At 69.8% G+C, this 55,987-nt stretch carries 51 protein-coding genes, 2 tRNA genes and 1 pseudogene (1 of these 54 running past the window's edge); 29 read left to right on the top strand and 25 right to left on the bottom strand.

The annotated features are described in order from the left end of the window. Positions 1-63: 63 nt before the first annotated feature. From purQ to purC, 3 genes are read right to left on the bottom strand one after another with little or no spacing between them, the layout of a single operon-like run. Positions 64-732, bottom strand: a complete 669-nt coding sequence (gene purQ, locus GGQ96_RS02025; protein ID WP_184111029.1) for a phosphoribosylformylglycinamidine synthase subunit PurQ — start codon at positions 730-732, stop codon at positions 64-66. Then, entirely contained in the window at positions 729-959 is a 231-nt protein-coding gene (gene purS / locus GGQ96_RS02020) for a phosphoribosylformylglycinamidine synthase subunit PurS (RefSeq protein ID WP_184111028.1), read from the bottom strand. The genes purQ and purS overlap by 4 nt, the downstream gene beginning before the upstream one ends. Before the next feature lie 18 nt (positions 960-977). Further along, positions 978-1,757 (bottom strand): phosphoribosylaminoimidazolesuccinocarboxamide synthase, encoded by a 780-nt coding sequence (gene purC, locus GGQ96_RS02015; RefSeq protein ID WP_184111027.1) that lies wholly within the window; start codon positions 1,755-1,757, stop codon positions 978-980. Positions 1,758-2,126: 369 nt separating this feature from the next. On the opposite strand from purC, the gene GGQ96_RS02010 reads away from it, so the two are divergent. From GGQ96_RS02010 to GGQ96_RS01995, 4 genes are all read left to right on the top strand, one after another. Continuing rightward, a complete protein-coding gene (locus tag GGQ96_RS02010; protein WP_184111026.1) occupies positions 2,127-2,510 on the top strand; it encodes a hypothetical protein in 384 nt (127 codons plus the stop codon). A 245-nt stretch (positions 2,511-2,755) separates the two neighbouring features. Continuing rightward, complete coding sequence (locus GGQ96_RS02005) at positions 2,756-3,139, top strand: hypothetical protein (RefSeq protein ID WP_184111024.1); 384 nt, start codon at positions 2,756-2,758, stop codon at positions 3,137-3,139. 164 nt (positions 3,140-3,303) lie between these two features. Then, positions 3,304-5,550: a DNA topoisomerase IV subunit A gene (parC, locus tag GGQ96_RS02000; RefSeq protein ID WP_184111022.1), complete on the top strand. Its 2,247-nt coding sequence runs from the start codon at positions 3,304-3,306 to the stop codon at positions 5,548-5,550. A gap of 281 nt (positions 5,551-5,831) precedes the next feature. Continuing rightward, entirely contained in the window at positions 5,832-7,469 is a 1,638-nt protein-coding gene (locus GGQ96_RS01995) for a putative bifunctional diguanylate cyclase/phosphodiesterase (RefSeq protein ID WP_184112166.1), read from the top strand. Here the strand turns inward: GGQ96_RS01995 and GGQ96_RS01990 are convergent. From GGQ96_RS01990 to GGQ96_RS01975, 4 genes are all read right to left on the bottom strand, one after another. Continuing rightward, positions 7,400-8,620 (bottom strand): CCA tRNA nucleotidyltransferase, encoded by a 1,221-nt coding sequence (locus tag GGQ96_RS01990; protein ID WP_425506683.1) that lies wholly within the window; start codon positions 8,618-8,620, stop codon positions 7,400-7,402. The two genes, GGQ96_RS01995 and GGQ96_RS01990, sit on opposite strands and share 70 nt — an antisense overlap. Further along, positions 8,617-9,207, bottom strand: a complete 591-nt coding sequence (locus GGQ96_RS01985) for a CoA pyrophosphatase (protein ID WP_184111018.1) — start codon at positions 9,205-9,207, stop codon at positions 8,617-8,619. Before GGQ96_RS01985 ends, GGQ96_RS01990 begins: the two co-directional genes overlap by 4 nt. Next, positions 9,204-9,767, bottom strand: a complete 564-nt coding sequence (locus GGQ96_RS01980) for a DUF1285 domain-containing protein (protein ID WP_184111016.1) — start codon at positions 9,765-9,767, stop codon at positions 9,204-9,206. The genes GGQ96_RS01985 and GGQ96_RS01980 overlap by 4 nt, the downstream gene beginning before the upstream one ends. 64 nt (positions 9,768-9,831) lie before the next feature. Next, positions 9,832-10,332, bottom strand: a complete 501-nt coding sequence (locus GGQ96_RS01975) for a GNAT family N-acetyltransferase (protein ID WP_184111014.1) — start codon at positions 10,330-10,332, stop codon at positions 9,832-9,834. Positions 10,333-10,449: 117 nt separating this feature from the next. Here GGQ96_RS01975 and GGQ96_RS01970 point away from each other — a divergent pair, with 117 nt between their 5' ends. Together GGQ96_RS01970 and GGQ96_RS01965 are read left to right on the top strand one after the other, a co-directional pair. Then, entirely contained in the window at positions 10,450-11,115 is a 666-nt protein-coding gene (locus tag GGQ96_RS01970) for a glutathione S-transferase family protein (protein WP_246360009.1), read from the top strand. A 56-nt stretch (positions 11,116-11,171) separates the two neighbouring features. Further along, on the top strand, positions 11,172-11,543 hold the full coding sequence (locus GGQ96_RS01965) for a dihydroneopterin aldolase (RefSeq protein ID WP_184111012.1): 372 nt from the start codon (positions 11,172-11,174) through the stop codon (positions 11,541-11,543). Between the two features lie 27 nt (positions 11,544-11,570). Here the strand turns inward: GGQ96_RS01965 and GGQ96_RS01960 are convergent, their stop codons facing one another. After that, positions 11,571-12,389, bottom strand: a complete 819-nt coding sequence (locus tag GGQ96_RS01960) for a hypothetical protein (RefSeq protein WP_246360008.1) — start codon at positions 12,387-12,389, stop codon at positions 11,571-11,573. Positions 12,390-12,633: 244 nt separating this feature from the next. On the opposite strand from GGQ96_RS01960, the gene GGQ96_RS01955 reads away from it, so the two are divergent. The 5 genes from GGQ96_RS01955 (at position 12,634) to GGQ96_RS01935 (ending at position 15,760) form a co-directional block, all read left to right on the top strand. Next, positions 12,634-13,314, top strand: a complete 681-nt coding sequence (locus tag GGQ96_RS01955; RefSeq protein ID WP_184111008.1) for a TonB family protein — start codon at positions 12,634-12,636, stop codon at positions 13,312-13,314. 54 nt (positions 13,315-13,368) lie between these two features. Next, the gene (locus GGQ96_RS01950) at positions 13,369-14,160 is read left to right on the top strand and encodes a MotA/TolQ/ExbB proton channel family protein (protein ID WP_184111006.1); all 792 of its coding nucleotides are present in this window, start codon (positions 13,369-13,371) and stop codon (positions 14,158-14,160) included. Positions 14,161-14,255: 95 nt separating this feature from the next. Further along, positions 14,256-14,735 carry an ExbD/TolR family protein gene (locus GGQ96_RS01945; RefSeq protein ID WP_184111004.1) on the top strand — a complete coding sequence of 160 codons (480 nt, stop codon included), beginning with the start codon at positions 14,256-14,258 and terminating at the stop codon, positions 14,733-14,735. A 30-nt stretch (positions 14,736-14,765) separates the two neighbouring features. After that, positions 14,766-15,191: an ExbD/TolR family protein gene (locus GGQ96_RS01940; RefSeq protein WP_425506682.1), complete on the top strand. Its 426-nt coding sequence runs from the start codon at positions 14,766-14,768 to the stop codon at positions 15,189-15,191. Positions 15,192-15,412: 221 nt separating this feature from the next. Then, a complete protein-coding gene (locus tag GGQ96_RS01935) occupies positions 15,413-15,760 on the top strand; it encodes a tetratricopeptide repeat protein (protein ID WP_184111002.1) in 348 nt (115 codons plus the stop codon). 509 nt (positions 15,761-16,269) lie between these two features. Here the strand turns inward: GGQ96_RS01935 and GGQ96_RS01930 are convergent. Then, positions 16,270-18,897 carry a coiled-coil domain-containing protein gene (locus GGQ96_RS01930; RefSeq protein WP_184111000.1) on the bottom strand — a complete coding sequence of 876 codons (2,628 nt, stop codon included), beginning with the start codon at positions 18,895-18,897 and terminating at the stop codon, positions 16,270-16,272. Between the two features lie 96 nt (positions 18,898-18,993). On the opposite strand from GGQ96_RS01930, the gene GGQ96_RS01925 reads away from it, so the two are divergent. The 4 genes from GGQ96_RS01925 (at position 18,994) to GGQ96_RS01910 (ending at position 23,016) form a co-directional block, all read left to right on the top strand. After that, the gene (locus GGQ96_RS01925) at positions 18,994-19,287 is read left to right on the top strand and encodes an Hpt domain-containing protein (protein ID WP_184110998.1); all 294 of its coding nucleotides are present in this window, start codon (positions 18,994-18,996) and stop codon (positions 19,285-19,287) included. Positions 19,288-19,340: 53 nt separating this feature from the next. Next, on the top strand, positions 19,341-20,522 hold the full coding sequence (locus GGQ96_RS01920; protein WP_184110996.1) for a glycosyltransferase family protein: 1,182 nt from the start codon (positions 19,341-19,343) through the stop codon (positions 20,520-20,522). Positions 20,523-20,638: 116 nt separating this feature from the next. Beyond that, complete coding sequence (locus GGQ96_RS01915) at positions 20,639-21,682, top strand: hypothetical protein (RefSeq protein WP_184110994.1); 1,044 nt, start codon at positions 20,639-20,641, stop codon at positions 21,680-21,682. A 5-nt stretch (positions 21,683-21,687) separates the two neighbouring features. Next, positions 21,688-23,016 (top strand): sensor histidine kinase, encoded by a 1,329-nt coding sequence (locus tag GGQ96_RS01910; protein WP_184110992.1) that lies wholly within the window; start codon positions 21,688-21,690, stop codon positions 23,014-23,016. Between the two features lie 136 nt (positions 23,017-23,152). Here the strand turns inward: GGQ96_RS01910 and GGQ96_RS01905 are convergent, their stop codons facing one another. From GGQ96_RS01905 to gltX, 3 genes are read right to left on the bottom strand one after another with little or no spacing between them, the layout of a single operon-like run. After that, a complete protein-coding gene (locus GGQ96_RS01905; RefSeq protein WP_184110990.1) occupies positions 23,153-23,359 on the bottom strand; it encodes a hypothetical protein in 207 nt (68 codons plus the stop codon). A gap of 21 nt (positions 23,360-23,380) precedes the next feature. After that, positions 23,381-24,664, bottom strand: coding sequence for a citrate synthase (locus GGQ96_RS01900; protein WP_184110988.1), 1,284 nt, complete (start codon positions 24,662-24,664; stop codon positions 23,381-23,383). A 19-nt stretch (positions 24,665-24,683) separates the two neighbouring features. Then, on the bottom strand, positions 24,684-26,105 hold the full coding sequence (gltX, locus tag GGQ96_RS01895; RefSeq protein ID WP_246360077.1) for a glutamate--tRNA ligase: 1,422 nt from the start codon (positions 26,103-26,105) through the stop codon (positions 24,684-24,686). Between the two features lie 55 nt (positions 26,106-26,160). On the opposite strand from gltX, the gene GGQ96_RS01890 reads away from it, so the two are divergent. After that, positions 26,161-28,365: a ComEC/Rec2 family competence protein gene (locus GGQ96_RS01890; RefSeq protein ID WP_246360007.1), complete on the top strand. Its 2,205-nt coding sequence runs from the start codon at positions 26,161-26,163 to the stop codon at positions 28,363-28,365. Here GGQ96_RS01890 and GGQ96_RS01885 read toward each other — a convergent pair. From GGQ96_RS01885 to GGQ96_RS01845, 9 genes are all read right to left on the bottom strand, one after another. After that, a complete protein-coding gene (locus GGQ96_RS01885) occupies positions 28,301-28,966 on the bottom strand; it encodes a carbonic anhydrase (protein ID WP_184110985.1) in 666 nt (221 codons plus the stop codon). The two genes, GGQ96_RS01890 and GGQ96_RS01885, sit on opposite strands and share 65 nt — an antisense overlap. Before the next feature lie 202 nt (positions 28,967-29,168). After that, on the bottom strand, positions 29,169-29,861 hold the full coding sequence (gene phoB / locus GGQ96_RS01880; protein WP_125994025.1) for a phosphate regulon transcriptional regulator PhoB: 693 nt from the start codon (positions 29,859-29,861) through the stop codon (positions 29,169-29,171). Continuing rightward, the gene (phoU, locus tag GGQ96_RS01875) at positions 29,849-30,550 is read right to left on the bottom strand and encodes a phosphate signaling complex protein PhoU (RefSeq protein WP_184110983.1); all 702 of its coding nucleotides are present in this window, start codon (positions 30,548-30,550) and stop codon (positions 29,849-29,851) included. Before phoU ends, phoB begins: the two co-directional genes overlap by 13 nt. A gap of 13 nt (positions 30,551-30,563) precedes the next feature. Further along, a complete protein-coding gene (pstB, locus tag GGQ96_RS01870) occupies positions 30,564-31,310 on the bottom strand; it encodes a phosphate ABC transporter ATP-binding protein PstB (protein ID WP_425506681.1) in 747 nt (248 codons plus the stop codon). Positions 31,311-31,351: 41 nt separating this feature from the next. After that, complete coding sequence (gene pstA / locus GGQ96_RS01865) at positions 31,352-32,656, bottom strand: phosphate ABC transporter permease PstA (RefSeq protein WP_184110981.1); 1,305 nt, start codon at positions 32,654-32,656, stop codon at positions 31,352-31,354. Continuing rightward, positions 32,649-34,022 carry a phosphate ABC transporter permease subunit PstC gene (pstC, locus tag GGQ96_RS01860; protein WP_184110979.1) on the bottom strand — a complete coding sequence of 458 codons (1,374 nt, stop codon included), beginning with the start codon at positions 34,020-34,022 and terminating at the stop codon, positions 32,649-32,651. The genes pstA and pstC overlap by 8 nt, the downstream gene beginning before the upstream one ends. After that, positions 34,019-35,062, bottom strand: a complete 1,044-nt coding sequence (locus GGQ96_RS01855; RefSeq protein ID WP_184110977.1) for a substrate-binding domain-containing protein — start codon at positions 35,060-35,062, stop codon at positions 34,019-34,021. The genes pstC and GGQ96_RS01855 overlap by 4 nt, the downstream gene beginning before the upstream one ends. Positions 35,063-35,091: 29 nt before the next feature. Continuing rightward, on the bottom strand, positions 35,092-36,351 hold the full coding sequence (locus GGQ96_RS01850; RefSeq protein ID WP_184110975.1) for an ATP-binding protein: 1,260 nt from the start codon (positions 36,349-36,351) through the stop codon (positions 35,092-35,094). A 49-nt stretch (positions 36,352-36,400) separates the two neighbouring features. Beyond that, entirely contained in the window at positions 36,401-37,093 is a 693-nt protein-coding gene (locus GGQ96_RS01845; protein ID WP_184110973.1) for an HAD-IA family hydrolase, read from the bottom strand. 60 nt (positions 37,094-37,153) lie between these two features. Between GGQ96_RS01845 and glmU the strand changes: the two genes are divergently transcribed. The 6 genes from glmU to GGQ96_RS21280 all read left to right on the top strand — a co-directional run bounded on the left by glmU (position 37,154) and on the right by GGQ96_RS21280 (position 45,774). After that, positions 37,154-38,533: a bifunctional UDP-N-acetylglucosamine diphosphorylase/glucosamine-1-phosphate N-acetyltransferase GlmU gene (glmU, locus tag GGQ96_RS01840; RefSeq protein ID WP_184110971.1), complete on the top strand. Its 1,380-nt coding sequence runs from the start codon at positions 37,154-37,156 to the stop codon at positions 38,531-38,533. A gap of 27 nt (positions 38,534-38,560) precedes the next feature. Continuing rightward, the gene (glmS, locus tag GGQ96_RS01835) at positions 38,561-40,384 is read left to right on the top strand and encodes a glutamine--fructose-6-phosphate transaminase (isomerizing) (RefSeq protein WP_184110969.1); all 1,824 of its coding nucleotides are present in this window, start codon (positions 38,561-38,563) and stop codon (positions 40,382-40,384) included. Positions 40,385-40,419: 35 nt separating this feature from the next. Continuing rightward, positions 40,420-41,346, top strand: coding sequence for an ROK family protein (locus GGQ96_RS01830; RefSeq protein ID WP_343058893.1), 927 nt, complete (start codon positions 40,420-40,422; stop codon positions 41,344-41,346). A gap of 47 nt (positions 41,347-41,393) precedes the next feature. Further along, a complete protein-coding gene (locus GGQ96_RS01825) occupies positions 41,394-43,298 on the top strand; it encodes a putative bifunctional diguanylate cyclase/phosphodiesterase (protein ID WP_246360006.1) in 1,905 nt (634 codons plus the stop codon). Then, positions 43,271-45,067 carry a sensor histidine kinase gene (locus GGQ96_RS01820; RefSeq protein WP_184110967.1) on the top strand — a complete coding sequence of 599 codons (1,797 nt, stop codon included), beginning with the start codon at positions 43,271-43,273 and terminating at the stop codon, positions 45,065-45,067. Before GGQ96_RS01825 ends, GGQ96_RS01820 begins: the two co-directional genes overlap by 28 nt. 143 nt (positions 45,068-45,210) lie before the next feature. After that, complete coding sequence (locus GGQ96_RS21280; RefSeq protein ID WP_246360005.1) at positions 45,211-45,774, top strand: PEPxxWA-CTERM sorting domain-containing protein; 564 nt, start codon at positions 45,211-45,213, stop codon at positions 45,772-45,774. Positions 45,775-45,784: 10 nt separating this feature from the next. Here GGQ96_RS21280 and dinB read toward each other — a convergent pair whose 3' ends face one another. Next, the gene (gene dinB, locus GGQ96_RS01810) at positions 45,785-46,867 is read right to left on the bottom strand and encodes a DNA polymerase IV (RefSeq protein WP_184110963.1); all 1,083 of its coding nucleotides are present in this window, start codon (positions 46,865-46,867) and stop codon (positions 45,785-45,787) included. A 102-nt stretch (positions 46,868-46,969) separates the two neighbouring features. On the opposite strand from dinB, the gene GGQ96_RS01805 reads away from it, so the two are divergent. From GGQ96_RS01805 to GGQ96_RS01775, 7 genes and pseudogenes are all read left to right on the top strand, one after another. Further along, the gene (locus GGQ96_RS01805; RefSeq protein WP_184110955.1) at positions 46,970-48,397 is read left to right on the top strand and encodes a phospholipase D-like domain-containing protein; all 1,428 of its coding nucleotides are present in this window, start codon (positions 46,970-46,972) and stop codon (positions 48,395-48,397) included. Between the two features lie 93 nt (positions 48,398-48,490). Continuing rightward, a pseudogene (locus GGQ96_RS01800) lies at positions 48,491-49,141 on the top strand (DUF47 domain-containing protein); the annotation flags it as partial. After that, on the top strand, positions 49,141-50,148 hold the full coding sequence (locus tag GGQ96_RS01795) for an inorganic phosphate transporter (RefSeq protein WP_184110952.1): 1,008 nt from the start codon (positions 49,141-49,143) through the stop codon (positions 50,146-50,148). The pseudogene GGQ96_RS01800 and the gene GGQ96_RS01795, both read left to right, overlap by 1 nt. A 117-nt stretch (positions 50,149-50,265) precedes the next feature. Beyond that, a tRNA-Pro gene (locus GGQ96_RS01790) sits at positions 50,266-50,342 on the top strand. Between the two features lie 135 nt (positions 50,343-50,477). After that, complete coding sequence (locus GGQ96_RS01785; RefSeq protein WP_184110950.1) at positions 50,478-50,684, top strand: hypothetical protein; 207 nt, start codon at positions 50,478-50,480, stop codon at positions 50,682-50,684. A 15-nt stretch (positions 50,685-50,699) separates the two neighbouring features. Next, positions 50,700-51,437, top strand: coding sequence for a hypothetical protein (locus GGQ96_RS01780; RefSeq protein ID WP_184110948.1), 738 nt, complete (start codon positions 50,700-50,702; stop codon positions 51,435-51,437). A 108-nt stretch (positions 51,438-51,545) separates the two neighbouring features. Beyond that, entirely contained in the window at positions 51,546-54,614 is a 3,069-nt protein-coding gene (locus tag GGQ96_RS01775) for a ligand-binding sensor domain-containing diguanylate cyclase (RefSeq protein WP_184110946.1), read from the top strand. Positions 54,615-54,852: 238 nt separating this feature from the next. Here the strand turns inward: GGQ96_RS01775 and GGQ96_RS01770 are convergent. The 3 genes from GGQ96_RS01770 to GGQ96_RS01760 all read right to left on the bottom strand — a co-directional run. Further along, positions 54,853-54,928, bottom strand: a tRNA-Phe gene (locus GGQ96_RS01770). Positions 54,929-54,949: 21 nt separating this feature from the next. After that, on the bottom strand, positions 54,950-55,123 hold the full coding sequence (locus GGQ96_RS01765; RefSeq protein ID WP_184110944.1) for a DNA gyrase inhibitor YacG: 174 nt from the start codon (positions 55,121-55,123) through the stop codon (positions 54,950-54,952). After that, positions 55,123-55,987, bottom strand: the 3' portion of a protein-coding gene (locus tag GGQ96_RS01760) for a ribonuclease (RefSeq protein ID WP_184110942.1). 95 nt of this gene lie beyond the right edge of the window; 865 of the gene's 960 nt are visible here — the last part of the coding sequence; its start codon lies off the right edge, out of view — the gene reads right to left on this strand; the stop codon is at positions 55,123-55,125. The genes GGQ96_RS01765 and GGQ96_RS01760 overlap by 1 nt, the downstream gene beginning before the upstream one ends.

The following is a 55,987-nucleotide window of genomic DNA, read 5'->3' as shown; positions in this document are numbered from 1 at the left end:
GGGGTGTGCCTCACGGGAGCGCGACGGGCGGGGCGGCATGGTCGCCGCCGCCCCGGCCCGGGTTCAGGCGCCGACCGCTTCGACCAGTCCTTCGAACAGGCGGCGGCCGTCGTCGCCGCCATGCGCGGTCTCGATCCGCCGCTCCGGATGCGGCATCATGCCCAGCACGTTGCCGCGGTCGTTGAGCAGCCCGGCGATGTTGCGGGCCGAGCCATTGACCGCCTCGCCATAGCGGAACGCCACCCGGCCTTCGCCCTCCAGCCGGTCGAGCGTCGCGTCGTCGGCGAAATAATTGCCGTCATGATGCGCCACCGGCACGCGGATCGTCTCGCCGGTGGCATAGCGGCGGGTGAAGGCGCTGTCGCCATTCTCGACCGTGAGCGCCACGTCGCGGCAGACGAAGTTCAGGCCGCCGTTGCGCATCAGCGCGCCGGGCAGCAGCCCCGCTTCGGTCAGGACCTGGAAGCCGTTGCAGACGCCCAGCACCGGCAGGCCCTTGCCCGCCGCCTCGACCACCGCGCGCATGATCGGCGACCGCGCCGCGATCGCGCCCGAGCGGAGATAGTCGCCGTACGAGAAGCCGCCGGGCACCGCGACCAGCCCCGTCCCGGCCGGCAGTTCGGTCTCGCCGTGCCAGACCATCGCCGGGGCCGTGCCGGTCACCGCCTCCAGCGCCACCGCCAGGTCCCGATCGCAATTCGAGCCCGGGAAGACGAGGACCGCGGTCTTCACGCCTTCACCACCCGGTAATTCTCGATCACCGTGTTGGCGAGCAGCTGGCGGCACATCGCATCGATTGCGGCATCGTCGGTGTTGTCGGCGACTTCCATCTCGAAGACCTTGCCGGCGCGGACGTCGTCGACGCCGGCGAAGCCGAGGCTGCCGAGCGCATGGTGGATGGCGCGCCCTTGCGGGTCGAGCACGCCGGGTTTCAGGGTCACGAAAATCTGGAGCTTCACGGGCGGGGTCGTCCTTACTTACTTGCCGCGGCGCTTGCGGTGGCTGTCGAGATCGAGCACCGCCGAATCCTCTCCCTCGGGGAGCAGGCCGAGCCGGCGCGCGACTTCCTGATAGGCTTCGGCCTCGCCGCCCAGGTCGCGGCGAAAACGGTCCTTGTCCATCTTCTCGTTGGTTTCCATGTCCCACAGGCGACAGCCATCGGGGCTGATCTCATCCGCCAGGATGATCCGGCCATAATCGTCGTCCCAGACCCGGCCGAACTCCAGCTTGAAGTCAACCAGGCGGATGCCAACGCCCGCGAACAGGCCGCACAGGAAGTCGTTCACGCGGATCGCCAGATCGGCGATGTCGTGCATTTCCTCCTGGCTGGCCCAGCCGAAGCAGGCGATATGCTCCTCGGACACCATCGGGTCGCCGAGCGCATCGTCCTTGTAGTAATATTCGATGATCGTGCGAGGCAGCTTGGTGCCCTCCTCGATCCCCAGCCGCTTCGACAGCGAGCCGGCGGCGACGTTGCGGACGACCACCTCGATCGGCACGATCTCGACCTGGCGGATCAGCTGCTCGCGCATGTTCAGCCGGCGGATGAAATGGGTCGGTACGCCGATATGGTCGAGGAGCGTGAAGACATGCTCGGAGATGCGGTTGTTGAGCACGCCCTTGCCGTTGATCGTGCCCTTTTTCTGGGCATTGAAGGCGGTGGCGTCATCCTTGAAATACTGGATCAAGGTGCCCGGCTCCGGGCCCTCATACAGGATCTTGGCCTTGCCTTCATAGACCTGGCGGCGGCGAGCCATGCGGTTCCCCTGAAATAAGAACAGCCCCGGCACCCCAGATGCGAGGCCCGAGGCGGGATGCGCGGCCTATAGGGGAAGGGCGGTCGCGGCGCAATGGAGCGATCGCGCCACGCCAAGGTGCCACCCGACCTTGGCCGCCGCGCCCGGATAGCGCGGGGCTCCGGGGCGGGCCCGCCGCTGGCGGCTTTCCGGCTCCCGGTGGATTAGTTGTTGTATAGCAAATGGATCGGCGGTTTTTCTTCCGATCTTTAATGCTCAGTGGGCGGGTACTGACAGCGGCGTGGAAACATGTCGATAAACTAATCCAGGACAATAGGAAACCAAGAATTGCTCCATCGGTTATTGATCTGCTTGTAAAGGAGGCAGGATATGAACAAGCTGATGACCGTTTGTGTTGGCGCCGCTCTGGTGGCGGCGGCGGGGGCCGGTTCGGCAAAGCCCTGGGTGGCGAGCCAGGCGCAACTGTCGCTTGGCGACGGCGCGGCGAAGGCGTTCGTCTGGCTGGTGAAGAACGGCGACGCCTATCGCACGGTCACCTGCCGGGACACCGCCGACGTGCTCGCGAGCTTCCAGCCCGAGGCGGTGGCCTTCGACGTCACCCGCAACAAGAAGGGCAAGCCGGTTGAGCAGGAGGATGTCGCGGGCGTCGAGACCTTCACGCCGGTGGCGTTCCAGAACTGTCAGGTGATGGGCGGCAACCAGTTCGTGAGCCAGGTGGACAAGACGCTGGGTTGGGCGCCGCCGGTGCGCTGAGTTCTATTTCCCCAACCCATCTCCATCCCGACACGGCCATGGCGGCACCCGCCATGGCCGTTCCATTGTCTGGCGTTTCGGCGAAGAGCATGGTTGCGTCACCAAGTTGTTGGGCCATTTCAGTCAAGACCATGGCAGTCAATGACCAAGACAGTTACAGGAGCATGACGATAACTTAACCTGTATGACGGCGAAACCGGACGTTGGATGTCGTCGTTATTGCCGTGCTTGCTAAGGAGGTAGACATGAACAAGCTGATGATCGGTTGTGTTGGTGCATCCCTGATGCTGGTGGCGGGCGCGGCGGGCGCCCAGCCCTGGGTCGCCGAACAGGCCCGCATACCGCTTAACAATGGTGCGGCGATGGAGGTCATCTCGCTGGTGAAGAACGGCCCGGTCGACCGCACGGTCGCCTGCCGCGACACCGCCGACGTGCTCGCGACCTTCCGGCCCGAGGCGGTGGCCTTCGACGTCACCCACAACAGGAAAGGCAAGCCGGTCGACCAGGAGCAGGTCGCGGGCGTGGAGACGTTCACCCCGGTGGCGTTCCAGAACTGCCAAGTCACGGCCGGCAACCACATCCAGCCCGATGTCGACAAGACGCTCGGCTGGGCCCCGCCGGTCGGCTGAACCGGACCGGCATGTCCCCGCCCAGAGGATAGTCCCGGAACCCGTACCCGGAAACGGCCATGGCGGCACCCGGCATGGCCGTTTCGCCATGCCGGGGCAGGTGCGAAGACCGGGGGCGGGGAGGGCCTGTGCAGGCGCGGCCTTTGGCGCTATCAGGAGAACAGATGGCGACCGAACTGACCGACCCCGACACGCCGATCGGCGTTTTCGATGCTCCCTTCGACAGTGCGCTGAGCGAGCGCTACCTCGTCTATGCGCTGTCGACGATCACCGCGCGCTCGCTGCCCGACGTGCGCGACGGACTGAAGCCGGTGCATCGCCGGCTGCTCTGGGCGATGCGGTTGCTGAAGCTCGACCCCACCCAAGGGTACAAGAAGTGCGCGCGCGTCGTCGGCGATGTCATCGGCAAATATCATCCGCACGGCGACCAATCGGTCTATGACGCGATGGTCCGGCTCGCCCAGACCTTCTCGCTGCGCTATCCGCTGGTCGACGGACAGGGCAATTTTGGCAATATCGATGGCGATAACGCCGCCGCCTATCGCTACACCGAGGCGCGGCTGACCCAGGTCGCGATCGACCTGATGGACGGGCTGGACGAAGATGCCGTCGCCTATCGCCCGACCTATAATGGCGAGGAGCAGGAGCCAGAGCTGTTCCCCGGCCTGTTCCCCAACCTGCTGGCCAATGGCGCCAGCGGCATCGCGGTCGGCATGGCCACCAGCATCCCGCCGCACAATGCCGCCGAGCTGCTCGACGCGGCGGTGGCGCTGGTCGACGACCGGTCGGCCGACGTGCTCCAGTTCGTGCGCGGGCCCGATTTCCCGACCGGCGGGCTGGTGGTCGACCCGCCGGCGGTGATCGCCGAAAGCTATCGCACCGGCCGCGGCGCGTTCCGGGTGCGCGCGCGCTGGACGATCGAGCGCGAGAAGGGCGGCGGCTGGCAGGCGGTGGTCAGCGAAATCCCGTACGGCGTGCAGAAGGGCAAGCTGATCGAGCAGATCGCCGCGCTGATCAACGACAAGAAGCTGCCCATCCTGGCCGATGTGCGCGACGAGTCGGACGAGGCGGTGCGTATCGTGCTGGAGCCGCGTGCGCGCACCGTCGATGCCCAGGTCCTGATGGACGGTCTGTTCCGCCTGACCGACCTGGAGACGCGGGTTCCCCTCAACCTCAACGTCCTGGACAAGGAGCGGACGCCGCGCGTGATGAGCCTGGGCGACGCGCTGTCCGCCTGGATCGACCATCAGTTCGTCGTGCTCGACCGACGTACGCGCCACCGGCTGGGCAAGATCGCCGACCGGATCGAACTGCTCGATGGCTATCTGGTCGCCTATCTCAACCTCGACCGGGTGATCGAGATCATCCGCACCGAGGACGAGCCCAAGGCGGTCATGATCGCCGAGTTCGGCCTGACCGACCGCCAGGCGGAGGCGATCCTCAACATGCGGCTGCGTAGCCTGCGCCGGCTGGAGGAGTTCGAGATCCGCAAGGAGCGCGATCAGCTCGATGCGGAGCGGGTGACGCTGGAGGCGCTGCTCGCCGACCCCAGGAAGCAGAAGGCCCGGATGAAGCGCGACCTGAAGCGGATCCGCGACCGCTATGGTCCGGAAACGGCGCTCGGCCGGCGCCGCACCGATGTCGAGGAAGCCGCGCCGACCCGCGACATCCCGCTGGAGGCGATGATCGAGCGCGAGCCGATCACCGTCATCCTGTCGCAGCGCGGCTGGATCCGGGCGATGAAGGGGCATAACGACCTGGCGGCGGCGGAGACGCTGAAGTTCAAGGAGGGCGACGGTCCGGCCTTCGCCTTCCACGCCCAGACCACCGACAAGCTGTTGCTGGCGGCCGAGAACGGGCGATTCTACACGCTGGCGGCGGACAAGCTGCCGGGCGGGCGCGGCTTTGGCGAGCCGGTGCGGGCGATGATCGACCTGGACGGCAGCGTCGGCGTGGTGGCGCTGCTGGCGGCGTCGGCGCAAGGCAAGCTGCTGGTCGCGGCGAGCGACGGGCGCGGCTTCATCGTGCCGGTCGCCGATACGATCGCGGAGACGCGCAAGGGCAAGACGATCGTGACGCCGCGTGCTGGCGCGGTGCTGAAGGTGGTGCGGCCGGTGGGGGCGAGCGACGATTATGTCGCGGCGATCGGCGACAATCGCAAGATGCTGGTCTTCCCGATCAACGAACTGGTCGAGATGACGCGGGGGCAGGGGCTCCAGCTCCAGCGGTTCCGCGACGGCGGCCTGTCCGATGCGCGCACCTTCGTCTTCGCCGAGGGGCTGAGCTGGGTGATGGGGGGCGAGGGGCGGCGCGTCCGCACCGAAACCGACCTGTCGCTCTGGCGCGCGGCGCGAGGGGCGGCGGGTCGGATGCCGCCGACCGGCTTCCCGCGCGACAATCGTTTCGCGTGACGGCGGGCCGCGTCAACCCGTGACGCCCGGATGCCCATACCGCGAGTGAGACGTCGCGTCATCGCCGGGCCGGCGTGGGCGCCGATCCGGCTCCTGCGCCGGAGCACCGAAAGGCGTGTCGCAACCCTTCCGAGGGCACTGACGGGCAAGTCGATGCCAGCGGTGGGGCATGGCCGAACCAGACCAGACCAGACCAGTCAGTGCTTCAGTCCCTCTTAACTTGTGCTGACTATCATGAGGCCATGGCTACCGCGCCGCCCGAAGAATCACCCTTGGCCATAATGCCGACCATGTCGCTGGGCTTGATCGTCGGCGGGCTCGACCTGATTCCGGTTCCCGCCGTGGTCGTGCTCCGCGAGAACGGCATGCTGAGCTTCCCCGCGTTCAACCGTGCCTATCGGCTCGCCGGGCTGGGGGTGGTGGCCGACCGGTCGCCCCTGCTGGAAGCGCTGGGCGCCATGGTCCACGACGTGCTCGACCAGAAGGAGGCGCGCGCGGAATGCGACTGGACGATCGGCGAGGCAATCGATTGCCGCTATTATCGCGTGACGATCGCGCGCTCCACGCTGACCGCCAACGATGCGTGCGTGGTCACGCTGATCGACCAGACCTCGCAATATAACACCGAACGCTCGCTGCGCCGCGAGATGACCACCGACAGCCTGACCGGCCTGCCCAATCGCGAGGGGTTCAGCGACATGGTCGAGGCGGGCGACGCGGCGCGCCAGGCGGTGATGGTGATCGACCTGGCGCGGTTCGGCCGGGTCAATGCCTGTCTCGGCAGCCTCGCAGGGGACGAGCTGCTCATCACCGTCGCGCGCCGGCTGCGCGGGGCGCTGCGCGTCAACGACGTGCTGGCGCGGATCGGTGGCAACGAGTTCGCGATCCTGGTGACCATCGAGGAGGAGGATGGCGAGGCGCACGACCTGGCGACGCGGGTGATGCGCACCCTGTCGACGCCGTTCCGCCTGACCGATTTCGAGATCAGCGTCGACTGTTCGATCGGCATCGCCTTCACCGCGCCGGATGTCCCGCGCGAGGAGTTGATCCGCCACGCGCAATTCGCCACCAAGCGGGCCAAGTCGACCGGCCGAATCGAAGCCTATCAGAACCAGGCCTTCGCCATCGCGCGCGAACAGTTCGGCATGGAGACGGCGCTGCGCCGCGCGATCGAGCGAAGGCAGCTTCGCCTCGCCTATCAGCCGATCCGCAGCCTGGCGACCGGCGCGCTGTGCTCGTTCGAGGCGCTGGTCCGCTGGACCGATGAGGAGGGCGTCCACCGGATGCCCGACAGCTTCATCCCGGTCGCGGAGGAGTCGGGCCTGATCGTCCCGCTCGGCCGCTGGGCGATCGACGAGGCGGCGCGGACGCTGGCGGAATGGGACCGGCTGATCCCCGGCAATGGTTCGCGCATCGCGGTCAACCTGTCCGCCATCCAATTGCAGCGCGACGCGATCGCGCCGGTGCTGCAAGGGGCGCTCGACCGCTCGCACCTGACCGGCGACCGGTTCACGTTGGAGCTGACCGAAAGCGCGATCGTCAGCGATCCCGATCGCATCGCCGGCACGATGCACGCGCTCCAGGCGCTGGGCGCGACGCTGGCGATGGACGATTTCGGCACCGGCTATTCCAACCTCGCCTATCTCCAGAAGCTCCCGATCGACGTGCTGAAGATCGATCGCAGCTTCGTGACCGGGATGATCGCCGACCGCGACAAGATCGCGATCGTGCGCGCGATCCTCAGCCTGGCGCAAGCGCTGGGGATGCAGACCACCGCCGAGGGGATCGAGACGCTGGAGCTGGCGCAGACGCTGGCGGTGCTGGGCTGCACCTATGGCCAGGGCTATTTCTACGCGCGGCCGCTCGAGGCCCCGGCGGCGCTGGAGATGCTGGCGGAGGCGACTGCGTCGGCGATCTGATCGACGCGCGCGGGGTCGGGAAAGCCTTCCGCGATCCACTGCGTCTCGATCGCGCGCAGCGCCCGCGCCACGTCCGGTCCCTTGGCCAGTCCGCGCGCGACCAGCGCGCCGCCGGTGATCGGCAGGCGCGGCGTCGTCCAGCCGATCAGGGCCGCCGCATCCGCGCCCGCCAGCAGCAGCCGGTCGATCGCGCTCTCCACCCCCGCCCGGTAGCCGAGCGCCAGTGGTCCCTCGTCGCCCGGCCCGGCGCTGGCCGCGACCAGCCGCTTGCGCTGCGCGTTAGACAGCTTCAGCCGCGCGCCGACCGCTTCGGCGTCCGCCGCCGGGACCAGCGCGGCGAGGCGGCGGATCGGGTCGGGGGCGACGCCGGCCGCAGCCTCCCGCTCGGCTAGCCGGGCAAGGCGTTCGACGCCGGCCGCATCGATCTCCGGCAGCACCGCGACCAGGATGGACCGCGCGATCATCAGCCGCACGACCGGCACCGCCGCGCGCGCGACGAGCAGCTTGAGCAACTCGGCGGCGATCCGCTCACGCGACAGCGCCATCAGGTCGTTGGCGCGCACCGCGCACGCATCCAGCCCCGCATCGTCGATCGCGTCGCCGAACCGCGCATGGAAGCGGAAGAAGCGCAGGATGCGCAGATGGTCTTCGGCGATGCGCTGGAGCGGGTCGCCGATAAAGCGCACCCGCCGCGCCGCGAGATCGGCCAGGCCACCAAAATAGTCGTGGACCCGGCCGCTGTCGGGATCGGCATAGAGCGCGTTGATCGTGAAGTCGCGGCGCGCGGCATCCTCGCGCCAGTCGTCGGTGAAGGCGACCAGCGCGTGGCGGCCATCCGTCGATACGTCGCGGCGCAGCGTCGTGACCTCGACCGGATGGCCGTCCAGGATCGCCGTGACCGTGCCATGCGCGACGCCGGTCGGCACCGCCCGGATGCCCGCCGCCTTCAGTCGCGCGATCACCGTCTCCGGCGCGTGACGGGTGGCCAGGTCGACATCGGCGACCGGGAGGCCGAGCAGGCTGTCGCGCACCGCGCCGCCGACGAAGCGCGCCTCGCCGGCGGCGGCCCCCAGGATCGCCGCCAGCCGGTCGAGACCCGGCAGCGCCCGCCAGTCGGCGGGCGGCAGGCAGGTGTCGGTCGCGCCGCTCACAGGCTGGCCAGGCGGTGCGACAGGTTGACGATCATCGCGGCGGTCGCACCCCAGATGCGGCGGTCGTTCCATGGTATCTCGATATAATGGCGCTCCGCCCCCTGCCACCAGGCGCTGGCGCGGTGGTGGCGGGCGGGATCGCGCAGGAAGGAAAACGGCACTTCGAAGACGCTGGCCACCTCCGCCTCGGCCGGGACCAGGGCAAGATCGGGCGGCACGACGCCGACCACCGGCGTGATATCGAAGCGGGTGCCGGTGCGATAGGGGTCGATCGCGCCGACCAGCTCGACCACGGCGCGCGGCAGGGCGATCTCCTCCTCGGCCTCGCGCAGCGCGGCGGCGATCGCGTCCTCGCCGGGATCGAGCCGCCCGCCGGGGAAGGCGACCTGCCCGGCATGGTGGCGCAGCGTCTCGGCGCGCTGGGTCAGCAGGATGCCGGGGTCGGGCCGGTCGGTGAAGGCGATCAGCACCGCCGCCGCAGTCAGGTCTGTCGCGGCGTGGCGGGCCAGGTCGGCATGGTCGCCCGCCAGCAGTTCCATGTCGGGCCGGTTGGACAGCGCGGCGCGCAGCCGGTCGGTCAGCGTCATGCCGGGGTCAGCGGGAAGAAGCGGCCGTCGCTCCATAGGCCGGGCTCGGCATCGTCGCCGGCCAGCGCGCGCTCCGCCAGTTCGTAATAGACCGGCCGCGACACCAGCGCCTCCAGTCCGGCGCGAACATGCAAATAGGGACGGGGGCCGTCCACCCCTTCGACGAAGCGCAGGCCATGCGCCGGCCCCGCAACCACCAGCTCACCGGTGTTGAGCTGGAAGGCGAGGCGGGCGTCGCGGCCCTGGCCCTCCGCCTTTAGGGCGACCGCGACGAAGGGCGCGTCCTCGACCTCGACCGTCAGCTTCTCGACCGGCGTGACCAGGACATGGCTGCCGTCCGGCTCGCGGCGCAGGATAGTGGCGAACAGCCGCACCATATCGGGGCGCGCGATCGGGCTGCCCTGGTGGTACCAGGTGCCGTCGCGCGCGATCCGCATCTGGCCATCGCCGCAATGCGCCGGGTTCCACTGTTCGACCGGCGGCAGGCGGCGCTCGGCGAGCAGGGTGGCGACCTGGGAGAGGCTCAGGGCGGCGAGGTCGGGCGGCGGCGGCATCGGCATGATTGGCAGGTAGGATGCGCGCCCATTCAGGTAAAGGCGTGGGAAGCGCGACCGGGCGGGGGCGTCAGCCGGCGGGACCCAGCGTCCCGGCGACCTCGGGCACGGCGCAGCCGCGCGCCAGCAGGCGGCGCGGCTCGACCGGGCCGGGCAGGCGCCAGCGGCACGTCCGGGCGGCGGTGAAGCCGAAGAAGCGCTCGTAATATTCCGGATCGCCGATCAGCATCAGCGCCTCGCCCAGCCCCTCGCGCGTGGCGGCGGCCAGCGCCGCCTCGGTCAGGCGGCGGCCGATGCCGGACTGCTGCATGTCGGGTGCGACCGCCACCGGGCCGACCATCACCAATGGCCAGCCCGTGCCGGCATCGTCGGTCAGCACCACCGGCCAGCATTGGATAGAGCCGACCAGCCGGTCGCCGTCCAGCGCCGCGAAGCCCAGGGCACGAAGCGGTGCGCCGCCGCCGCGCACCTTATAGGCGGTGCGCGCCCGTCGCTCCGGCCCGAACGCCGCGTCCAGCAGTTCCTCCACCGCACCGTCCCGTTCGGGGGCCAGTGGCACGATCTCGATCATCGGCCTCATATCCTTCGCCGCGCATGATGGACCTGCGGCGGTCGGGCGCTGTAACGTCGCGCGGCACGAACACAAGCGCCGCGCATGGACGAGCGGCCGACGGGAGGGAGGAACGGCATGGCGGGGATGCGGCTCTACGACAATGGCTGGGCGCCGAGCCCGCGCCGGGTGCGCCTCTATCTGGCCGAGAAGGGGCATGGTCTCAGCGAGGCGATCGAGCGGGTGCCGGTCGACCTGCAACACGGCGGCAATCTCGCCGCCGCCTATTTGGCGGTCAATCCGCGCGGCCTGGTGCCGGCGCTGGTGCTCGCCGACGGACGCGTCATCGACGATTCCATCGCCATCTGCCGTTATGTCGAAGCGCTGCATCCCGATCCGCCGCTGTTCGGCAGCGACCCCTTCGCCATCGCCATGGTCGAGACCTGGCTGCGCCGGATCGAGGCGGAGGGCTATGCCGCTGCCGTCTATGCGCTGCGCAACGGCCATCCCGCCTTTGCTGGACGGGCGCTGCCCGGCGTGCTGGCCGGGGAGGGGGCCGCGCCGCCCCAGCTCCCCGCGCTGGTCGAGCGGGCAGGCGTGCTATGGGCGGGCTTCGTCGCCAGCCTTGATGCGCATCTGGCGGAGCGGGAGTGGATCGCGGACCGGCATTATAGCATGGCGGACATCGCCGCGCTGGTCGCGGTCGACTTCGCGCACCGGGCGCGCCTGGCGGTGCCGGAGAGCTGCGGGCATCTGCGCCGCTGGCACGCCGCCGCGACGGCCCGGCCATCGAGCGGCGCCTGACCCGCCGGCACGCCAAGCCGCTTCCCACCACGCGTGCGTCTGGTAGAGGCGCGCGGATGGAAGACAGTCTCCAGCTTCAGGTGCATGATATCGAGGTGCAGGTGCTGACCGGCATCTATTCCGAGGAAACGCACCTTCCCCAGCCGCTCCGCATCTCCCTGACCGTCGACCTCGACTGTCCACGCCGCTTCGCGCCGGACACGCCGCTCACGGCGTCGAAGAATTATATGGATCTCAAGCATGCCGCGACCACCGCGCTGCCGCCGGGGGTGCATTTCACGCTGGTCGAGGCGGTGGCCGACCATATCTGCGAGACACTGTTCCTGCAGGACGAACGCGTCCGCCGGGTCGAGGTGAAGATCGTCAAGCTCGCCATCGCGGAAGCCGGCGAGGCGATCGGCATCACCCTGGTGCGCCATCGCCGCTGACCGGCGGCTGTGCCGCGGCGGCCCCCGTCAGGCGACCGTGCGGCAGGGCCCCAGGGCACCCATCACAAAGCGGTAATCCTCCTGCGCCTGGGCGGCGTCGGCGGCGTCCAGCGCGCTCGTGCTCGTTGTCGGCAGTTCCGGCGGCAGCGCGCATGCGAGCCGGTACCAGAGCAGCGTGTCCCGTCTCGGGGCGGCGGCGGCCTCGTCGACGATCTCGCCCAGCGCCACCGACCATTGCGGCTGTTCGCCCGGTCGGCGCAGCACTGATAGCGATACCGGTCGGTGATCGGCAGTCTGCAGGAAGATCTGCGTCTCACCCTCGCCGGGCAGTGACCCGGCGACATGGAAGGCATTGCCGACGCCGGTGATCGCGGGCGGGGCATTGGGGGCGACGACCTCGGCAGCGACGGTGCGAACGCGGTCCTCCATCGCCTGGCTCCACGCCTGTTGTCCCAACGGGCCGGCAAGCTGCACCTGGTCCATGCTGCCCGCGACCGGGCGCGCGAAGACGAGCATCCGCTCCTTCTTCAACCGGGGCGGCCTGCCGCGCCAGTCGAGTGGGGCATCGACGACGTAACCGATTCGCGACGGCAAGCCCTCACGACCCCTAATCAAAGCGTTAACATCCGAATCGATATAGAATCGGGCGTGGCCCTGCGCCACATCCGCTGCCTCCGGGCCCTTGATCCGGGTGGCTGACCGGATTGTGACGGTAGCGATAACAGGAGCGGACAGGATCAGATCGGCAAGATCGGCATAGCCAAGCTCCCCGACGGGCGCGCGCGCTGGCACCGAAACGGGGCCTTGTTGCGCCGAAACGACGGCGGGCGCGACGAACAGTGCCATTGCGGCGACGGACCGAAATATGGTTGTCATGGAAGTCGGTTACAGCAGATCGGCTGAACAGCATAGAAACAACCAGCGCGTTAACGTTTGTTCGTTTGTTGCGTTGACAAAGCGTTTGCGTGCCGCAGGGCACGGCGATAGGAATTAGGGAACTGCCAAGGGTCCCGAAGGGCATTGGCGGACGATCGGGGTCCGCCGCTACGGCCGCGGCGGCGTCGATGCAGTCAAGGAGTGTGATTGCTGAATGGCCTACACTGACCAGAAGATGAGTGGGAGCAAGGTCGTCGCGATCGTGATCGTCGCGCTGATTCACGCTCTTCTCGGCTATGCGTTCGTCACCGGCCTTGCGTTTCAATACGTCAAGAAGGTGACGGGTGACCTGAACACGTTCGACGTGGAGCCGCCACCGCCGCCGCCGCCGCCGGACGAACCGCCGCCGCCGCCGCCAGACACGCCGAACCTGCCGCCGCCCCCGACCACGGTCGTGGTGCCGCCGCCGATCGTGCCTGTTCCGGTGCCTGCGCCTGCGATCAACACGTCGACGATCATCCCGCCGTCGCAGCCGACTGCGCCGCCGGCTCCGCCCGCGCCGCCAGCACCGCCTGCGCCGCCGGCCGCGCCCGTGGTCAGCAAGGCCGCCGGGGCCAAGGGCGATCCCGCGCAATGGGTCACGACGGACGACTATCCGCCAAGCTCCCTGCGCGCCGAGGAAGAAGGCACGACTGCCATCGCCTGGGACATCAATGCCCAGGGCCGCGTGGAGAACTGCCGCGTCACCTCGTCCAGCGGGTCCGCCGCGCTCGATCGCGCCGCCTGCGCCGCGATCACCCGTCGCGGACGTTACCAGCCGGCCCTCGACCAGAGCGGTAACCCGATCCGTTCGAGCTCGTCGCGTCGCGTGACGTGGAAGATCCCGCCGAGCTAAACGGCTCGCGCCCGCCCAACACACAGTATATGATTTAGCCAGAGGACAACCTAGATGCTCACCACCATTCTCGCCGCCGGCGGCGCGGCCGCCGCCCAGGGCGACAACCCGTACGGCCTCCAGCAGGCGCTCAAGGAAGGCGGTCTCATCTCGCAGACCGTGTTCGCGATCCTGGTGCTGATGTCGGTCGTCTCGTTCTACATCCTGTTCTCGAAGCTGTTCGAGCAGCAGAAGCTGATCAACCAGGCCAAGCGCGTGCGCCAGGGCTTCTGGTCGGCGAACAGCCTTCGCGAGGGTTCGGCCAAGCTCGAGAAGAACTCGGCCTACAAGCAGATCGTCGACGACGGTCTGGCCGCGCAGGAGCAGCATTCGAAGCTGACCGATCCGGTCGAGGCGCATGACTGGCTGCACGGTTCGCTGGCGCGTTCGGAAGCCGCGATCAACTCGAAGCTGGGTGGCGGTCTCGCCTTCCTCGCGACGGTGGGTTCGGTGTCGCCGTTCATCGGTCTGTTCGGTACGGTTATCGGCATCTACCGCGCACTGGTGAAGATCGGTGCGTCGGGTCAGGCGTCGATCGACAAGGTCGCGGGTCCGGTCGGCGAAGCGCTGATCATGACCGCACTCGGCCTGGTCGTCGCGGTTCCCGCGGTGCTCTCGTACAACTGGCTGCAGCGCCGCAACAAGTCGATCGCGGAGGACTTGTCGGCCTTCTCGAACGACGTGCTGGGCTTCCTGGCCTCGAACGGCGCGGTTCGCCCGACGCACGGCACCGTCGGCGCCGCCAAGGCGCCAGTGAAGCCGACCACGACCGCCGGCCAGACCGGTGGCGTGCCGCGCGCCAACTAAGACGCAAGAAAGACGGGGCGGCTGTCGTCGGTGGCCCCGTTTTCCTTCCACCGGCGGTTTCCGGTGGCGATTACATGGGATAGGATAGTTCGCACATGGCGATGAGTGTTGGTGGCGATTCCACCGAGAAATCGATATCGGACATCAATACGACGCCGCTCGTCGACGTCATGCTTGTGCTCCTGATCATTTTCCTGGTGACGACGACCGTCGCCGTCCAGGCAGTGCAGCTGAAGTTGCCGGATGTCCGTTTCGATCCGACGACGACCAAGCCCGAGAACGTCTCGCTGTCGGTGACGACCAATCCCGATGGCAGCTGCGCGGTCTATTGGGGCCTGTCGCGCGTCACGTCGACCGAACTGCTCGATCGCGGTGTGGCCAAGCTGAAGGCCGAGATCGATCGCCAGGGTGGTCCGGGTGCCGCTGGTCTCGAACTGCCCGAGGCGCATATCCGTGGTGATGTGAACACCCCGTATAAGTGCATCGGCGGCACGATCTACACGATGCAGCGCGCCGGCTTCGCCCGTGTCGGCTTCATCTCCGAGCCGCCCGCCATCGGCACCACTGATCGCTGATCGCTCGGACGTATTTAGGAGTAGCATGACATGGCAATGAGCGGCGGCAAAGAAGAAGACGGCCCGATGATGGAAATGAACATGACGCCGTTGATCGACGTCCTGCTCGTTCTCCTCATCATGTTCATCATCACCATCCCGATCCAGACGCATGCCGTGAAGGTCGATCTTCCGCAGAACTCGAAGACCCCGGCGAACCCGGTCGACTCGCAGAAGAACAAGATCACCATCGACGCGGCGGGCACGGTCGCCTGGAACGGCTCACCCGTGGACGAGGTGACGCTGCGCCAGTATCTTGACCAGTCGGCGGCGATGAACCCCGAGCCGGAACTCCACTTCCAGCCCGCGCCTGACGCGCGCTACGAAGTCGTCGACAAGACGCTGGCCGTGGTCAAGCGGTCCGCGATCACCAAGCTCGGCTTCATCGGCAACGAGCAGTATCGCAACGACTTCTGATCGTTTGATCCTGCTGGAACGATGCCAGGCGGCCCTTCGGGGTCGCCTTTTTTTGTGCCCGTCGTCGATCGGCGAGGGCGGCGGCCGCAGCGTTGCGGAATGGCACAGGCCCATCGTCTCGACCCGGACCTTTCGGGCTTGCGTGCGGTTCACAGAAGTGACACATCAGAGTCATAAAAGTGAAACATCACGTTGATGGTCACGGGATTGGGAGATGGATGATGCGCAAGCTGCTGATGTCCTCGCTGGTGCTGGCCACGGTGGCGGAGTCGGCCATGGCCACCACGCCGACTGGCTATATGGCGATCGCGGCCGGCAATCTGAAAAAGGCGGAGGCGACGCTGTCGGCAGCGCAGCGTTCGGGCACGGCGACGCCGGAGGTGCTGCTCAACCTCGCGGCGATCTACCAGCAGACCGGTCGTACGGCCGAGGCGCGTTCGCTCTACGCTGCCGTGCTCGATACGCCCGACGTCCAGATGGACCTTGCCTCTGGCGCGACCGCCGGCTCGCATCAGGTGGCGCAGCGCGGACTGGCCCGCTTGACGCCGATGGCGATCGCAACGCGATAGCCGGGGACGGCGGGGCTGGAAGCGGTACCCGCCAATCGGTCGGCCGGTGAGCGGCTGTCAACGGCCGGGGAACCGGCCGCGACGGGCGACGGCATCGAGAGCAGTGAGCCGATAGGCTTGAACAGAAGCGTGCGTGCGACGCCGCCGACTCGTCCCACCTGGCGATCACCGCGTCATCGACGTTCGGCAGGAATCCCGGCGTCCCCGGTCTGGCGATGGAGGCCGATGGGGGAGCGCGACCTTGAAGAGGTCACCATCGCCGTCCTGTGCGCGCTGGCGCTCAGGGGCGGGCGAACCGCAGCGCTGTCCCGCTTCAACCGGCGCGCCCACGTCCTCCGGAGCACAAGGCCGCGCGCGGATCAGGCGCATGTCCATAGAGGTTGCGCTGCCGTCGCTCCGTAGGCTGCGAACGCCCGCCGTGCGTTCTCGCGGGGTCTTCCGCGCTACCTCCGATTAAGGCCCGTGTCGTGCCCCGGCATTCTGGCTCACAGAGGCGCGACGGCGTCCCGTCAGCGAAGCCGCTCGATCGCCTGGGCGAGCGCCACATAGAGCTTGCCCATGTCCGAGGACAGGAGCGTGACGCCCAGCGGCGACCCCTCGGCCTGTGCCAGGATCATGCGAAGCATCGCCTCGAAATCGTGGATGTAGCGATTGACCTGTTCGCGGAAGCCGGTGTCGCGGTCATAGAGGTCGACCACGGCCGCGGCTTGGCTGGCGTCGAGCAGACGCACGGCGCGGCGGGTGAAGACGCCGCGATCCCCCTTCAGATAGGCGGCCCAGGCGCTGTCGGCGATATCCGGCGCGAAGGCTCGGGTGATGTCGATCGAGGCCGAGTTGAGCTGCTCGATCAGGGTCGCCACCCGCCGGGTCAGCATGTCCTTCTCTGCAGTCTCACGCTCTTGCCGGGCCTCGACGATGCGACTCTCCACCCGTTCTGACTGCTCGGCGATGGTGTCGACCTGTGCGGCCAGCCGTTCCGTCGCCTGCGTGGCCGCCTCGACAGCCAGACGTGTGGCGTCGGTGATCGAATCGACCTGCCGTACCACGGTGTCGCCGGTCACCCGCCGCATCGTCTCGGCCGCGGCCTCGCCGAGCGCCGCGGCGGCTTGCGGGATCACCGCGACCAACGCCGCGCGCGCGCGCTCCGCCGCCAGTTCGGCCGTGTCGCGTACCCGCTCCAGCGCGTCGAGCAACTGCGGCGCGGCCTCGCCCGCGAAACGCTGCGTTCGCTCCAGCGTCGCCGCGACGGTATCGTCCAATGCGGCGAGCTGATCGCGCCCCTGGCCCAGCGTCGCCGCCAGGCCGGTGCCGAGTTCGTCCAGCACGCGGCGCTGCGTGGCGATGACATCGGCGATCGCCTCGATCGCGTCGTGCGTGCTTTCCGCCGCGGTGACCAGGGCGAGCAGTTCCGGCTTGGCCTGCGCGACGACCGAGCGACTCGCGCCGATCCGCCCGTCCAGCCGGTCGAGCGCGTCGGGCAGGGTCTCATCGATCTCGCGCGCCGCCGCGTCGAGCGCCACCAGCAGCGTTTCGGTGGTGCCGATCGTGCGCGTCGCCATCGCCTCGCCGGCCTTCAGCGCCTCGGTCATCGCGTCGGCGGAGCCGCCGAGCGCGCTGATCGAGGCGGCCAGACGTTGCGAGCGCTGCTCGCCCTGGTCCTGCAGGGCGGCCATGCGGTGTTCCACCGCATCAATCGCGGCGTGCAGCCCGGCGATCATCGCATCGCCCGCACCCGCCTGTCCCTCGAACCGCCCGGCGATATGGTCGACCGCGCGATCGATCGTCTCCAGCCGCTCGGCCATGGCCTCCGTGCTGGCCTCGCCGGCGACCGCCAAGGTGGCGCGGGCCTGCTCCAGCCGGCCCTCGATCGCGTCGATCTGCCGGGCGAGCAGCGACGCGCCGTCCCGCGCGCTCGCCTCCAGCGCGGCCTGATGCGTCCCGAGCGTCACCAGCATCGCCTCGCCTTGCGCGCCGAGCGCGGCATGGGCGTCGCGAAGTCGGGCGTCGACCTGATCGGCCTGATGCTCCAGCCGCCCGGCGCCGTCGCGCGCGCTCGCCTCCAGCGCGTCCTGATGGGCGCGCAGCGCCTGGACCATCGCCTCGCCTTGCGCCGCCAGCGTGGCGCGCGCCTGGTCGGCGGCTTCGGCCATGGCCTGTCCCTGGCGGGCAAGCGCGGCGGCGGTGTCCCGCGCGCCGTCGTCGAGCTGCGCCTGGTGTGCCACGAGCGCGGCCACCAGCGCCTCGCCCTCCGCGGCAAGGCTGGCGCGGGCCTGCTCGACCGACTGCTCGGTGCGGGCGATAAGCGAGTCAACCGTCGTCGCCATCGTCGCCCCGGCGCGATCGAGGCGCAGGCCGACGCCGTCGCTCGCCTCGGCGATGCGGGCGATGTTCGCGGCCAGCCGCTCGGCGGCGGTGGTGGCGACCACATCGGCCTCGTGCGCGCGGTCGGCCAGGGCGGAGAGCTGCGCATCCAGCGCGGCGACCTGCGCGGCGGCGGACAGGCCGGCCTGGTCGATGCGGCGGCCGATGTCCTCGCTGTCGGCGCGGGCGGTGGGGATGGCCGCGAGCAGGTCGGCGACTGAGCCGCGCGCCATGTCGGCCGCATCCGCCAGGCGGTGGGCATGGGCATCGGCGCGCTCGATCTCGCCGGCCAGCGCCCGGCCGATCGTCTCCAGCCGGGCGGCGGCGGCATCGCCGGTATGGGCGAGCGCGGCGAGCTGGTCGTTCAGATGGGCGCGCTGCACGTCGATATGGCGGGATAGCGCCGCGATCCGGTCCTCCAGCGCCGCCGCCTCCGCCCGCATCGCGCGCGAGGTCTGGCCGAAGCGATGCGCCTCGGCGCGGCTGGTGCGCTGCGCCAGCAGCCACAGGATGCCGACCAGCGCCGGCGCCACGCACAGCGCGGTCGCGATCTGCACCGCCTGGATCGGCGAGAGGGTCGTCAGCTGGCCACGGACCAGCCACAGGATCCCGGCATCGAGCAGGAGGGCCGCACCCAGCGCCACCGGCCCCGTCCAGCCACGCGCCGCCGCCTGTTCCGGCTGTTCGACGACGAGTTCGAGCACCTCGGGCTGTCCGCGCGGCTCCTCGGGTCGTCGCGGCCAGAGGTCATGGCCTGAATCCATCGGCGCGCCCATCAACGATCCCCCATCATGACCATGGTGTACCATCTTTACCGGCCCGCGACACCCCGTCGCAATATCTCGTTAAGTGTCTGCGTCTACGGGCGAACCATGGCTTATGATCCTGGAGCGATCGATGCGGCGCTGGCGGCGGCGGTGGGTGACGAACCCGCGCTGATCGCCGAATTGCGGCTCGCCTTCCTCGACGGCGTGACTCGCGCCTGCACGCAATTGGCGGCGGCGGAGACGGTGGAGCAATGGCGCACAGCGGCGGCCCGGTTGCGGGGCCTGTCCGCCAGCTTCGGCGCGGTACGGCTGATGGGGCTGGCGGCGCTGGCGGCGGAGGCGCGGCCGGGCGATCCCGACCTGCTCGCCAAGATCCGCCGGGCCGTCGACGCGCTGTAGGTCGGTTGGCCGCCTCTTGCATCCCGCCGCCGGAGCCTTAACAGCCGGTGGCTATGCTTGCCGGCCTTCTCTTCGCTCAACAGGACGCCGACGACCGGCCGGGACAGCTGACAGCGACGCTTCCGTTCGGGGGCGTCACGATCATCGAATATCAGGCGCGCCTGCTGATCGCGGCGGGGGCGGCGCAACTGGTGGTGGTGGTCGGGCGGCTGACCCCGGAACTGCTCGGCGCGCTGGGCCGGATCAGCAAGCGCGGCATCGCGGTCGACGCGGTGCGCTCCGCGGTCGAGGCATCGGCGAAATTCCATCCGCTGGCCCGGATCGTCATGCTCGCCGATGGCCTGATCACCACGCAGGAGGTGATCGATCGCTTCGCCGAGGAGGGCAGCGATGCGCTGCTCGTGGTGCCCGACGCGACCGCACCGACCCGCTACGAACGGCTGGGCGGCAGCACCGCCTGGGCCGGCGTCGCCCGGCTCGATGCGCGGCGGATCGCCGATGTTGCCGCGCTGCCCCAGGATTACGACCTGCAGTCCACCGCGCTGCGGCTCGCCGATCAGGGGCGCGCCGCCCATGTGCCGCTAGCGGAGGCGATGCTGCGCGACGGCCATGGCATCGAGCATAGCAGCGCCGCGCTGGCGGTGCGGGGCAAGGCGGTGCTGGCCGCCACCGTCGCCGACCGACGCAACTGGTTCAACGCCATCGTGCTGGCGCCGCTCGCCCGGGCGCTGGTGCCCCGGTTGATCGAGCGCCGGGCGGGCACCACCGGCATCGCGCTGGGCGGCGCGGGGCTGGGCGTGGTCGGCGCGGCGCTGACGCTGGGCGGGATGACGCGAGGCGGCCTGATCGTCGCGCTGGTCGGCTGCCTGTTGATGGGGCTGGGCCGCACATTGGCGATCCTGCGCGACGAAGCGGCGCTGGTGCGTGCGCAGACCATCGGCATCGCCGCCGTGCCCGCGCTCGCCACGCTGGCGCTGGGCCTGACCCTGGGCATGGCGCAAGGCCAGGCGGTCGGCCTGGTCGGGGCATTGGCGATCCTGTATCTGGGCGGTCTCGGCGAGCGGGCGATCCAGCGATCGCGCCGGCGTCCCTGGTGGGGCGGGCCGCCCGCCTATCTGCTGTTGCAGGCCGGATCGACCCTAATTGGGACACCCCTCTCAGGTGTGGCGTTGACAGTCGCCTACGCTGCATCAACGCTGGCGGCTGCTGTGGAGGCCCTGCGCCGCCACGCTTAAAACGTCATTAACTTCAATCCGGTTATTCATCAGCGACAATGTCGGCAGGTCCAGACGTGAACGCCCGTGGGACATGGTCCCCGGATGCGCTTGCCGTTCGCGCGGCACGAGCCGGCATGCGGGCGGAGCATAGGCTGCGCGAGTCGATCGACGATCTGTTCCTTCCCGATCAGGCCCGACTGGGCGATCGTACCCGGCTGACCTTGCGCCAGATGCTGCGCACGCTGGTCGAGACGATCGCCCGCGACCTGCGCAGCCACGCCGCCGCTTCGCTCGCCGGACGGGGGGCGGCGATCCTGGCGGCGGACGATCAGGTGTTCGACCGTCTGATCCGGTCCGGGCTGCTCCGCGACGGCGCGCTCGTCGCGGAGCTGATCGCGCGCGTGCGCCAGGACCTGATCGGGCAGGCGCTGCCGATCGCGGTCGGATCGCCGGACATGCCCAGCCTGCTGGTGCAACTGGCGACGTCCGCCGATGGCGAGGTGGCCCGGGCGGCGCAGGCGCTGCTCGCTGCCGACAGCCGGCGTCGCGCCGCGCTGGAACGGGGGGAAATGGCGGATGTCGATCTGCCGCCGGCCTTGCGGACCGAGCTGGTCTGGTTGGTGGCGGCGGCGATCCGTGACGGTGACGAGCCCGAGATCGACCAGGCGCTGGTGGCGGCCTCCGACCATCGGCTCGCCGTCCGGGCCGAGACGCCGGGTGCGGAGGCTGCGGCGATGACGCTGGCGCGGGCGATCGACGCCCGGATCGATGAACGCGCCATGCTGCTGCTCGATGCGCTGGGCGATCGCCGACTCGGCCTGTTCATCGCGGTCATCGCGCACGGCCTGCGCCTTTCGGCAGACCAGGTCCGCGCGATCGTGCTGGAGCCGGATGGGGACCGGCTGTGGCTGGCGCTGCGCGCCCTGGAACTGGATCGCGGCGTCATCGCGCAGATCGGCCTGGCGCTGGCCGATGCCGACCCGGCGCGCGATATCGAGGCGCTGGCGGACCAGCTGGACGCCATCGCCGCGGTGCCGGCTGCGGCGGCGCGGTCGGCGCTGGCCCCGCTCGCGCTGCCCCGCGACTTTCGCCGGGCGATCGCCGCGGTGACGCACCGGCCACGGGAATTGGGCTGGGGCGGGAACACGGATGGAGCCTGGGCGGGCGCGTGGCGGTGAACGCGATGCGCATTGCCGTCGCTCCGGTCGCCAGCGCCCGTGTCGACGCGGAAGGACTGCTGCTGTCGGCCGACCCGGCGATCCTGGGGTTGAACGGCCGGTCGGGCGGGGCGCTGCACCGGCCGCTGGCGGTGCCGCAGATCGCGGTGGTGGCGAGACTGGCCGGCCGGCTGCGGATCGCCGTCCAGCGTCGCGTGACGATCGCCGATGGCGAGCATGACCTGGAGCTTTGGGTGCGTGCGCAGCCCGACGGGCACTTGGCGATCAGCGGCTGGGCGGAGACGCCCCGCTGGCGCGCCGCGCCCGACCCGCTGCCGCCGGTCGCGCCCCCCGGCGCCTGGACGTGGGAGACCGATGCGTCGCTGCGCCTGACCTTCATCGCGCCGGATAGCGGCATGACGGGCGGGGATGGGGCATTCGCGATGCTCGGCCGGCCGCTGACCAGCCTCTTCGGCTTCGACGAGGGGGCGGGCGGCGTGATGCCGATCCTGGACGCGCTCGCCCGGCGGCGACCCTTGCGCGCGCAACCCGCGACGCTGCGCTCCGGCGGCGCGCCGCTGATGCTGTCAGCCGAGGTGCGGCTGGACCAGATGGGCGGTTTCGCCGGCCTGTCCGGCATGGCCGAGCCGGTGGCCATGGCTGGGCCCGCCGCGGCCGAGGAGCTCTCGGACGGCTTCACTGCCGGACTGGACCGGGCGCTGCGCACCCCGCTCGCGCGGATCGTCGCCAATGCCGATTCGATTCAGGCGGAGGCGGACGGGCCGATCGCGCGCGATTACGCCGATTATGCCGCCGACATCGCCACTGCCGGCCGGCACCTGATGGAACTGGTCGACGACCTGGTCGACCTGCAGGCGATCGAGCGGCCGGATTTCGCGCCCGAGATCGAGCCGATCGACCTGGCCGATGTCGCCCGCCGCGCCGCCGGCCTGCTCGCGGTGCGTGCCGATCATGCCGGGGTGATCCTCGACCGGCCGGACCTGGACGAACATGCGGCGGCGAAGGGCGACTTCCGACGCTGCCTCCAGATCGTCGTCAACCTGATCGGCAACGCCATCCGCTATTCGCCGCAGGGCGAGCGGGTGTTCGTGACCGCGATGATCATCAACGATCGCGCCTGCGTGACCGTCGCCGACCATGGCAAGGGGATCGCCGAGGAGGATCAGGCGCGCATCTTCGAGAAGTTCGAGCGGATCGACGCGAGCGAGCCGGGCGGCAACGGCCTTGGCCTGTTCATCGCCCGCCGGCTGGCGCGCGCGATGGGCGGCGACCTGACCGTGGCGAGCGCACCGGGCGAAGGCGCGCTGTTCACGCTGGCCCTGCCGATCGGATAACGCCGATCGGATTGGGGGCGGGACCTTCGCGCACTTGCGGTCCATGGGTCGCCCGGGCTTGTGTGCGCGCTCTCGCAGGAGCAGTCCGGATCTCAGCCGATATCTTGTGGGAGCGGGATCGGCCGGAGCCGGACCGTCACCGCCGGGGCAGGCGCCGCGCGACCAGCAGCAGGATCAGTCCCGCCACCGCCAGCGCGGCGCCGTAATCGGCCCATTGCGTCCGGTCGAGCATCGGGCTCCACCGGGGCCAATGGACATAGCCCAGCCCCTGGCCGATCCACAGAAACCCCATCACGGCGAGTGCCAGGCCGAGGAGCAGGAGGATCGGACGCAGGGTCTTCATGGCCGGATCAGCGCCGGGGAATCAGCGCTGGTCGAGACCGACATACGGACGCTGCGCCGGGCCGGTATAGAGCTGGCGCGGGCGGCCGATCTTCTGGTCGGGATCGGTGATCATCTCGTTCCACTGAGCGACCCAGCCGACGGTGCGGGCGAGCGCGAACAGCACGGTGAACATCTCGGTCGGGAAGCCGATCGCCGACAGGATGATGCCCGAATAGAAGTCGACGTTCGGGAACAGCTTCTTCTCGACGAAATAGGGATCGTTCAGCGCGATCTCCTCCAGCCGCAGCGCCGTCTCGAAAACCGGATCGCTGACCTTCAGCGAGTCGAACACCTCGCGCACGGTCTTCTGCATCACCGTCGCGCGCGGGTCGTAGTTCTTGTAGACGCGGTGGCCAAAGCCCATCAGGCGGAACGGATCGTTCTTGTCCTTGGCGCGGGCGATGAACTCCGGAATGCGGTCCGGCGTGCCGATCTCGCGCAGCATGTTGAGCGCCGCCTCGTTGGCGCCGCCATGCGCCGGGCCCCACAGGCAGGCGATGCCCGCCGCGATGCAGGCGAAGGGGTTCGCGCCCGACGAACCGGCGAGACGCACGGTCGAGGTCGAGGCGTTCTGCTCGTGATCGGCATGGAGGATGAAGATGCGGTCCATCGCCTTTTCGACGACCGGGTTCACCTCATAGGGCTCGGCCGGCACGCCGAACGTCATGCGCAGGAAATTGCCCGTATAGGACAGCGAATTGTCCGGATAGAGGAAAGGCTGGCCGACGCTGTACTTATAGGCCATCGCGGCGATCGTCGGGATCTTGGCGATCAGGCGGTGCGAGGCGATGGTGCGCTGCACCGGATCGTGGATGTCGGTCGAATCGTGATAGAAGGCCGACAGCGCGCCGACCACGCCGCACATGATCGCCATCGGGTGCGCATCGCGACGGAAACCGCGGAAGAAGGCCGCAAGCTGCTCGTGCACCATGGTGTGGCGGGTGATGGTGGTGCTGAAGCCGGCCAGCTCCTCCTTGGTCGGCAGCTCGCCGTTCAGGAGCAGATAGGCGACTTCCATGAAGCTGGACTGTTCGGCCAGTTCGCCGATCGCGTAGCCGCGGTGGAGCAGCACGCCCTCGTCGCCGTCGATATAGGTCAGCGTCGACTGGCAGGACGCGGTCGAGGTGAAGCCCGGGTCGTAGGTGAAGGCGCTGGTCTGGCCGTACATCTTGCGGATGTCGACCACGTCCGGGCCGATCGTGCCCGTCAGTACCGGATAGTCAAAGTCCTTGCCGCCAATCGAAAGCTTCGCTGCGTCAGTCATGATCGTCCTCTCTGAAATCTTAAGCGGCCATGCGGTCGGCGATCCGACCCAGGCTTTCCTGGCGCCCTAGAAGGGCGAGCACGTCGAAGATGCCGGGCGAGGTCTTGCGCCCGGTCAATGCGGCGCGCAGGGGTTGCGCGACCTGGCCAAGCTTGACGCCCTCGGCCTCGGCCACCTGTCGTACCGCAGCTTCGAGAGCGTCCGTATCCCAGCCGTCGAGCGCGTCAAGCGCGCCATGCACCGCCGCCAGGATATGGGGGCTGTTGCCGGCCAGCAGCGGCTCGGCGGCGGCGTCGATCGGCAGGGGGCGGGTCGCGAACAGGAAGTGCGCGCCGTCCGCCAGTTCGTTCAGATTCGCGGCGCGCGGCTTCAGCGCCGGCATGGCCGCGGTCAGCCGCGCGACATCAGCCCCCGCCAGCCGGTCGGCGACCAGCGTGGCGAGTCGCGCATCGTCGGCCTCGCGGATGTAATGGCCGTTCAGATGCTCGAGCTTCTTCAGGTCGAAGCGCGACGGGCTCTTGCCCACCGCCGCGAGATCGAACCAGCGGACCGCATCCTCGCGCGCGATGATCTCGGCATCGCCGTGACCCCAGCCCAGGCGGAGCAGGTAATTGTCCAGTGCTTCCGGCAGGATGCCCAGCTCGTCGCGATACGCCTCGATGCCGACCGCGCCATGCCGCTTGGACAGCTTCGCGCCGTCCGCGCCATGGATCAGCGGGATATGGGCATAGGTCGGCTCGGGCCAGCCCATCGCGCGGTAGATGGGCAGCTGGCGGAAGGCGTTGTTGAGATGATCGTCGCCGCGGATGACATGGGTCACGCCCATGTCATGATCGTCGACCACCACCGCCAGCATATAGGTCGGCGTGCCGTCGGAGCGGAGCAGGACCAGATCGTCGAGTTCGGCATTCTGGACGGTGACGCTGCCCTGCACCTGATCGTCGATCGTCACCGCGCCTTCCTGCGGCGCGCGCAGGCGGACGACATAAGGCTGGTCCGCGGGGCCGTCCGTACGGTCGCGCCACGGGCTGCGGATGCGCAGCGGCTTCTTCGCCGCCTCCGCCGCCGCGCGCATCGCCGTGATCTCGTCCGCCGTCATATAGCATTTATAGGCGGAACCGTTGGCGATCATCGCCCGGGCGACCTCGGCATGACGATCGGCGCGCGCAAACTGGAACACGGCGTCGCCGTCCCAGTCCAGGCCCAGCCAGCGCATGCCGGCCAGGATCGCGTCGATCGCCGGCTGGGTGGAGCGGACGCGATCGGTATCCTCGATCCGCAGCAGGAACGTGCCGCCATGATGGCGGGCGAACAGCCAGTTGAACAGCGCGGTGCGCGCGCCGCCCAGATGAAGGAAGCCCGTCGGCGACGGCGCGAAGCGGGTCACGACACCGCGGCCCGTCGCGGGGCCGGCGGTGGTGGTCGGTGCGGCGGACGGCATGCCGTCCTGATCGGTGGTTGCGCCCAAGCGCACATGCTCCCAGACTGGATGATCGATGGCCAGGTCAGCCGCCGCCGCCCCTAGCATGGCCCCCACGCCGGGACAAATCCCGGCGGCAGCGGGCGAAATCGCGCGTCGGATCGGCGCGGCGGTCGAGCGACGGCTGGAGGCGGAGCGCGACCAGTTGCCGCTCTGGCTGCCGGTGATGCTGGGCCTGGGCGTGGCGCTGTGGTTCGTGCTGCCGAACCCGGTCGCCTGGCGCGCCGCCGCCTGGACTGCCCTGGCGACGGGGCTGGCCGCGCTGGTGCCGTGGCGGGGCGGGCGTGGCTGGCTGGCCGTGGCGCTTGGCGCCTTGCTGGTGGCGGCCGGCGTGGCGCTCGCGTGGAGCCGGGCCGAGCGGGTGGCGGCGCCCGTGCTGGCCGCGCCCGCGATCGTCCGCCTCGACGCGACGGTCGCGCGGGTCGAGCCCTTGCCCGCCCGCGGGCTGGTGCGGCTGACGCTGCGTTCGGCGGCGGCGGGGGTGACGGCGTCGGGCAGGCCGATGGCGCTGCCGCCCCGGCTGCGGATCAACCTGGCCGAGGCGGACGTGCCCGCCGGGCTGGCGGTGAAGGCGCGTATCCGCCTGCGCGCCCGCCTGCTGCCGCCGCCCGAGGCGGCGGTGCCCGGCGCCTATGATTATGCGCGCGCCGCCTGGTTCACCGGGATCGGGGCGACAGGGCGCGGCTTTGCGCCGGTCGTGATCCTGGCCCCCGGTGCGGCCGCGCCACCCCTCCGGGCCGCGCTGACCGGCCATATCGTCGAGCGACTGCCGGGCAGCGCGGGCGGGATCGCCGCGGCCTTGGTCACCGGCGACATGGGCGCGATCGGGCAGGCGGACTCGGACGCGATGCGCACCGCCGGCCTGGCGCATCTGCTGTCGGTCAGCGGGCTGCACATCACCGCCGTGGTGGGGGCGACGATGCTGCTGGTGATGCGCGTGCTGGCGCTGGCGCCGTGGCTGGCCTTGCGGCTGCGTTTGCCGCTGGTCGCGGGCGGGGCGGGGGCGGGGGCGGCGATCTTCTACACCTGGCTGACGGGGGCGGAGGTGCCGACGATCCGCAGTTGCGTCGCGGCGCTGCTGGTGCTGGCGGCTCTGGCGCTCGGCCGGCGGGCGATGACCTTGCGGCTGGTCGCGGGCGGAGCGATGCTGGTGCTGCTGCTCTGGCCGGAGGCGCTGGTGGGGCCCAGCTTCCAGCTCTCCTTCGCGGCGATTGTCGCGATCCTCGCCCTGCACGATCATCCCGCCGTGCGCGCCTTCGCCGAACCCCGTGACGAAGCGATCGGGCGATGGCTCGGCCGCCACCTGCTGCTCCTGTTCGCCACGGGCATCGCGGTGGAGGCGGCGCTGATGCCGATCGCGGTCTATCATTTCCACAAGGCGGGCCTGTACGGCGCGCTCGCCAATATCATCGCCATCCCGCTCACCACCTTCGTCATCATGCCGCTCGAACTGCTCGCGCTGCTGCTCGACACGGTCGGCCTGGGCGGGCCGGCCTGGTGGCTGACCGGGCGGGCGATCGGGCTGCTGCTGGGGGGCGCGCACATGGTGGCCAGGCTGCCCGGCGCGACCGCCGCCTGGCCGTTGATGCCCACTGGATCGTTCGCGCTGATGATCGGCGGCGGGCTGTGGGTGATGCTGTGGCGGACGCATTGGCGGCGATGGGGCCTGGCCCCGCTGCTGGCGGGCGCGATTTGGGCATGGACGCCGCCGCCGCCGGATCTGGTCGTCAGCGGCGACGGGCGCCACGCGGCGATCCGGCTGGCGGACGGCCGGGTCGCGATGCTGCGCGATCGGACCGGCGACTATATGCGCGACGTGCTCGCCACCAATAGCGGCGTGGCGGCGCCGGCGCTGCTGTCGGACGAGGGTGGCGCGCGCTGCAACAGCGACCTCTGCCTCGCCGATGCGGGGCACGGGGCAGGGCGGTTGCGCGTGCTGATGGTGCGAAGCGCCTATCACCCGCCGAAGCCAGCGCTGGTCTCGGCGTGTCGCCGGGCGGACGTGGTCGTCGCGGACCGCCGGCTGCCCGGCGCATGCCGGCCATCCTGGCTCCGGCTTGAACCCGCCACGCTCGCCCGGACCGGCGGCGTGGCGATCCTGGCCGGAGCGGGCCGGGTGGTGACGGTCCGCCGGATCGGCGACCATCACCCGTGGATCAGGCCGATGCTTCCGCCTCGACGCGCGGCTTGGCCGGCTGGAACGCGCCGTCCTGGTCCATGACGTGGAGCTGCCCGTCGCCGATCGCGAAGACCGCGCCGTGCAGCTTCAGCCGGCCGGCCGCCTCGGCTTCCTGCACGAAGGGGAAGGTGCGCAGATTGGCGAGCGAGGTGCGGACCGATTCGCGCTCCATCGCGCGGCGCGCATCCTCGGTATCCGCATCGGGGAATTCCGAGCGGACCTTGTCGCGCGCCTCGTCGAGCAGGTGCACCCAGTCCGAGATGAAGCCGCCTTTGCCGGGCTCCGCATCGTCGAACGTCCCGGCGAGCGCCGCCTTGCAGCCGCCGCAGCGGCCATGGCCGAGCACCACGATCTCCGACACCTTGAGCTGGGTCACTGCGAATTCCAGCGCGGCGGACACGCCGTGATGGCCGCCGCCGGTCTCGCACGGCGGAACCAGGTTGGCGACGTTGCGGACGACGAACATCTCGCCTGGCAGCGTGTCGAAGATCTGCGCGGGTTCGACGCGGCTGTCGGAGCAGGCGATGACCATCACCCGTGGTTCCTGACCGTCCTTCAGCTTGGCCCAACGCTCGCGCTGACGCCGCCAGTCGGCGGTCCGAAAGCGCTGATATCCATCCACCAGATCGGCGAAATCCGTCATGTTGATCTATCTCCCGTATTGCCGCCGGAGCGGCCCTATCGAAACCACGCCAGATCGGGCGGGTTCCCGACGGCTTCTGCCGGCCGATGCCGCATGCGGCAAGGCCAGCGACCACGGCCGGCCGCTATCGCCCGGATAACCGGGCCTTTACGCGGCAGACCGGTCGGCGGTTCCGACCAGGGGATCCGGCCGGCGCCCGCGCTCAGCCGTCGGCGTCGAGCGCATAGCCGGCCGAGCGGACGGTGCGGATGATGTCCGGCCGGTCGCCGATGTTGATCGCCTTGCGCAGGCGGCGGATATGCACGTCGACCGTCCGGCTCTCGATGTCGCTGTCATGGCCCCAGACCGCGTCGAGCAGCCGCTCGCGCGAGAAGACCCAGCCGGGATGTTCCAGGAAATGCTTGAGCAGGCGGAATTCGGTGGGACCGAGCGGCACCGTCTCGCCGCCGCGCCGCACCTTGTGGCCGACCGTGTCCATCTCGATATCGGCATAGGTCAGGGCCTCGCCGGCCAGCGCCGGCCGCACGCGGCGCAAGACCGCGCCGACCCGCGCCACCAGCTCGCGCGGCGAGAAGGGCTTGGTGACGTAATCGTCGGCGCCCGTCTCCAGCCCGCGCACCCGGTCCTCCTCCTCGCCGCGCGCGGTGAGCATGATGATCGGCACGTTCTGCGTCTCGGGCGCGCGGCGCAGCCGGCGGCACACCTCGATCCCCGACAGTCCCTCGACCATCCAGTCGAGCAGCACGATGTCGGGCGCCTGCTCGCGCGCCAGCAGCAGCGCCTCCTCCCCGTCCGGGGTATGCGCCACCTCGAAATCCTCGCGGCCGAAATGATAGCGGAGCAACTCGGCGAGCGCCGCATCATCCTCGACCAGCAGCATCTTTACGCGCGCCACGTCGCTTCTCCCTCTCTGTTGCCACGGTCGCGCTCGGCCATGCGGGTGCCGGTCGCGGCGAAATAGACCATCTCCGCGACATTGGTCGCATGGTCGCCGATCCGCTCCAGGTTCTTGGCGACGAACAGCAGGTGCGCGACCTGGGTGATCGTCTTCGGATTCTCGACCATGAAGGTGACCAGCGTCCGGAAGATGCTGTCGTAAAAATCGTCCAGCGCCACGTCGCTCTCGCGCACGCGCATGGCCGCCTGGATATCGCGCGCGGCGAAGGCATCGAGCGCGCCGCGCACCATGTCGGCCGCCATCCGCCCCATGGCGGGCAGGATCGAGACCGGCTCGATCCGGTGCTCGCCATCGATCAGCGGCACGCGCTTGGCGATGTTCTTGGCATAATCGCCGATCCGCTCGACCACGCTGGCGATCTTCAGCGCGGCGACCACTTCGCGCAGGTCGACCGCCATCGGCGCGCGCAGCGCGATGATCTGGACGGCGAGTTGCTCCACCTGGGCGGCGATCGCGTCGATCGCCTTGTCGGCGGCGCGGATCTGCTCGGCCCGGGCCAGGTCGCTGCGTTGCAGGGCCTGGAGCGATTCGGCGATCGCCTCTTCGGCCAACCCGCCCATCTGGCTGATCAGCCCGCGCAGTTGGACGATATCGGCGTCGAAGGCCTTGACGGTATGTTCGTTCATCGCGGCTCCTCACTCAGCCGTAGCGGCCGGTGATGTAATCCTTGGTCCGCTCCTGGCGCGGATTGGTGAAGATGTCCGAGGTCGCGCCATATTCGACGAGCGTCCCCAGGTGGAAGAAGGCGGTGCGCTGGCTGACCCGCGCCGCCTGCTGCATGTTGTGCGTGACGATGGCGATGGCGTAGCGGCCGCGCAGCTCGTGGATCAGCTCCTCGATCTTGGCGGTGGCGATCGGGTCGAGCGCGCTGCACGGCTCGTCCATCAGGATGACCTCCGGGTCGACCGCGATCGCGCGCGCGATGCACAGCCGCTGCTGCTGCCCGCCGGACAGCGCGGTGCCCGAGTCCGACAGCCGGTCCTTCACCTCGTTCCACAGGCCGGCGCGGGTCAGCGATCGCTCGACCGTGGCCTCCAGCTCCGCCTTGCCGCGCGCCAGGCCGTGGATGCGCGGGCCATAGGCGACATTCTCGTAGATCGACTTGGGGAAGGGATTGGGTTTCTGGAACACCATGCCGACGCGCGCGCGCAACTGCACCACGTCCATCTCGGGCGCATAGATGTCCTGACCGTCCAGCCGGATGTCGCCGGCGACGCGGGCGGATGCGATGGTGTCGTTCATCCGGTTGAGCGTGCGCAGGAAGGTCGATTTGCCGCAGCCCGACGGGCCGATGAACGCGATCACCCGGTCCTGTTCGATATCGATCGAGACATGGTCGATGGCGGTCTTGTCGCCATAGGCGACGCAGACGTCGCGCGCCGTCATCTTGGGCGGGGGCATCGTTGCGGTGGGAGAGGGGGAAGCGATCACCAGCGGGTCTCGAAACGGTTGCGGAGGTAGATGGCCAGCCCGTTCATCGCGAGCAGGAAGGCCAGCAGCACGATGATCGCCGCCGATGTCTTCTCGACGAAGCCGCGATCGACCTGGTCGGACCACAGGAAGATCTGCACCGACAGCACGGTCGCCGGGCTGGTCAGGCCGGTCGGCGGGGCGGCGATGAAGGCGCGCATCCCGATCATCAGGAGCGGCGCGGTCTCGCCCAGGGCGCGCGCCATGCCGATGATCGTGCCGGTCAGGATGCCGGGCAGCGCCAGCGGCAGGACATGGTGGAACACGACCTGCACCGGCGAGGCGCCGATCGCCAGCGCGCCGTCGCGGATCGAGGGCGGCACCGCCTTGATCGCGTTGCGTCCGGCGATGACGATCACCGGCATCGTCATCAGCGCCAGCGTCAACCCGCCGACGATCGGCGCGGAGCGCGGCAGGCCGAACGTGCCCAGGAACACGGCGAGCCCCAGCAGGCCGAAAATGATCGACGGCACCGCCGCCAGATTGTTGATCGACACCTCGATCAGGTCGGTCCAGCGGTTCCGCGGGGCATATTCCTCCAGGTAGAGGGCGGACAGCACGCCGATCGGAAAGGCGAGGGCCAGCGTCACCGCCAGCGTCATCAGCGAGCCCAGGAACGCGCCCCAGATGCCGATCCGGGTCGGATCGGTCGAGTCGGCGTCGGTCAGGAAGGCGAGGTTGAGGTGGCGGCTCAGCGCGCCCTGCGCGCGCAGGCGGGCGACCAGCGCCGTGGCGTCGGCCGTGCCCTTGCCCTTGGCGGCGAGGTCGAGCGCGCTCGACACCGGCAGGTCGAAGGTGGCGTGTTGGCGGAGCAGCGCGGGATCGGCCTTGATCGCGTCGCGCACGCGCAGCCACGCGCCGTCCGACAGCAGGCCGGGCGCGCCGTAGCGGCGGCTGGCGGCATTCTCGACCACCGCCTCCAGCCCCGCGCCTGCCAGCGCCAGGTCGGCGCGGCGTTCGGACAGTTGCGCCGGGGTGATGCGCAGATGCGCGGCGGCGAGGTCGACGGGCACCCGCAGCCGCGTCTCGGTGAAGCCGCTGAGCCCCTGGGCCAGCATGGTGGCGAGCAGGAACAGCAGGAACCCCGCCGACAACGCCACCGCCGCCAGCCCCAGCCGGCGGAAGCGCCGCTCGGCGGCATAGCGGCGGCGGATGCGCGCCCGCATCGCCGGGGTCGCCCAGTCGGTCGGCGCGCGCAGGCCCGGCGGCGCCGTCCGGGCCGGCGCGACGGCCGGCCGTTCGGCGAGGCGGGCCCTATTCATACGCCTCCCGATAGGTCTTCACGACGCTGAGCGCGACGATGTTGAGGAGCAGGGTGACGACGAAGAGCGTCAGTCCCAGCGCGAAGGCGGCGAGCGTCTTGGCGCTGTCGAACGCCGCCTCGCCGGTCAGCAGGTCGACGATCTGCCGGGTGACCGTGGTGGCGGAGGCGAACGGGTTGGCGGTCAGCGTCGCGACGCCCGATGCGGCCATGACGACGATCATCGTCTCGCCGATCGCGCGGCTGATCGCCAGCAGGATGCCGCCGACCACGCCGGGCAGCGCGGCGGGGAGCAGCACCTTGCGGATCGTCTCCGACACGGTGGCGCCCAGCGCCAGGCTGCCGTCGCGCATCGTGCCGGGCACCGCGGCCAGGCTGTCGTCGGCCATGGACGAGACGAAGGGAATGATCATCACCCCCATGACCAGCCCGGCGGCCAAGGCGCTTTCCGACGAGGCCCAGGGGATGCCGAGAGTCACGCCCAGCGACCGCACCGCCGGCGCGACGGTCAGCGCGGCGAAATAGCCATAGACCACGGTCGGCACGCCCGCGAGCATCTCCAGCATGGGCTTGATCCAGCGGCGCGTGGCCGGCCTGGCATATTGGGTCAGGTAGATGGCGCTCATCAGGCCGAAGGGGATGGCGACCGCCATCGCGATCACCGCGCCGATGAAGAAGGTGCCCCAGAACAGCGGCAGCGCGCCCAGGCTGGCACCCGGATCGCGCGGATCGACGACCTGGGGGCTCCAATGAGTGCCGAACAGGAAATCGGTGAGCGGCACGATCGCGAAGAAGCGGGCGGATTCGTAGAGGAGCGAGGCGACGATGCCGATCGTCGTCAGGATCGCGATCAGCGACGCGGCGAGTAGCGCGCCCATCACGATCCGCTCGACCCGCGTGCGCGCCGCGAAGCCGGGGCGCACGCGCACAAAGGCGAAGGCGCCGCCGGCAAAGGCCAGCGCCAGCGCCAGCGCGGTCGCGATCCAGTCGAACCGGGTCTGCGCGGCGGCATAGGCGGGGGCGAGCGTCTCGGCCAGCGCATGGAACGCCCCGTAAGCCCGGCCCGCGCCCAGCGCTCGCGCCTCCGACAGGATGGTCGCGCGGGCGAAGCCCTGCGGCGGCAGCGCGGCGGCGGCCGGGGTGGCCAGCACCGCGTCGGTCACCAGCGCCGGTGCGACGGTCGACCAGAGCGCGAGGAAGATCAGCGGCGGGATAAGCGTCCACAGCGCGACATACCAGCCATGATGGCCGGGCAGCGAGCTGGACCGGGTGGCCGTTCGCAGGAAATGGTTCGCGCGCGCCCGCGCGGTCAGCCAGCCGATCAGCGCCAGGCCGGCGACGACGAAGAGCAGCGCCAGCGGCTTCACGACAGCGTCGCCGGATCGAGCGGGATCGCGCGCGCGACGATCGCGGCGGCGCGGGCGCGCATGGCGGGCGGCGCGGCGATCAGCGCCCGCGCGACCAGCGGCCCCTGCGGTCCCCAATTGGCGGCGTAGAGGTCGAGAAAGGCGCGCAGGCCGGGAATGGCATCGATATGCGCTTTCTTGACGTAAATGTAGAGCGCGCGCGCGCCCGGATAGCGGCCGCTGGCGATCGCTTGATAGGTGGGCGGGACCCCGTCGATCGGCACGCCGTTCACGCTGTCCCGGTTCTCCTCCAGATAGCTATAGCCGAAGATGCCCAGCGCGTTCGGGTTGGATTGCAGCTTCTGGACGATCAGATTGTCGTTCTCGCCGGCGTCGATATAGACACCGTCCTCGCGGATGCGGGAGCAGCGGGCACGATGCGCCTCCGGATCGCGGCTCGCCAGGCCGCGGGCGACCGGATCGACCGCGTCGCAGCCCTTGGCCAGGATCAGATCGGCGAGCGCGTCACGCGTCCCGCTGGTCGCCGGCGGGCCATAGACCTGGATCGGCACGGCGGGCAGGCGGGGGTTCACGTCGGCCCAGGTGCGCGCCGTGTTGGGCCGGCCGCGCGGCGCGGCGGCCAGCGCCAGGTACAGGTCGGTCGGGGTCAGCGCCAGTTTCGGCCCGGACTTCGCCTCGGCGAACGCGATGCCGTCGATGCCGATCGGCACCTCCAGGACGGGGCCGACGCCGTGCGCCTGGCAGTCACGATATTCGCTGGCGTGCATCCGCCGCGAGGCGTCCTCGATATCCGGATAGGCGGCGCCGATGCCGGCGCAGAACAGCTTCATGCCGGCTCCCGTGCCGGTCGCCTCGATCACCGGCGCGCGCGCATCGGGGTCGGTGGCGACCAGTTGCTCGGCGATCATCGTGGTGAAGGGATAGACGGTCGACGACCCCACCACGCGGATTTGGTCGCGTGCCCCCGCGCCGCCGCCATTGGCCTGGTCATGGCACGCGGCCAGCGCCAGGAGTGGCGCGAGTGGAAGAAGGCGAAGCATCGGGTCCCCAGGGGAAGTCGCCCGAGTCTCTAGCGCGCTTCCCGCTCACCCTGTGTGACGTTTTCGTTACCCTTTGATGACAGTGCGCCCGGACCGGTCCCGGTCGGGGGTGCCGTGGTCGCCGGCAGGGTGACGGCGAAGCTGGTGCCGATGCCGACCCGGCTGGTGATGTCGAGCTGGCCGCGATGCCGCTCCACCACATGCTTGACGATCGCGAGGCCCAGGCCGGTCCCGCCCAGCGACCGGCTGCGCCCGGTGTCGACGCGGTAGAAGCGTTCGGTCAGGCGCGGCAGATGCTCGGGCGCGATGCCCTCGCCCTGGTCGGTCACGGTCAGGCGCACGCCGCCCGTGGCGCCCGGTTCCAGCCGCACGTCGACCGGCGTGCCGGCGCGACCGTATTTCATCGCGTTGCCGATCAGATTGTGCAGCATCTGCGACAATTGCGCGCGGTCGCCCAGCACGGGCGGCAGGCCGGTCAGCGCCTGGCAGGTGATGTCGCCGACGCGCGCGGTGCCGGTGCGGCGCAGCTCCGCGCAGATTTCGTCCATCAGCTGGGCGACGTCGATCGGTCGATCGGGCAAGCGGTATTTGTCCGCCTCGATCCGCGACAGCGACAACAGGTCCTCGACCAGCCGCTGCATGCGCCGCGCCTCGGCCATCATGATCCCCAGGAAGCGCGATCGCAGTTCCGGATCGTCGCCCGCCTCCTCCAACGTCTCGGCGAAGCCCAGGATCGAGGCGAGCGGGGTGCGTAGTTCGTGGCTGGCATTGGCGACGAAATCGACGCGCATCCGCTCGGTCGCCGCGCCCTCGCTATGGTCGATCAGCTCGACCACGCGCGCGCCGCTGGCGGTGGGGGAGACGCGCATCTCCCAGCGCCGGTCGCGTGCGCCGATGCCGACCAGCTCGACCTGCCGGCCCTCAGGAGCGGCCAGCGCCTCGGCGGCGGCGGGATGGCGCAGCGCGACGCGCGCATCCTCGCCGACGACATGGTCGCCCAGCAGCGTGCGGGCGGCGGCATTGGCCAGGATGATCCGGCCGCCGCGCACCAGCAGCACGGGCTCCGCCACCGCGTCCAGCACCTCGCCGATGCCGGGCTCGATCGTCGGCGCGACGGGTGCGGCGGGGGCGCGGTCCTCGTCGATCCGGGCGACCAGCACCGCACCGATCGTGCCGACCAGGGTGACGATCAGCCCCTCCCAGCGGCCGTCGACCAGCGCCACGCCCACCGCGGTCGCCGCCGCCAGCACGATCGCCCAGCCCAGGCGGAATGATGATTCGCGTCGCATCGGCCCCGGATTAGCTCAACCGTGTGACAGAGGCGCGCTCTTTGCGGGATCAGCGCTGACCCAGCCGCTCCAGCACCGGCAGCAACTCCGCATAGCCGTCGATCACCGCATCCGCGCCGAGCTCCGCGACCGGCCGGTCCAGAAAGCCGAAGCTGCACGCAACCACCGGCACGCTCGCCGCCTGCGCCGCCTTTACGTCGTAGATCGAATCGCCGACGAACGCCGCCGTGCCGCCCCCGCACCGGTCGATCATCGCGTGGATCGGCGCGGGCGATGGCTTACCCATGCCCGGCCCCAGGCTGTCGCCGCCGATCAGGCAGGCGAAGCGATCGGTCAGGCCCAGTTCGCCGAGGATGCGGCTGGCATAGCCCTCCAGCTTGTTGGTCACCACCGCCAGCGTGACGCCCCGCGCCGTCAGCGCGTCGAGCGCCGCCAGCGCGCCCGGATAGGGGCGGGTATGGACCACCATGTTCGCTTCGTAATAGTCGAGCAGGCGGCGGTGCAGCACGTCCAGCTCGTCGTCGGTGCAGCCGCCGGTCGCGGCCATTCCCTGCGCCAGCATGTGGCGCGCGCCGCCCCCGATCATCGGGGTGATCCGGTCGACGGAAAGCGTCGGTCGCCCGGCGCTGTCCAGCGCATGGTTAACTGCGGCGGCGAGGTCGCCCGACGTGTCGAGCAGGGTCCCGTCCATGTCGAAGCCGACGATGGACCAGGGGAAACGGCTGGATGAATTACTGTCCATGACCGCGCCGGTGCCAGCCGCGCTATGGTATTGGCAAGAACTTCATGGCACCGGACCCGCATGACCGAACCGACCGTCGCTTCCGCTCCGCTCGCCGCGATCATCCTGGCCGCCGGCAAGGGCACGCGGATGAAGTCCGACCTGCACAAGGTGCTGCACCCGCTCGCCGGACGGCCGATGCTGATGCATCTGCTCGACAGCCTGTCGGACGCGGGCGTCGCGCGGCAGGTGGTGGTGGTCGGCGCGTCGGGCGAGCAGGTCGAGGCGGCGGTCGCGGATCGCGGCGTCGCCATCGCCTGGCAGCAGGAACAGCTCGGCACCGCCCATGCCGCGCTCCAGGCCAGGGACGCGCTGGCCGATTTCGACGGCATCGCCATCGTCTGCTTCGGCGACACGCCACTGCTCGCCGCCGAGACGGTCGCGCGGCTGGCGGCGCGGTTGCAGGCGGAGGACGCCCCGGCGGTGGCGGTGCTGGGCTTCCGGCCCGCCGATCCGGCCGCCTATGGCCGGGTGATCGCCGCGGCCGACGGCACGATGGAGCGGATCGTCGAATATAAGGATGCCGCGCCGGAGGAGCGCGCGGTGACCTTGTGCAACAGCGGCGTGACCGCGGTGCGCACCTCCGATCTGTGGCGGCTGCTGTCGGCGGTCGGCAACGCCAATGCGACGGGCGAATATTATCTGCCGGACGTGGTCGGGCTGGCCATCGCCGAGGGGCGGCGCGCCGTGGTGATCGAGACCGGCGCGGACGAGGTCGCCGGGATCAACAGCCGCGCCGAGCTGGCCGGGGTCGAGGCGGCGTGGCAGGCGGCGCGGCGCCTCCGCGCCATGGCCGAGGGCGCGACGCTGATCGCGCCAGAGACGGTGTGGTTCGCGCACGACACGGTGATCGGCCGCGACGTGACGATCGAGCCGAACGTCGTCTTCGGTCCCGGCGTGCGCGTGGCGGACGGCGCGACGATCCACGGTTTCAGCCATATCGAGGGCGCGGAGGTCGGACCGCACGCGGAGGTCGGCCCCTATGCGCGATTGCGGCCGGGCGCGGTGCTGCGCGCGCAGTCCAAGGTCGGCAATTTCGTCGAGATCAAGAAGGCGGTGCTGGGCGAGGGGGCGAAGGCCAATCACCTGACCTATCTGGGCGATGCGGAGATCGGCGCGGGCAGCAATATCGGCGCGGGCACGATCACCTGCAATTATGACGGCTATTCCAAATATCGCACGGTGATCGGGGCGGGGGCGTTCATCGGCTCCAATTCCGCGCTGGTCGCGCCGGTGACGATCGGCGATGGCGCGATCGTCGGCGCGGGATCGGTCGTGACCAGCGATGTCGAGGCGGATGCGCTGGCGCTGGTCCGCGCCGAACGGCAGACCAAGCCCGGCTGGGCCGCCCGCTTCCGCGAACGGGCCAAGGCCTTGAAGGCGCGCAAGGCCGCGCGATAATATCGACTTTCCAGGAGTTTCGATCGCATGTGTGGAATTGTGGGGATCGTCGGCGCGGAGGCGGTGGCCGACCGGCTGCTCGACGGGCTGAAGCGGCTGGAATATCGCGGCTACGATTCGGCGGGCATCGCCACCGATCATGACGGCGCGATCGAGCGGCGGCGCGCCTCGGGCAAGCTGGTCAACCTGGCGCGCGAACTCGCCGCGCATCCTTTGCCCGGCACCACCGGCATCGCCCATACCCGCTGGGCGACGCATGGCGGCCCGACCACCAACAATGCGCATCCCCATGCCACCGACCATGTCGCGGTCGTCCACAACGGCATCATCGAGAATTTCAAGCCGCTGCGCGAGGAGCTGATCGCGCGCGGCCGCATCTTCACCAGCGAGACCGATTCCGAGGTCGTCGCGCATCTGGTCAGCGAGCAGGTCGAGGCGGGACTGGATCCGGTGGCGGCGGTGCGGATGGTGCTGCCGCGCCTGCATGGCGCCTTCGCGCTCGCCTTCCTGTTCAAGGACCAGCCCGACCTGCTGATCGGCGCGCGGCTCGGCTCGCCGCTGGTGGTCGGTTACGGTGACGGCGAGACCTATCTCGGATCGGACGCGCTGGCGCTCGCCCCGCTGACCCAGCGTATCGCCTATCTGGACGAGGGCGACTGGGTGGTCTGCACCCGCGACGGCGCGCAGGTCTATGATCGCGACAACAACGCGGTCGAGCGCCCCGTCACCATCTCCGGCGTGACCGGCGCCTTGATCGACAAGGGCAATCACCGCCACTTCATGCAGAAGGAGATCTACGAGCAGCCGATCGTCGTCGCCCAGACGCTGCGCTCCTATCTGCAGCGGATGGAGGGCAAGGTGGCTCTGCCTATCCCCGATTTCGACCTGTCGGCGATCCGTCGCGTCACCATCGTCGCCTGCGGCACCAGCTATTATGCCGGCATGGTCGCCAAATACTGGTTCGAGCAGTTCGCGCGCGTGCCGGTCGACATCGATGTCGCGTCCGAATTCCGCTACCGCGCGCCAGTGATGGAGCCGGGCGGCCTGATGATCGTCATCAGCCAGTCGGGCGAGACCGCCGACACGCTCGCCGCGCTGCGCCATGCCAAGAGCGAGGGCCAGACGATCGCCGCCGTGGTCAACGTGCCGACCAGCTCGATGGCGCGCGAGGCGGACCTGCTGCTGCCGACCCATGCCGGACCGGAAATCGGCGTCGCCTCGACCAAGGCGTTTTCCTGCCAGCTCGCGGTGCTCGCCGCGCTCGCCGCCAATCTCGCCAAGGCCAAGGGCAAGCTGGACGAAGCCGAGGAGCGCGACATCGTCCGCCACCTGGCCGAGGCGCCGGCGGCGATCAACGGCGCGCTCGCCTATGACGAATCGATCGAGGCGATGGCTGGCGCGGTCGCGGGCGCGCGCGATGTGCTCTATCTGGGGCGCGGCACCGACTATCCGCTGGCTCTTGAAGGCGCCTTGAAGCTGAAGGAGATCAGCTACATCCATGCCGAGGGCTATGCCGCGGGCGAGATGAAGCACGGGCCGATCGCGCTGATCGACGAACATGTGCCGGTGATCGTCATCGCCCCGTCCGGTCCCCTGTTCGAGAAGACCGTCAGCAACATGCAGGAGGTGCAGGCGCGCGGCGGCAAGGTCGTGCTGATCTCCGACTATGACGGCGTCGCGGCGGCGGGTCAGGGGTGCCTGGCGACGATCACCATGCCCAAGGTCCACCCCCTGATCGCGCCAATCGTCTATGCGGTGCCGGTGCAGTTGCTCGCCTATCACGTGGCGGTCGCCAAAGGGACGGACGTCGACCAGCCGAGAAACCTCGCCAAGTCCGTCACGGTCGAGTAACCCCCTGTGCAAAGCATTGCATTGGAGAGAGCGGCGTGACGGAACGGCAGAACAAGCCCCTGGTGGCAGGCGTCGAGCTGGGCGGCACCAAATGCATCTGCATCCTGGCGCGCGGGCCTGACGAGATCGAGGATCGCGTCCAGCTGCCGACCACCCGGCCGGAGGAGACGCTGAGCGCGATCGAGGCGGTCCTGGACCGGTGGAGCGGGTTCAGCGCGCTCGGCATCGCCAGCTTCGGCCCGGTGTCGATCGACCCCCATGCCGGCGACTATGGCCATATCACCTCGACGCCCAAGCCCGGCTGGGCGAACCAGGACGTGGCGGCGCGGCTGCGGCGCAAGGCGGGCGTGCCGACCGGCTTCCACACCGACGTGGTCGGCGCGGCGCTGGCCGAGGCGCGCTGGGGCGCGGCGAAGGGGCTGCCCGACATCGCCTATGCGACGGTCGGCACCGGGATCGGCGTCGGCCTGATCGCGGGCGGCAAGCCGGTCGACGGGCTGACGCATAGCGAGTTCGGTCATATCCGCCCCGTCCGTGTCGCCGGCGACGACTGGGTCGGCTCCTGTCCCTATCATGGCGCCTGCCTGGAGGGACTGGCGGCGGGCCCCGCGATCCAGGCGCGCACCGGCATCCCGGGCCCGGACCTGCCCGCCGACCATCCCGCCTGGAATTTGGTCGCGCATGCGCTGGGCCAGTTGCTCCATGCGCTGGTGCTGACCGGCGTGCCGCGCCGGATCGTGATGGGCGGCGGCGTGATGGTCGGCACCGACCATCTCTTCCCCCGCGTCCGCGCGGCGATGACCAAGTCGCTGGCCGGCTATGTCGCCCTGCCCGAGGTGGCGAACGCCGACACCTTCGTCGTGCCGCCGGCCCTGGGCGGCAATGCCGGGCCGCTCGGCGCGATCGTGCTTGGGGCGCAAGCCCTTGGAGAACAACTGCAATCTTCGTTCATGGGGGCTTAACTGGCGCTGCTTACCCGACCTTCACGCGTTTCGGGAGAGCATGCACCATGGTAGAGCCGGGCCAGCGGGAGATCGTGCGGATTCTGATCGTCGACGATGAGCCGGCGATGCACGACAGCTATCGCCGCAGCTTCGCGGTTCCGGGCGACGGCGCGGCGACGGCGCTGGACGCGATGGCGCAGGACCTGTTCGGCACGGACGCCGCGCCCGCCGCGGCGGCGCCACGCTTCGCGCTGACCCATGTCGAGCAGGGTAGCGACGCGGTGGGTGCAGTCGCGGCAAGCCTGGCATCGGAAGAGCCCTTCGCGGTCGTCTTCCTCGACATCCGGATGCCGCCCGGCATTGACGGGCGCGAGACGGCCGCGCGCATCCGCTCGCTCGATCCCGAGATCAACATCGTCATCGTCACCGGCTATTCCGACCATGCACCGCTCGCCATCGCCCGCGATGCCGGGCCGGTCGACAAGCTGTTCTACATCGCCAAGCCGTTCGACGCGGTGGAGATCGTCCACACCGCGACGGCGCTGGGCGAGCGCTGGCGGGTCGACCGGGCGCTGGCCGCCGCGCGGGCGGACCTGGCCCGGCAGGTCGCGCTGCTGGAGGATCGCACCGCCGAACTCGCCGCCAATGAAAGCCGCGCGCTGCACATGGCGATGCATGATTCCCTGACCGACGCGCCCAATCGCCTCGCCTTCCTGCGCGCGCTAGGCGACCGGGCGCGCCAGCCCGGCCTGTTCGCGATCGCGATGTTCGATCTCGATCGGTTCAAGCTGGTCAACGACACGCTGGGCCATCTGGCGGGCGACCGGCTGATCCAGCTCGTCTATGCGACGCTGCACGAGACCGCGCCGGAGGGGGCGCTGGTCGCCCGGCTGGGCGGCGACGAATTCGGCATCCTGTTCGACACGGCCGGTGAAGCGGCCGCGGTGATCGCATGCGAGCGGGTGATTGCGGCCTGCGGCATCAGCTTTGACGTGTTCGGCCACTCGGTGAAGGGCGGCAGTTCGGCCGGGCTGAAGCTGGCGACGGAGGACGGCCCGCGCGACCCCGTCGATTTGCTGCGGCGCGCCGACCTTGCGCTGAACGACGCCAAGCGCGCCGGGCGGGGCCAGGTGCGCGTGTTCGACGAGGAGATGGACGAGAATGTCCGCTTCCGCCGCCGGGTCGAGGGCGGGCTGGGCGAGGCGATCGCCCGCGGCGAACTGAGTCTGGTCTATCAGCCGATCGTCGCGCGCGACACGATGGCGATCGCGGGATTCGAGGCGCTGCTGCGCTGGGAGACGGCGGATTATGGCCGGCTGAGCCCGACCATCTTCATCCCCGTCGCCGAGGAATCGAACCTGATCCACGAGCTGGGCGACTGGGTGCTGGCCGAGGCGCTGGCCGAACTGAAGGCGTGGCCGGACCAATATGTCTCGATCAACTTCTCGCCGCGCCAGTTCCGGCGGCAGAATTTTGTCGGCCATGTCATGGAAGGCGTCGAGCGGGCCGGAGTGTCGCCGTCGCGCGTGCAGATCGAGATCACCGAGTCGGCGATCTTCGCCGATGCGGAACGCGCGGCGGAGACGCTGTATCGCTTGCGCGACCTGGGCTTCCGAATCGCGCTGGACGATTTCGGCACCGGCTATTCCAGCCTCTACAATATCCGCACCTTCGCGCTCGACTGCCTGAAGATCGACCGCAGCTTCATCGACGGCATGGGACGGGAGCGTGAATCGGCGGCGATTGTCCATTCGATCATCCATCTCGGCCGCGCGTTGGGGCTGGAGGTGATCGGCGAGGGCGTGGAGACCGATGCGCAGGCTCAGGCGCTGCGCATCGCCGGCGCGGCCTATCTGCAGGGCTATTATTTTTCGCTGCCGGTGCCCGCGACCCATGCGCGCGAGATGGCGCTGGCCGGCCTGATCGATCCGCAGGGCGCGGCATGGGAGGCGACGGGGACCGTCGGCTGATGCCGTGGCGGCGGCGGCGGCGGCGGCGGCGGCTGCGGGGCGGGCCGCGGTCGCTCGGCCGGCGGCTGGTCCTCCTGTTGAGCGTCACGGGGCTGGCCGGGGCGGTGGCGATCACGCTGCTGCTGACCGCGATCATCACGCCGAGTTTCGACACGCTGGAGGAGCGCGGCCTGATCCGCGACGTCGCCCGGCTGCGCACCGGGATCGCGGCCACCGCCGCCCGGACCGAACATGCCGCGCACGACCTGGCGGTGCGCGGCGCTCCAATTCGATTGACGCCGGGCGCGGCGGTCGCGCGGATCGCGGCCGACGGCCGGCCGGAGGCGCAGGTTGGCGACGCCGCCGGCCGGGCCCGGCTGGGCGCGCTGCTGCGCGACCAGTCGAGCGCCAGTTGGCTCGAGGGGAAGGCGATCGCTCGCGGCTTCGCCATTACCGACGGCGCGCTGGTCGCGGTCGGCCTGGCCCGACCGCGACCGCAGGGGCCGGCGATCCTACTGGTGCGGCCGGTCCGCCTCGATCGCTGGGCCGGGACGCGCCGCGCCGCGGTGCGACTGTCGCCGCCTGCGCCGGGCACGGGCATGGGCACGGGGGTAGGGGCAGGGACAGGCATCGAACCGCTCGCCTGGTCGTGGCGGACGGTCGCGGTGCGGCTGCCGCTGGCCGGACCGGACGGGCGGACCGTCGCGGTCGCGCACATGGACCTGCCGCGCGACATGGCGATGTTGGGGCGACGGATGCTGCTGCTGTCGGCGGCTGGATCGACGCTGCTGCTGCTCGGCCTGCTGCTGGTCCTGCGCCGCGCCATCGCCCGCCATGTGCTCGACCCGCTCGCCCGGGTGGAGCACCATATGCAGCGGGTCCGCGCCTCCGCGATGCTGACCCCGCTCGACGATGGCGGCCGACGCGACGAGATCGGGGCGCTGACCGCCAGCCTCAACGCGATGCTCGGCCAGTTGCACGACCTGCACGCGCGGATCGAGGCGCAGAGTTTCGCGCTCGGCCAATCGGACAGCGCGGTGGCGGTGATGCACAACGTCCGCAACGCGCTGGGTCCGATCAGCACCATCCTCAGCCGCTCGTCGGGCGCGCGGCCGGGGGCGGACCGGGCGATGCTCGACCGGGCGCTGTCGGAACTGGCGCTGCCCGACCTCGAACCCGAGCGGCGGCAGCGGCTGGCCGCCTTCGTCGCCGCCGCGCTCGACGCGGACGCGCGCGATCGGGCCGGCATCGCGGCGGACGCGGCGGCCGGGCGCGAGGCCCTGGCGCATGTGCTGGAGGTGATCGGCGCGCACCAGGCCGAGGCGGATGGACGTCCGCCGCTGGAGCCTTGCGACATCGTCGCGCTCGTCGCGCGCCAGGCGTCGATTGCCCAGTATGCGCCCGCCGTCTCGATCGCGCTCAGCCTGCCGGCGGGACCAGTGATGGTCCGCGCCAACCGGCTGCTTCTGGCGCAGGTGCTGGGCAATCTGGTCGGCAACGCGGTCGAGGCGATCATCGCGGCTGGGCTGGGCAGGGGCCGCATCTCGGTGAGCGCCGTCGCCGATGCCGCCCGCGTGACGGTCACCATCCGTGACGACGGCGCCGGTTTCGCGCCGGGCAGCGACGTGACGCTGTTCCGGCGCGGCTATTCGACCCGGGCCGACCGGCGCGGCGGACTGGGTCTGCACTGGTGCGCCAATACGATGGCGGCGATGGAGGGAACGCTCGACCTGCGCTCCGCCGGGCACGGCCTGGGGGCGGAAGCGGTGCTGACCCTGCCGCGACCATAACGATGCGATCCGGATCGGACCGGATGGTCCTATCGCTGACCGGACGGTCGGTTTAGCCTGTATCTATGTGGCTGTTTACCATAGATGCTGGGCGAAATGCGTTTGGAGGCAGGATTATGAAGGGGTTGGTAAAGGGGCTCGCGATGACCGCGGCGTTGGTCGTGGCCGGTCAGGCCCAGGCGGCGACGGAGCTGACCTATGTCTTCCAGGCGCGTGGCGCCGGGACGGCGATCACCGGCTATGACAATCAGGGGCCGATCACGTCCGCTTTCTCGGCCGCGACCATCCGCTTCGTCGTGTCGGTGGCCGATGGCGCGGATGTCGGCTTCGGGCAGGCCGATTCGCCGATCTTCCTGTCCTCGGACGACCAGGGCCTCAGCTTCCGCTTTGAACCGGTGCGGTATGGCGTGTCGGGCAGCGGCCGGGCCTGCGTGCCCGGCGGCGTCGGCGGCTTCGCCCCGGCCGCCACGCAGGCGACCGATGCCGCGTGCAGCGCGGTGACGATCAACACCGCCGCGTTCGGCGGTGCGGGCAGCCGCTTCACCGGCATCATCACCGGCTATGAGGTGCTTGCCGGCCGGGTGGGCGATGATTTCGCCTATACGCCGATGGTGCCCGAGCCGGCGACCTGGGCGTTGACGTTGTTCGGCTTCGGCCTGGCGGGCTATGTCCTGCGGCGGCGCGGGGCAGCCTTCGCCGCCGCCTGACCGCAAGCGGTCAGAACAGGCTCGGCTGGACCGGGTCGCTCTCCGCCGCTGCCGCCGGGGTGAGCGCCGACAGCGTCAGGCCGAGCAGCCGGATGCCGCCCGGCACCGGAAGCTGCGCGTCCAGCAACTCCCGGCCGATCGCCAGGAAAGCGGCCTGGTCGGTCACCGCCGTCCGCCCGGACCGGGCCCGGGTGATGGTGGAGAAATCCGCGCGACGCAGCTTCAGCGTGACGGTGCGGCCGTGCGCCTGGTGCCGCTCGACCCGCACCCAGGCCGCCTCCGCCACGCGCGCGAGCTGCGCATGGAGGTCGTCGGGGGTGCTCAGGTCGCGTTCGAAGGTGCGTTCCGCGCCGATCGACTTGGCCTCGCGATGGGCGCGCACCGGGCGGTGATCCTGGCCCCGGGCGGCATTGTAGAGATAGGTGGCATAGCTGCCGAAATGCCGTTGCAGCATTTCGATTGGCCGGTCGCGCAGATCGGCGCCGGTCAGGATGCCCAGCGCCTCCATCCGCCGTGCGGTCACCGGCCCGACGCCGTGGAATCGCTTGACCGGCAGCCCGGCGACGAAGGCCGCGCCCTTGTGCGGGGGGATGACACACAGGCCATCGGGTTTGTTCTGGTCCGAGGCGAGCTTGGCGATGAACTTGTTGTAGCTGACCCCGGCCGAGGCGGTCAGGCCGGTATCCGCCTTGATCCGGCGGCGGATCTCCTCCGCGATCGCGCCGGCCGAGCCGAGCCCATGGCGATCCTCCGACACGTCGAGATAGGCCTCGTCGAGCGACAGCGGCTCGATGGCGTCGGTATAGTCGCGGAAGATGGCGCGGATCTGCTGCGAGACCGCGTGATAGACCTCGAAGCGGGGACGCACGAAGATCAGATCGGGGCAGCGCCGCACCGCGGAGGCGGAGGGCATGGCGGAGCGCACCCCGAAGGCGCGCGCCTCGTAGCTCGCCGCCGCCACCACGCCGCGCGCTCGCGATCCCCCCACCGCAACCGGTCGCCCTCGCAAGGCAGGGTCGTCGCGCTGCTCGACCGAGGCATAGAAGGCGTCCATGTCGATATGGATGATCTTGCGCGGCCGCTCCTCGCTCATGATCCTGGGATCATACGCGCAAGCCGCTGTGGGTGCGAGCATTTGCGCGATCGCACGCGATGCGGCAGGAGCGCGGGCGGGATCAGGGTCGGAAGGGACGCCATGAAGCCGGGGCAGGACTGTTGGCGCATCGAACGCGCCGATCGGATGACGGTGATCGTCGATGCCGACGAATATTTTCGCGTCGCGCGTCAGGCGATGCTCCAGGCGAAGCGGCGCATCCTGCTGATCGGCTGGGACTTCGATGCGCGCATCGTGCTGGATCACCGGGCAAGTGACGGGCCGGCGCCGGTCGGCGCGTTCATCCATCATCTGGTGGAGCGCAATCCCGATCTGGAAGTGCACCTGCTGCGCTGGGACGTCGGTGCGCTCAAGTCGCTGGGGCGCGGCACCACCATCTTCACCGTGATGCGCTGGATGAAGCATCCGCGCATCCATACCAAGCTGGACGGCCATCACCCGACCGCCGCCTCGCATCACCAGAAGATCGTCATCATCGACGACTGCCTGGCCTTTTGCGGCGGCATCGACATGACCGGCGACCGATGGGACACGCGGGCGCATCTGGAGGACGATCCGCAACGTCGCCGGCCGACGACGCGGCGCCGCTACAAGCCGTGGCACGACGCGATCAACGCGGTGCAGGGGCCGGTGGCGGGGGCGCTGGGCGAGCTGTTCCGAGAGCGCTGGCACGCGGCGGGCGGCGGGGCGATGGCGCCGACGGCACCGTCCGGTCCCTGCTGGCCGGAGGGGCTGCGCGTCGATTTCGAGGGGATCGACGTCGGCATCGCCCGGACCTTGCCCGAAATGGACGACCAGGTGGCGGTGCACGAGAGCGAGGCGCTGTTCCTGGCGCAGATCGCGGGCGCGCGCCGGCACCTGTATATCGAGAGCCAGTATTTCGCCTCGCGCCGCATCGCCGAGGCGATCGCGCGTCGGCTGGACGAGGCGGACGGGCCGGAGATCGTCGTCATCAACCCGCTGACCGCGCAGGGCTGGTTGGAGCCGCTGGCGATGGACACGGCGCGCGCGCGGCTGATGGAAGCGCTGCGCCGCCGCGACCGGCATCGCCGCTTGCGCATGTACCATCCCTATACCGATGGTGGCACGCCCATCTATGTCCACGCCAAGATCCTGATCGCGGACGACAGGGTATTTCGCCTGGGGTCGAGCAACGTCAACAACCGCTCGCTGCGGCTAGACACCGAATGCGACCTGGCGATCGAGGCGACGACCGAACGGGACCGGGCGCGGGTGACCGAAATCCGCGACGACCTGCTCGCCGAGCATCTGGGCGTCACCCCGGCGGCGGTGACCGCCGCGATCGCGGCGCAGGACTCGCTGATCGGCGCGATCGAGCATCTGCGCGGGGCCGGCAAGACGCTGCGCCCCTATGCCATCCCCAACCTGTCGGAGGTCGAGCAATGGCTGGCCGACAATGAGGTGCTCGACCCCGAAGGCCCTGGCGAGATGTTCGAATCACTGGCAAAACGTGGCCTGTTCCGGCGGTTTGGCTTGCGTCCACGCTGATCCAGACCGGTTTCCGGCTGGATTCGCGCGGCCGCTTGGGCCAGTGGGCGCGATAACTCGGGACCCGTGCCGCTGTGGCAGGGGACGTGGAGGCGAATCCGAATGCTTGGCTGGTTTCAGTCGTTGATGCCCAAACAGGGCAAGTTCTTCGATCAGTTCGAAGCCCATGCCGCGACCCTGGTCGCCGGCGCGGGCGCGTTGCAGCGGCTGCTGAGCGGCGACGGACCGATCGAGGCGGAGATCGCCGAGATCGTCGCGCGTGAACATGAGGCGGACGACATCACCCGCGACGTGCTGCAGGACGTGCGTCGCGTGTTCGTGACTCCGTTCGACCGTTCGGCAATCACCGACCTGATCGGCGTGATGGACGACGCGATCGACCAGATGAACCAGACCGCGAACACCATCGCGCTCTATGGCGTGACCCGATTCGAACCCGAGATGGTGGCGATGGCCGGCATCGCGGTCGAGGCCGCCAGGATCACGCAGGAGGCGATCCCGCTGCTCCGCTCACTCAGCCGCAACAGCGAGCGGCTGAACCAGCTTACAGCCCGGATGATCAAGATCGAGGGGCATGGGGACGCGACCCATGACCAGGGTTTGAAGGCGCTGTTCCAGGCGCGCCAGGACCAGCCGATGCAGTTCGTGATCGGGCGCGAGATCTACAGCCACCTGGAGCGCATCATCGACCGGTTCGAGGATGTGGCGAACGAGATCCAGGGTCTCGTCATCGATCACGCCTGATGACCGTCTCGCTTCCGATCCTCGTCGCGCTGATCGGCGTGGCGCTGCTGTTCGACTTCCTGAACGGCCTGCACGACGCCGCGAACTCGATCGCGACGGTGGTGTCCACCCGCGTGCTCAAGCCGCAATATGCGGTGCTCTGGGCCGCCTTCTTCAACTTCATCGCCTTCGCCGTGTTCGGCCTCCATGTCGCGCAGACGGTGGGCAAGGGCATCGTCGACGCGCAGATCATCGATCCGGTCGTGATCTTCGGCGCGCTGTCGGGCGCGATCGCCTGGAACGTCATCACCTGGGTGAAGGGCATTCCCTCCTCGTCCAGCCATGCGCTGATCGGCGGCCTGCTGGGCGCCGGCATGGCCAAGGCGGGATCGGCCGCGGTGGTGTGGGGCGGGGTGGTCAAGACGGTGATCGCCATCTTCGCCTCGCCCGCCATCGGGCTGATCCTGGCGCTGATGCTGGTGCTGGCGGTCGCGTGGACCAGCATCCGGCTGACGCCGCTGGGCGTCGACAAGCGATTCCGCAAGCTCCAGCTCGTCTCCGCCGCGCTCTACTCGCTGGGCCATGGCGGCAATGACGCGCAGAAGACGATGGGGATCATCGCCGTGCTGCTCTACAGCCAGGGCTATCTGGGCGGCGAGTTCTCCGTGCCTTTCTGGGTGGTGCTGAGCTGCCAGGCGGCCATGGCGCTGGGCACGCTGTCGGGCGGCTGGCGGATCGTCCACACCATGGGGTCGAAGATCACCCGGCTGACCCCGGCGCAGGGCTTCTGCGCGGAGACGGGCGGCGCGATCACCCTGTTCATGGCGACGCTGGGCGGCATTCCGGTTTCGTCCACCCACACCATCACCGGCGCGATCGTCGGTGTCGGCGCGTCGCGGCGGCTGTCTGCGGTGCGGTGGAACGTGGCGTCGAACATCGTCATCGCCTGGTTCATCACCCTGCCGGCGGCAGGCGCGATCGGCGCGGCGGTCTTCTATGCCACGCGTTTTCTGACCGGGTTCGACTGATCGGCGAAAAAACCTGTTGCACGGGCGGGAGGCGCTGGATATAGGCGCGCCTCCAAGCCAATCCGGTCGGCTCCCGAAGCGCCTCACAAGGGCACTGAATGACGATCGGAACTCCGTCGGGGAGTAGCTCAGCCTGGTAGAGCACTGTCTTCGGGAGGCAGGGGCCGGAGGTTCGAATCCTCTCTTCCCGACCATTTATTTCCGTGAGGGCCGGCCATTGCGCCGGCCTTTGCTTTATCCGCCATCCGGCTCGCATCGTCGCAGCGCGTGGCTCTCCTTCGGCACCAGCCTGGCCCCGGCGCGTTGACCGCCCAGCCAAGGAGAAGACGATGGCCGACGAACGCACCGAACAGCCGATCCTCTACATGCCCGACAGCCCCAATGTTGGCGCGGCCGATCCGGATGGCGACCCGGACAATCCGAAGCGCGCCGCCCAGGACAAGGCGCGCGCCGACGACCTTGCCGCCAAGGTCGCGATCGGCGACGAATTGTCCGCCTACGAGACCGTCGCGGGACGGGGCGTGGCGGGCCAATAAGATCGGAGTGGAGGAATGGGGGCCGGCGCGAGGCTATCCCTGGGAATGGCGCTGGCGGGGGCGCTGGCGGGTTGCGGCCCGTCCGCCCCGAGCGGCGAGACGGCGCGGGCGACCGCTGCCACGTCCTCGCCAACGCCCAGGCCGAGACCGACCGCCACGTCGGTCGCCCTGGCGCGGTCCGGCATCCTGTCCTGCGCGGACGATATCGGCGAGGCCGCCGCCGCGAAGCGGGTCGCGATCTGCCGGAACGTGTCGCCGGCGACGCATCCGCCCTGCAATGCCGCGAACAGCTGTGCGCTGATCGACGACGAGATCGCGCGGGCCTGCGCCCTGTTCGACGGGGACGGGCCACCGATGCAGGGCTGTGGCGCCGATCCGCAGGGCGGGGGGGCGGCGGCGGATGTGGTCCGGCGCTATTATGCTGCCTTGAACGCCCGGGATTATGCCACCGCCTGGCAGTCTTGGGGCGATGATGGCCGGCCGGGCCAGCGTTTCGCGGATTTCAGCAAGGGGTTCGCCCAGACCCGGTCGACCCGCGTGACGATCGGTGCCTTGCCGCCGGCGGAGGGCGCGGCTGGGTCGGTCTACCAGAGCGTGCCGGTCACAGTGGAGGCGGTGCTGGACGATGGCGCGACGCAGCGTTTCACGGGCGCCTATGTCGTGCGGCGTGTGAACGGCGTCGATGGCGCGTCCGCATCGCAACGCCGCTGGCACCTGGACTCGGCGAAGCTGCGGCCGGCGGCGAAACTTTAGACTCGTCGGGAACCAAGCGGCCGAGTGGCCGTTTGAGCGCGTTTTGCTTATTTTAAGGCCTGCGCCATATCGTGTCGTTGGAAACCAATGGGCGATGACCAAGGTATCATGACGTCGGCGCGGGCATCAGGTCGGGAACGGTGGCACATCGCCGCCGCTGCCGTCGCCCTGCTGTTCGCGTTGCTCGTCGGCCAGCGGGCCGCATGGGCCGACCCGGTCGTCCAGCCGCCGATGGTCAAGGACTTCGCCTATGACCGGTGGACGACCAACGAAGGACTGCCGCACAATAGCGTGCAGGGGGTCGTCCAGACGCGCGAGGGCTATTTGTGGCTCGCCACCTGGGAGGGGCTGGCCCGGTATAACGGCACCCGGTTCACCATCTTCTCGCGCGACAGCCACCCGCCGCTGCCCGACAATGGGGTGACCGGCATCCTGTCTGACCGGCAGGGCAATTTATGGATCGGCGACTCGCGCGGCAATCTCGGGCGGCGGGATGCAGCGGGACGATGGCGGTTCTGGACCGCACGGCAGGGACTGCCCCGCGCCTCGATCCTGACCCTCGCGCGGGATGGTCAAGGACGGCTCTGGATCGGCTTCATCCGTGGCGGATTGGGCCTGTTGACTCCCGACGGCCGGTTCCAGCGCGTTCCGATGCCCGCCGGCATGCCATTGATGTCGATCCTGGGGCTGGCCATCGATGCGCAGGGCCGGTTGTGGATCGGCTGCGTCGACGGCCTGGTCGTGCGCACGCCCGATGGCCGGTTCCACCATCTGTCCAAGTCCCTGGGGCTGCCGGCGGGGGCTGTATTGCCGGTCGTCGACCACCGGAACCATGTCTGGCTGCTGGCCGGCGGAGAGCTGCGACAGGTGGAGGGGGGGCAGGCGCGCCTGGTCCATCGTCTGCCGGGCACCAACCGCTTCAGCGCAATGGCCGCGGATCGATGGGGCGGGTTGTGGCTGGGGACCGAGAATCTCGGCCTGCTCCATCTGGCGCGCGGGCGGACGGAATGGATCACCCCGACCCAGGGCCTGCCGGAGGGGCGGATCGCCACCGTCTTCCAGGATCGGGAAGGCAGTATCTGGGTGGGCGTGAATGGCGGTCTGTACCGCCTGCGCCAGGCCCTTTTCACCAATATGCGACAGGAAAATGGCCTGTCCGGCAATTATGTCCGCGCTCTGGTGGAGTCGCGCGACCGCAGCTTGTGGATCGGCAGCAGCCGTGGCCTGGACCGGGTCCTGCCCGATGGTCGGATCCGCCATATCCGAATCGAGCAGGCGGGCGTGCCCGGCGGCAATTCGCCGTCGGTCCTCAGCCTGTTGGCGCAGCCTGATGGCGATGTCTGGGTCGGTACGCTGGGCGACGGCATCTTCCACGTCCGGGACGACCGGATCGTCGCGCGATACGGGCGGTTGGAGGGTATCCGCGACGTCCGCGTCCGGACCCTGGCGACGCGGCGCGACGGCGGCTTATGGGCCGGTACGCGACGCGGCGTCGTGGCGATCGACGGCGAGGGGCGGGTCTGGCATCCCACGCTGCCCGGCCTGCCACAGACGATGGTCTATGCGATCGCCGATACCAGCCATGGCTTGTGGATCGGCACGATCGACGATCTGACCCTGTGGCCGCCGAACGGCGCTCCCCGGCGGATCAGCATGGCGCGGTTGGCCGACGTCAACAGCGCCCTAGGCCTGTTCGAGGACCCGGACCGTAGCGCCATGTGGATCAGCACCGACCGCGGACTGTTTCGCTATCGCTATGCCGATGGCCAGCTCGCCCATGTCGGTCGGAACCAGGGACTGCCGGTCGATACCGTGTTCCAGATGGCGCTGGACCGGCATGGCGCGGCGTGGCTGGGCAGCAACAGCGGCGTGCTGCGGATCGACTATGCGGCGCTGATGGCGGTGGCGGACGGCAGGCGGCGCACGATCCGGGTCGACCGGTTCGACCGGCTGGACGGCATGGCCAGCGCCCAGGGCAACGGCGCCTCCGGACCGACGACCCTGCTGCGCCAGGACGGCTCGATCTGGTTTGCCACGGCCGAAGGAGCAGCGTCCGTCCGGCCGGAGCGCGAGGCGCAGTTGCGGGTTCGCACGCCGCCGCCGCTCGTGATCGAATCGGTGCTGCTCGACGGCGAGGCCGGCCCTCTGACGGACGGGGCCAACTGGGTGTCGATTCCCGCCAAGACGCGGCGGGTATCGATCGCCTATGGCGGCCTGAGTTTCCTGTCGCCGCAGAGCATCCGCTACCGCACCCGGCTGGTGGGCTACGAGAATGACTGGATCGATCGCGGCGCCGAGCGGATCGTCGACTATACGGCGCTGCCGCCGGGTCGCTATGCGCTGCATGTCAGCGCGTCCAGCGGTGGCGGTCCGTGGAGCGCCCAAGACAAGGTGCTGCGCTTCGTGGTCGAGCCGTCGCTGTGGCAGCGTTCCGACTTCCGGTTCGCGCTGGTTGCGGTTGCGGTCGGGCTGGCCGGGCTGGCCTATCGTTGGCGGGTGCTGAACCTGCATCGGCGGGCCCGGCACCTGGGCCGGATGGTCGAGGAGCGCACCGCCGATATCCGTCGCCAGGGTGAGATGCTGATGCTCGCCGCCGAGGAGAAGGACGCCCTGCTCGCCCAGCTCGCCAGCCAGGCGCGCACCTTGCGGCGCATGGCGCATGAGGACGCGCTGACCGGGCTGCCCAATCGGCGGCGCTACGAGGACGAACTGGCGGAGCAGATAGCCTGTTTCGCGGAACATGGTCGAGCCTGGTCGCTGGCGATCCTCGACATCGATCATTTCAAGCGGATCAACGACCAGCATTCGCATGCGGTGGGCGATGCGGCGCTGCGCCGGGTGGCGGCGGTCATGCGCGATGCGGTGCGCGATCGCGATCTGGTCGCGCGGCTGGGCGGCGAGGAGTTCGCGCTGCTGATGCCGGACACCGATGCGGCGGCGGCCAAGGCGGTCTGCGAGCATGTGCGCGGCGCGATCGCCGCGGCCTCCTATGACCCCTGCGCGGCGGGGCTCCGCATCACGGTGAGCATAGGCGTGGCGACCTGGCCGGGGTATCGCTCGGTGTCGGCGATGCAGGCGGCGGCCGACGCCGCGCTCTACCGCGCCAAGGGCGAGGGTCGGAACCGGGTGATATCCTCGGAAGCGGCCAGGCCGGCGACCGTCGGCATAGCGAGCTGAGGGGCGCATCGATCGCCCGATCGGTCACGTCGTGCCGAAAAGGCAGGAGAGACGAGCGCGTATCGTCCTGGATGAACTCCGGGCCGGCCGATGGACTATCGTAGCATCGCTAAGATCGGACATGGCGGATCGCTTGGCCGGCGCAAGCTTTGCCACAGCATCGCCAGGGACGACTCAAAGCTAAGCGCAGCGATGATCGGCGAGTTTCCCGGCGAATAGTGGTCGCGACGGGGAAGTGTGGTGCCCAAGGGCGGATTCGAACCACCGACACTGCGATTTTCAGTCGCATGCTCTACCAACTGAGCTACTTGGGCCCGCGTAGCGGAAGCGCGTCTCTAGTAGGAGCCATCGGCGCTGTCCAGCCCTTCTTTCGAAGAATTTTGATCCGGTAGCCGATAGCTCTCGTTCAGCCATTGCAGCAGATCGCGGTCGCGGTGCCGCGCCGAACAAAAGGGGCGGTGATCGAGGTGGGCAGGTTCGGAACAGATCGGGCAGGCGGGTTCGGCCATCACAGGCTCTCCAGCAGGGGTGTCGCGCCGGTACGGCGGGCCAGCGCCGCCAGCCAGGCCGGACGCGCGGTCAGATAGGCCAGGACGGGCGCTGGCAGGCGATGCCGGTTCGAACCGCCCGGCGGCACCCGCTCCAGCAGCCGCAGCGCGGCGCGGGCGGCGGCGGCGACCGGATCGGCGCGCAACCGCTCGGGCAGCGAGGCGCGCGGGCGCGGCCGGACGATCTGGACGAAGCCGAAGCCGTTCATCGCGGTCCGCTCGAACGGCGGCGCCAGAAGACGGTCGATCGCCGCCGTAACCGCTTGCCGCGCCGCCTTGCCCTCGATGGTGGGGAAGTCGATGCCGATCGAGCCGCCGATGCCGTGCCGGCGGATCGCCCCGGCCACCGCTTCGGCCGCCGCGATCGCCAGCGGTTCGAGCGGCGGCGGGCCGTCCACGTCGAACAGGGTCATGGCCGGCGTGGGCGTCATCACCAGCGCGCCGCCCGGCACCGCCTCGGCGAAGCCGATATCGCCGGTCTGCGCCTCTTCGAGCAGTTCGGACCAGCCTGCCGCCTCCAGCGCATCCGGCTGGTGCGGGAGGAGCGTGCGGACGGGGTGGCCGGTCGCGGCGATGCGGGCGCGCAGGTCGGGGCCGGGCCGCTCCTCCTGATCGGTCAGGATGGCGCGTGGCGGCTTGGGCCGGCCGATCTCGGGCAGGGCCTCGCGCACGATCTCGACGGTCAGGTCGCGCCCGGCGGACAGGCCGGCGGGGACGCCGGTGATCAGCGCCATGGTGCCGTCCGCCAGCGACAAGCGGCCCTGGCGGCCGGGCAGCAGATGGGTGAGGCGCGCGCGCATGACGCTGCCCAGGCGCGGGCCGCTA

It is taken from the genome of Sphingomonas abaci, assembly GCF_014199625.1.
GTDB classification, from domain to species: domain Bacteria; phylum Pseudomonadota; class Alphaproteobacteria; order Sphingomonadales; family Sphingomonadaceae; genus Sphingomonas; species Sphingomonas abaci.
This window is presented reverse-complemented; position numbering and strand designations above follow the sequence as displayed.

Excerpts from the sequence above, each read along its gene's own strand:
- purC (WP_184111027.1), bottom strand. The coding sequence starts at position 1,757 with ATGGCTCGCCGCCGCCAGGTCTATGAAGGCAAGGCCAAGATCCTGTAT.
- GGQ96_RS02010 (WP_184111026.1), top strand. The coding sequence starts at position 2,127 with ATGAACAAGCTGATGACCGTTTGTGTTGGCGCCGCTCTGGTGGCGGCG.
- GGQ96_RS02005 (WP_184111024.1), top strand. The coding sequence starts at position 2,756 with ATGAACAAGCTGATGATCGGTTGTGTTGGTGCATCCCTGATGCTGGTG.
- parC (WP_184111022.1), top strand. The coding sequence starts at position 3,304 with ATGGCGACCGAACTGACCGACCCCGACACGCCGATCGGCGTTTTCGAT.
- GGQ96_RS01995 (WP_184112166.1), top strand. The coding sequence starts at position 5,832 with ATGCCGACCATGTCGCTGGGCTTGATCGTCGGCGGGCTCGACCTGATT.
- GGQ96_RS01985 (WP_184111018.1), bottom strand. The coding sequence starts at position 9,207 with ATGACGCTGACCGACCGGCTGCGCGCCGCGCTGTCCAACCGGCCCGAC.
- GGQ96_RS01980 (WP_184111016.1), bottom strand. The coding sequence starts at position 9,767 with ATGCCGATGCCGCCGCCGCCCGACCTCGCCGCCCTGAGCCTCTCCCAG.
- GGQ96_RS01975 (WP_184111014.1), bottom strand. The coding sequence starts at position 10,332 with ATGATCGAGATCGTGCCACTGGCCCCCGAACGGGACGGTGCGGTGGAG.
- GGQ96_RS01970 (WP_246360009.1), top strand. The coding sequence starts at position 10,450 with ATGGCGGGGATGCGGCTCTACGACAATGGCTGGGCGCCGAGCCCGCGC.
- GGQ96_RS01965 (WP_184111012.1), top strand. The coding sequence starts at position 11,172 with ATGGAAGACAGTCTCCAGCTTCAGGTGCATGATATCGAGGTGCAGGTG.
- GGQ96_RS01960 (WP_246360008.1), bottom strand. The coding sequence starts at position 12,389 with ATGGCACTGTTCGTCGCGCCCGCCGTCGTTTCGGCGCAACAAGGCCCC.
- GGQ96_RS01955 (WP_184111008.1), top strand. The coding sequence starts at position 12,634 with ATGGCCTACACTGACCAGAAGATGAGTGGGAGCAAGGTCGTCGCGATC.
- GGQ96_RS01950 (WP_184111006.1), top strand. The coding sequence starts at position 13,369 with ATGCTCACCACCATTCTCGCCGCCGGCGGCGCGGCCGCCGCCCAGGGC.
- GGQ96_RS01945 (WP_184111004.1), top strand. The coding sequence starts at position 14,256 with ATGGCGATGAGTGTTGGTGGCGATTCCACCGAGAAATCGATATCGGAC.
- GGQ96_RS01940 (WP_425506682.1), top strand. The coding sequence starts at position 14,766 with ATGGCAATGAGCGGCGGCAAAGAAGAAGACGGCCCGATGATGGAAATG.
- GGQ96_RS01935 (WP_184111002.1), top strand. The coding sequence starts at position 15,413 with ATGCGCAAGCTGCTGATGTCCTCGCTGGTGCTGGCCACGGTGGCGGAG.
- GGQ96_RS01930 (WP_184111000.1), bottom strand. The coding sequence starts at position 18,897 with ATGGGCGCGCCGATGGATTCAGGCCATGACCTCTGGCCGCGACGACCC.
- GGQ96_RS01925 (WP_184110998.1), top strand. The coding sequence starts at position 18,994 with ATGGCTTATGATCCTGGAGCGATCGATGCGGCGCTGGCGGCGGCGGTG.
- GGQ96_RS01920 (WP_184110996.1), top strand. The coding sequence starts at position 19,341 with ATGCTTGCCGGCCTTCTCTTCGCTCAACAGGACGCCGACGACCGGCCG.
- GGQ96_RS01915 (WP_184110994.1), top strand. The coding sequence starts at position 20,639 with ATGCGGGCGGAGCATAGGCTGCGCGAGTCGATCGACGATCTGTTCCTT.
- GGQ96_RS01910 (WP_184110992.1), top strand. The coding sequence starts at position 21,688 with ATGCGCATTGCCGTCGCTCCGGTCGCCAGCGCCCGTGTCGACGCGGAA.
- GGQ96_RS01905 (WP_184110990.1), bottom strand. The coding sequence starts at position 23,359 with ATGAAGACCCTGCGTCCGATCCTCCTGCTCCTCGGCCTGGCACTCGCC.
- GGQ96_RS01900 (WP_184110988.1), bottom strand. The coding sequence starts at position 24,664 with ATGACTGACGCAGCGAAGCTTTCGATTGGCGGCAAGGACTTTGACTAT.
- gltX (WP_246360077.1), bottom strand. The coding sequence starts at position 26,105 with ATGCCGTCCGCCGCACCGACCACCACCGCCGGCCCCGCGACGGGCCGC.
- GGQ96_RS01890 (WP_246360007.1), top strand. The coding sequence starts at position 26,161 with ATGGCCAGGTCAGCCGCCGCCGCCCCTAGCATGGCCCCCACGCCGGGA.
- GGQ96_RS01885 (WP_184110985.1), bottom strand. The coding sequence starts at position 28,966 with ATGACGGATTTCGCCGATCTGGTGGATGGATATCAGCGCTTTCGGACC.
- phoU (WP_184110983.1), bottom strand. The coding sequence starts at position 30,550 with ATGAACGAACATACCGTCAAGGCCTTCGACGCCGATATCGTCCAACTG.
- pstB (WP_425506681.1), bottom strand. The coding sequence starts at position 31,310 with ATGACGGCGCGCGACGTCTGCGTCGCCTATGGCGACAAGACCGCCATC.
- pstA (WP_184110981.1), bottom strand. The coding sequence starts at position 32,656 with ATGAATAGGGCCCGCCTCGCCGAACGGCCGGCCGTCGCGCCGGCCCGG.
- GGQ96_RS01855 (WP_184110977.1), bottom strand. The coding sequence starts at position 35,062 with ATGCTTCGCCTTCTTCCACTCGCGCCACTCCTGGCGCTGGCCGCGTGC.
- GGQ96_RS01850 (WP_184110975.1), bottom strand. The coding sequence starts at position 36,351 with ATGCGACGCGAATCATCATTCCGCCTGGGCTGGGCGATCGTGCTGGCG.
- GGQ96_RS01845 (WP_184110973.1), bottom strand. The coding sequence starts at position 37,093 with ATGGACAGTAATTCATCCAGCCGTTTCCCCTGGTCCATCGTCGGCTTC.
- glmU (WP_184110971.1), top strand. The coding sequence starts at position 37,154 with ATGACCGAACCGACCGTCGCTTCCGCTCCGCTCGCCGCGATCATCCTG.
- glmS (WP_184110969.1), top strand. The coding sequence starts at position 38,561 with ATGTGTGGAATTGTGGGGATCGTCGGCGCGGAGGCGGTGGCCGACCGG.
- GGQ96_RS01825 (WP_246360006.1), top strand. The coding sequence starts at position 41,394 with ATGGTAGAGCCGGGCCAGCGGGAGATCGTGCGGATTCTGATCGTCGAC.
- GGQ96_RS01820 (WP_184110967.1), top strand. The coding sequence starts at position 43,271 with ATGGGAGGCGACGGGGACCGTCGGCTGATGCCGTGGCGGCGGCGGCGG.
- GGQ96_RS21280 (WP_246360005.1), top strand. The coding sequence starts at position 45,211 with ATGACCGCGGCGTTGGTCGTGGCCGGTCAGGCCCAGGCGGCGACGGAG.
- dinB (WP_184110963.1), bottom strand. The coding sequence starts at position 46,867 with ATGAGCGAGGAGCGGCCGCGCAAGATCATCCATATCGACATGGACGCC.
- GGQ96_RS01805 (WP_184110955.1), top strand. The coding sequence starts at position 46,970 with ATGAAGCCGGGGCAGGACTGTTGGCGCATCGAACGCGCCGATCGGATG.
- GGQ96_RS01795 (WP_184110952.1), top strand. The coding sequence starts at position 49,141 with ATGACCGTCTCGCTTCCGATCCTCGTCGCGCTGATCGGCGTGGCGCTG.
- GGQ96_RS01785 (WP_184110950.1), top strand. The coding sequence starts at position 50,478 with ATGGCCGACGAACGCACCGAACAGCCGATCCTCTACATGCCCGACAGC.
- GGQ96_RS01780 (WP_184110948.1), top strand. The coding sequence starts at position 50,700 with ATGGGGGCCGGCGCGAGGCTATCCCTGGGAATGGCGCTGGCGGGGGCG.
- GGQ96_RS01775 (WP_184110946.1), top strand. The coding sequence starts at position 51,546 with ATGACGTCGGCGCGGGCATCAGGTCGGGAACGGTGGCACATCGCCGCC.
- GGQ96_RS01765 (WP_184110944.1), bottom strand. The coding sequence starts at position 55,123 with ATGGCCGAACCCGCCTGCCCGATCTGTTCCGAACCTGCCCACCTCGAT.